52 protein-coding genes, 1 tRNA gene and 3 pseudogenes (1 of these 56 running past the window's edge) are annotated in these 57,671 nt (G+C 36.4%); 14 read left to right on the plus strand and 42 right to left on the minus strand.

Annotated features, from left to right (window positions below; all coding sequences use genetic code 11):
- Together A3I7_RS0102010 and A3I7_RS14415 are read left to right on the plus strand one after the other, a co-directional pair.
- A partial coding sequence (locus A3I7_RS0102010; protein ID WP_018375117.1) for an IS30 family transposase occupies nucleotides 1-229 on the plus strand: 229 nt, incomplete at its 5' end.
- A 55-nt stretch (nucleotides 230-284) separates the two neighbouring features.
- Nucleotides 285-464, plus strand: a pseudogene (locus A3I7_RS14415) (IS30 family transposase); the annotation flags it as partial.
- 21 nt (nucleotides 465-485) lie between these two features.
- Here the strand turns inward: A3I7_RS14415 and ftsH are convergent.
- The 21 genes and pseudogenes from ftsH to A3I7_RS0102125 form a co-directional block, all read right to left on the minus strand.
- The gene (gene ftsH, locus A3I7_RS0102015; protein ID WP_018375118.1) at nucleotides 486-2,471 is read right to left on the minus strand and encodes an ATP-dependent zinc metalloprotease FtsH; all 1,986 of its coding nucleotides are present in this window, start codon (nucleotides 2,469-2,471) and stop codon (nucleotides 486-488) included.
- Between the two features lie 18 nt (nucleotides 2,472-2,489).
- Complete coding sequence (gene hpt / locus A3I7_RS0102020; RefSeq protein ID WP_018375119.1) at nucleotides 2,490-3,032, minus strand: hypoxanthine phosphoribosyltransferase; 543 nt, start codon at nucleotides 3,030-3,032, stop codon at nucleotides 2,490-2,492.
- Nucleotides 3,033-3,040: 8 nt separating this feature from the next.
- Nucleotides 3,041-4,306, minus strand: coding sequence for a tRNA lysidine(34) synthetase TilS (tilS, locus tag A3I7_RS0102025; RefSeq protein WP_026217087.1), 1,266 nt, complete (start codon nucleotides 4,304-4,306; stop codon nucleotides 3,041-3,043).
- Between the two features lies 1 nt (nucleotide 4,307).
- Nucleotides 4,308-5,594: a serine hydrolase gene (locus A3I7_RS0102030; RefSeq protein WP_018375121.1), complete on the minus strand. Its 1,287-nt coding sequence runs from the start codon at nucleotides 5,592-5,594 to the stop codon at nucleotides 4,308-4,310.
- Between the two features lie 15 nt (nucleotides 5,595-5,609).
- Nucleotides 5,610-5,729: an SP_0009 family protein gene (locus A3I7_RS12290; RefSeq protein ID WP_018375122.1), complete on the minus strand. Its 120-nt coding sequence runs from the start codon at nucleotides 5,727-5,729 to the stop codon at nucleotides 5,610-5,612.
- A 1-nt stretch (nucleotide 5,730) separates the two neighbouring features.
- Entirely contained in the window at nucleotides 5,731-6,102 is a 372-nt protein-coding gene (locus tag A3I7_RS0102040) for an FtsB family cell division protein (RefSeq protein ID WP_018375123.1), read from the minus strand.
- The gene (locus A3I7_RS0102045; protein WP_018375124.1) at nucleotides 6,089-6,361 is read right to left on the minus strand and encodes an RNA-binding S4 domain-containing protein; all 273 of its coding nucleotides are present in this window, start codon (nucleotides 6,359-6,361) and stop codon (nucleotides 6,089-6,091) included. Before A3I7_RS0102045 ends, A3I7_RS0102040 begins: the two co-directional genes overlap by 14 nt.
- Before the next feature lie 483 nt (nucleotides 6,362-6,844).
- A complete protein-coding gene (gene mfd, locus A3I7_RS0102055; RefSeq protein WP_026217088.1) occupies nucleotides 6,845-10,339 on the minus strand; it encodes a transcription-repair coupling factor in 3,495 nt (1,164 codons plus the stop codon).
- Nucleotides 10,340-10,343: 4 nt separating this feature from the next.
- On the minus strand, nucleotides 10,344-10,913 hold the full coding sequence (gene pth / locus A3I7_RS0102060; RefSeq protein ID WP_018375126.1) for an aminoacyl-tRNA hydrolase: 570 nt from the start codon (nucleotides 10,911-10,913) through the stop codon (nucleotides 10,344-10,346).
- Between the two features lie 76 nt (nucleotides 10,914-10,989).
- Nucleotides 10,990-12,105: a redox-regulated ATPase YchF gene (gene ychF, locus A3I7_RS0102065; RefSeq protein WP_018375127.1), complete on the minus strand. Its 1,116-nt coding sequence runs from the start codon at nucleotides 12,103-12,105 to the stop codon at nucleotides 10,990-10,992.
- 256 nt (nucleotides 12,106-12,361) lie between these two features.
- Nucleotides 12,362-13,312 carry a class C sortase gene (locus A3I7_RS0102070; RefSeq protein WP_018375128.1) on the minus strand — a complete coding sequence of 317 codons (951 nt, stop codon included), beginning with the start codon at nucleotides 13,310-13,312 and terminating at the stop codon, nucleotides 12,362-12,364.
- 177 nt (nucleotides 13,313-13,489) lie between these two features.
- Nucleotides 13,490-14,905 carry a SpaH/EbpB family LPXTG-anchored major pilin gene (locus A3I7_RS0102075; protein ID WP_018375129.1) on the minus strand — a complete coding sequence of 472 codons (1,416 nt, stop codon included), beginning with the start codon at nucleotides 14,903-14,905 and terminating at the stop codon, nucleotides 13,490-13,492.
- A gap of 173 nt (nucleotides 14,906-15,078) precedes the next feature.
- Complete coding sequence (locus A3I7_RS0102080; protein WP_018375130.1) at nucleotides 15,079-19,980, minus strand: InlB B-repeat-containing protein; 4,902 nt, start codon at nucleotides 19,978-19,980, stop codon at nucleotides 15,079-15,081.
- A gap of 42 nt (nucleotides 19,981-20,022) precedes the next feature.
- On the minus strand, nucleotides 20,023-20,613 hold the full coding sequence (gene lepB / locus A3I7_RS0102085) for a signal peptidase I (protein WP_018375131.1): 591 nt from the start codon (nucleotides 20,611-20,613) through the stop codon (nucleotides 20,023-20,025).
- Nucleotides 20,603-20,866, minus strand: coding sequence for a hypothetical protein (locus A3I7_RS0102090; protein WP_018375132.1), 264 nt, complete (start codon nucleotides 20,864-20,866; stop codon nucleotides 20,603-20,605). The genes lepB and A3I7_RS0102090 overlap by 11 nt, the downstream gene beginning before the upstream one ends.
- A 416-nt stretch (nucleotides 20,867-21,282) precedes the next feature.
- A pseudogene (locus tag A3I7_RS13015) lies at nucleotides 21,283-21,582 on the minus strand (helix-turn-helix domain-containing protein); the annotation flags it as partial.
- 69 nt (nucleotides 21,583-21,651) lie between these two features.
- Nucleotides 21,652-21,855 carry a DUF951 domain-containing protein gene (locus A3I7_RS0102100; RefSeq protein WP_018375135.1) on the minus strand — a complete coding sequence of 68 codons (204 nt, stop codon included), beginning with the start codon at nucleotides 21,853-21,855 and terminating at the stop codon, nucleotides 21,652-21,654.
- 267 nt (nucleotides 21,856-22,122) lie between these two features.
- A complete protein-coding gene (gene dnaN / locus A3I7_RS0102105; protein ID WP_018375136.1) occupies nucleotides 22,123-23,259 on the minus strand; it encodes a DNA polymerase III subunit beta in 1,137 nt (378 codons plus the stop codon).
- A gap of 154 nt (nucleotides 23,260-23,413) precedes the next feature.
- Nucleotides 23,414-24,775, minus strand: coding sequence for a chromosomal replication initiator protein DnaA (gene dnaA, locus A3I7_RS0102110; protein WP_018375137.1), 1,362 nt, complete (start codon nucleotides 24,773-24,775; stop codon nucleotides 23,414-23,416).
- A 202-nt stretch (nucleotides 24,776-24,977) separates the two neighbouring features.
- On the minus strand, nucleotides 24,978-25,748 hold the full coding sequence (locus A3I7_RS0102120; protein WP_018375139.1) for a ParB/RepB/Spo0J family partition protein: 771 nt from the start codon (nucleotides 25,746-25,748) through the stop codon (nucleotides 24,978-24,980).
- 59 nt (nucleotides 25,749-25,807) lie between these two features.
- Nucleotides 25,808-27,019, minus strand: coding sequence for a S1C family serine protease (locus A3I7_RS0102125; RefSeq protein WP_018375140.1), 1,212 nt, complete (start codon nucleotides 27,017-27,019; stop codon nucleotides 25,808-25,810).
- A gap of 211 nt (nucleotides 27,020-27,230) precedes the next feature.
- On the opposite strand from A3I7_RS0102125, the gene rlmH reads away from it, so the two are divergent.
- Nucleotides 27,231-27,710: a 23S rRNA (pseudouridine(1915)-N(3))-methyltransferase RlmH gene (gene rlmH / locus A3I7_RS0102130; protein ID WP_018375141.1), complete on the plus strand. Its 480-nt coding sequence runs from the start codon at nucleotides 27,231-27,233 to the stop codon at nucleotides 27,708-27,710.
- 449 nt (nucleotides 27,711-28,159) lie between these two features.
- Here the strand turns inward: rlmH and A3I7_RS0102135 are convergent.
- From A3I7_RS0102135 to A3I7_RS0102180, 8 genes are all read right to left on the minus strand, one after another.
- A tRNA-Arg gene (locus tag A3I7_RS0102135) sits at nucleotides 28,160-28,233 on the minus strand.
- 89 nt (nucleotides 28,234-28,322) lie between these two features.
- Nucleotides 28,323-28,595 (minus strand): Veg family protein, encoded by a 273-nt coding sequence (locus A3I7_RS0102140; protein ID WP_018375142.1) that lies wholly within the window; start codon nucleotides 28,593-28,595, stop codon nucleotides 28,323-28,325.
- 37 nt (nucleotides 28,596-28,632) lie between these two features.
- On the minus strand, nucleotides 28,633-29,997 hold the full coding sequence (dnaB, locus tag A3I7_RS0102145; protein ID WP_018375143.1) for a replicative DNA helicase: 1,365 nt from the start codon (nucleotides 29,995-29,997) through the stop codon (nucleotides 28,633-28,635).
- Nucleotides 29,998-30,031: 34 nt separating this feature from the next.
- Complete coding sequence (gene rplI / locus A3I7_RS0102150) at nucleotides 30,032-30,484, minus strand: 50S ribosomal protein L9 (protein WP_018375144.1); 453 nt, start codon at nucleotides 30,482-30,484, stop codon at nucleotides 30,032-30,034.
- Complete coding sequence (locus tag A3I7_RS0102155; protein ID WP_018375145.1) at nucleotides 30,481-32,457, minus strand: DHH family phosphoesterase; 1,977 nt, start codon at nucleotides 32,455-32,457, stop codon at nucleotides 30,481-30,483. The genes rplI and A3I7_RS0102155 overlap by 4 nt, the downstream gene beginning before the upstream one ends.
- Nucleotides 32,458-32,558: 101 nt before the next feature.
- The gene (gene mnmG, locus A3I7_RS0102160) at nucleotides 32,559-34,448 is read right to left on the minus strand and encodes a tRNA uridine-5-carboxymethylaminomethyl(34) synthesis enzyme MnmG (RefSeq protein ID WP_018375146.1); all 1,890 of its coding nucleotides are present in this window, start codon (nucleotides 34,446-34,448) and stop codon (nucleotides 32,559-32,561) included.
- 303 nt (nucleotides 34,449-34,751) lie between these two features.
- Nucleotides 34,752-35,384, minus strand: coding sequence for an RpiB/LacA/LacB family sugar-phosphate isomerase (locus A3I7_RS0102170; RefSeq protein ID WP_018375148.1), 633 nt, complete (start codon nucleotides 35,382-35,384; stop codon nucleotides 34,752-34,754).
- A gap of 329 nt (nucleotides 35,385-35,713) precedes the next feature.
- On the minus strand, nucleotides 35,714-36,040 hold the full coding sequence (locus A3I7_RS0102180) for a winged helix-turn-helix transcriptional regulator (protein WP_018375150.1): 327 nt from the start codon (nucleotides 36,038-36,040) through the stop codon (nucleotides 35,714-35,716).
- 125 nt (nucleotides 36,041-36,165) lie between these two features.
- Between A3I7_RS0102180 and A3I7_RS0102185 the strand changes: the two genes are divergently transcribed.
- Nucleotides 36,166-36,555: a nuclear transport factor 2 family protein gene (locus A3I7_RS0102185; RefSeq protein WP_018375151.1), complete on the plus strand. Its 390-nt coding sequence runs from the start codon at nucleotides 36,166-36,168 to the stop codon at nucleotides 36,553-36,555.
- Nucleotides 36,556-36,597: 42 nt separating this feature from the next.
- Here A3I7_RS0102185 and mnmA read toward each other — a convergent pair whose 3' ends face one another.
- The gene (gene mnmA, locus A3I7_RS0102190; RefSeq protein ID WP_018375152.1) at nucleotides 36,598-37,719 is read right to left on the minus strand and encodes a tRNA 2-thiouridine(34) synthase MnmA; all 1,122 of its coding nucleotides are present in this window, start codon (nucleotides 37,717-37,719) and stop codon (nucleotides 36,598-36,600) included.
- A gap of 201 nt (nucleotides 37,720-37,920) precedes the next feature.
- On the opposite strand from mnmA, the gene sdaAB reads away from it, so the two are divergent.
- From sdaAB to A3I7_RS0102210, 4 genes are read left to right on the plus strand one after another with little or no spacing between them, the layout of a single operon-like run.
- Nucleotides 37,921-38,592: an L-serine ammonia-lyase, iron-sulfur-dependent subunit beta gene (gene sdaAB, locus A3I7_RS0102195; protein ID WP_018375153.1), complete on the plus strand. Its 672-nt coding sequence runs from the start codon at nucleotides 37,921-37,923 to the stop codon at nucleotides 38,590-38,592.
- 11 nt (nucleotides 38,593-38,603) lie between these two features.
- Entirely contained in the window at nucleotides 38,604-39,476 is an 873-nt protein-coding gene (sdaAA, locus tag A3I7_RS0102200) for an L-serine ammonia-lyase, iron-sulfur-dependent, subunit alpha (RefSeq protein ID WP_018375154.1), read from the plus strand.
- The gene (locus A3I7_RS0102205) at nucleotides 39,473-40,069 is read left to right on the plus strand and encodes a histidine phosphatase family protein (RefSeq protein ID WP_018375155.1); all 597 of its coding nucleotides are present in this window, start codon (nucleotides 39,473-39,475) and stop codon (nucleotides 40,067-40,069) included. Before sdaAA ends, A3I7_RS0102205 begins: the two co-directional genes overlap by 4 nt.
- Nucleotides 40,050-40,685 carry an HAD-IA family hydrolase gene (locus A3I7_RS0102210; RefSeq protein WP_018375156.1) on the plus strand — a complete coding sequence of 212 codons (636 nt, stop codon included), beginning with the start codon at nucleotides 40,050-40,052 and terminating at the stop codon, nucleotides 40,683-40,685. Before A3I7_RS0102205 ends, A3I7_RS0102210 begins: the two co-directional genes overlap by 20 nt.
- A 519-nt stretch (nucleotides 40,686-41,204) precedes the next feature.
- Here A3I7_RS0102210 and A3I7_RS0102215 read toward each other — a convergent pair.
- The 9 genes from A3I7_RS0102215 to yfmF form a co-directional block, all read right to left on the minus strand.
- Nucleotides 41,205-41,876, minus strand: a complete 672-nt coding sequence (locus tag A3I7_RS0102215) for a transglycosylase SLT domain-containing protein (protein WP_018375157.1) — start codon at nucleotides 41,874-41,876, stop codon at nucleotides 41,205-41,207.
- Nucleotides 41,877-42,068: 192 nt separating this feature from the next.
- A complete protein-coding gene (gene apf, locus A3I7_RS0102220) occupies nucleotides 42,069-42,593 on the minus strand; it encodes an aggregation-promoting factor (RefSeq protein ID WP_018375158.1) in 525 nt (174 codons plus the stop codon).
- A gap of 130 nt (nucleotides 42,594-42,723) precedes the next feature.
- The gene (locus A3I7_RS0102225; protein ID WP_018375159.1) at nucleotides 42,724-43,521 is read right to left on the minus strand and encodes an energy-coupling factor transporter transmembrane component T family protein; all 798 of its coding nucleotides are present in this window, start codon (nucleotides 43,519-43,521) and stop codon (nucleotides 42,724-42,726) included.
- A complete protein-coding gene (locus tag A3I7_RS0102230) occupies nucleotides 43,514-44,356 on the minus strand; it encodes an energy-coupling factor transporter ATPase (protein WP_018375160.1) in 843 nt (280 codons plus the stop codon). The genes A3I7_RS0102225 and A3I7_RS0102230 overlap by 8 nt, the downstream gene beginning before the upstream one ends.
- A complete protein-coding gene (locus tag A3I7_RS0102235) occupies nucleotides 44,332-45,171 on the minus strand; it encodes an energy-coupling factor ABC transporter ATP-binding protein (RefSeq protein WP_018375161.1) in 840 nt (279 codons plus the stop codon). The genes A3I7_RS0102230 and A3I7_RS0102235 overlap by 25 nt, the downstream gene beginning before the upstream one ends.
- A complete protein-coding gene (pgsA, locus tag A3I7_RS0102240) occupies nucleotides 45,171-45,725 on the minus strand; it encodes a CDP-diacylglycerol--glycerol-3-phosphate 3-phosphatidyltransferase (protein ID WP_018375162.1) in 555 nt (184 codons plus the stop codon). Before pgsA ends, A3I7_RS0102235 begins: the two co-directional genes overlap by 1 nt.
- Before the next feature lie 9 nt (nucleotides 45,726-45,734).
- Nucleotides 45,735-46,655 carry a helix-turn-helix domain-containing protein gene (locus A3I7_RS0102245; protein ID WP_018375163.1) on the minus strand — a complete coding sequence of 307 codons (921 nt, stop codon included), beginning with the start codon at nucleotides 46,653-46,655 and terminating at the stop codon, nucleotides 45,735-45,737.
- Between the two features lie 58 nt (nucleotides 46,656-46,713).
- Nucleotides 46,714-48,000, minus strand: coding sequence for an EF-P 5-aminopentanol modification-associated protein YfmH (gene yfmH, locus A3I7_RS0102250; protein ID WP_026217090.1), 1,287 nt, complete (start codon nucleotides 47,998-48,000; stop codon nucleotides 46,714-46,716).
- A complete protein-coding gene (gene yfmF / locus A3I7_RS0102255) occupies nucleotides 48,001-49,245 on the minus strand; it encodes an EF-P 5-aminopentanol modification-associated protein YfmF (protein WP_018375165.1) in 1,245 nt (414 codons plus the stop codon).
- Between the two features lie 84 nt (nucleotides 49,246-49,329).
- On the opposite strand from yfmF, the gene yaaA reads away from it, so the two are divergent.
- Nucleotides 49,330-49,722: a S4 domain-containing protein YaaA gene (yaaA, locus tag A3I7_RS0102260; protein WP_018375166.1), complete on the plus strand. Its 393-nt coding sequence runs from the start codon at nucleotides 49,330-49,332 to the stop codon at nucleotides 49,720-49,722.
- Nucleotides 49,723-49,724: 2 nt separating this feature from the next.
- On the plus strand, nucleotides 49,725-50,837 hold the full coding sequence (gene recF / locus A3I7_RS0102265) for a DNA replication/repair protein RecF (protein WP_018375167.1): 1,113 nt from the start codon (nucleotides 49,725-49,727) through the stop codon (nucleotides 50,835-50,837).
- Between the two features lie 167 nt (nucleotides 50,838-51,004).
- Here recF and guaB read toward each other — a convergent pair whose 3' ends face one another.
- Nucleotides 51,005-52,486, minus strand: a complete 1,482-nt coding sequence (gene guaB / locus A3I7_RS0102270) for an IMP dehydrogenase (protein WP_018375168.1) — start codon at nucleotides 52,484-52,486, stop codon at nucleotides 51,005-51,007.
- 316 nt (nucleotides 52,487-52,802) lie between these two features.
- Between guaB and A3I7_RS14805 the strand changes: the two genes are divergently transcribed.
- Nucleotides 52,803-53,006 (plus strand): hypothetical protein, encoded by a 204-nt coding sequence (locus tag A3I7_RS14805; RefSeq protein WP_026217091.1) that lies wholly within the window; start codon nucleotides 52,803-52,805, stop codon nucleotides 53,004-53,006.
- A 91-nt stretch (nucleotides 53,007-53,097) separates the two neighbouring features.
- A pseudogene (locus tag A3I7_RS14810) lies at nucleotides 53,098-53,388 on the plus strand (IS30 family transposase); the annotation flags it as partial.
- Between the two features lie 152 nt (nucleotides 53,389-53,540).
- Here the strand turns inward: A3I7_RS14810 and trpS are convergent.
- Together trpS and A3I7_RS0102290 are read right to left on the minus strand one after the other, a co-directional pair.
- A complete protein-coding gene (gene trpS / locus A3I7_RS0102285; RefSeq protein WP_018375169.1) occupies nucleotides 53,541-54,563 on the minus strand; it encodes a tryptophan--tRNA ligase in 1,023 nt (340 codons plus the stop codon).
- Nucleotides 54,560-55,135, minus strand: a complete 576-nt coding sequence (locus A3I7_RS0102290) for a GNAT family N-acetyltransferase (RefSeq protein ID WP_018375170.1) — start codon at nucleotides 55,133-55,135, stop codon at nucleotides 54,560-54,562. The genes trpS and A3I7_RS0102290 overlap by 4 nt, the downstream gene beginning before the upstream one ends.
- 395 nt (nucleotides 55,136-55,530) lie before the next feature.
- Here A3I7_RS0102290 and A3I7_RS0102295 point away from each other — a divergent pair, with 395 nt between their 5' ends.
- Nucleotides 55,531-56,403, plus strand: coding sequence for a YitT family protein (locus tag A3I7_RS0102295; RefSeq protein WP_018375171.1), 873 nt, complete (start codon nucleotides 55,531-55,533; stop codon nucleotides 56,401-56,403).
- Between the two features lie 78 nt (nucleotides 56,404-56,481).
- Nucleotides 56,482-57,671 carry the 5' portion of an ATP-binding cassette domain-containing protein gene (locus A3I7_RS0102300; RefSeq protein WP_018375172.1) on the plus strand. The gene runs 430 nt beyond the window's last position, so the window shows 1,190 of its 1,620 coding nt (coding positions 1-1,190); the start codon lies at nucleotides 56,482-56,484; its stop codon lies beyond the right edge, outside the window.

Raw genomic sequence — 57,671 nt, forward strand, 5'->3', positions numbered from 1 at the left:
CTTAAAAGGTGTGGAAGTCTATTTTGCCCATCCTTATGCTTCTCATGAAAGAGGAACAAATGAAAATTTCAATGGTCTCTTGAGAGAGTTTCTCCCAAAAGGTGTCTCTCTTAACTCACTAAAGACAGAAGAACTCAATCACTACGTCTCTGCTATCAATGACAGACCTAGACGACTTCACAAGTATAAAACCGCAAATATTTTGTTTGGGCTAGCCCAAACAGCTTAACCTCTGGAACTCTAGTTATCAATGAACTTGTTGCACTTGACTTGACAAGTGGGGCCATTCTTCTTGGAAAAGGTGAAGCAATGAAAATCATAATAGACTCATCCGACATTGGTTACCTAAGGGAAGCAAAAATGCGACCCAACAACAAGTCGCATTCATTGAAAATTGGATGAACAACTATCCAAAGAAAATACTAGGTTACAAATCTCCTAGAGAGTTTTTACAAAAGGGATAACTTGAAATTTGGCATACCCAATTATAAATCGTTCTTTATTTTCTCAGAAGTCATTTTTTCTTTGATTTCATCGTAAGAAAGTGCATGTGCTTCTTCTGTATCATTTTCTAACTCATCAGGCATTTTTCCTGTTTCAAAAATTGACTTGATTTGTGCAGCATCAAGTGTTTCGTACTTAAGAAGTGCTTCAGCGATGAGTTTGTGAGCTTCACGGTTACTTTGAATGATATCAGCAGCTTTATTTCTTGCTTCATTAAGTAAATCACGTACCTCATCATCAATCATCTTAGCAGTTTCTTCAGAATAAGTCTTTTCTGGACTAATTTGACCGGCCATCATTGCATGGTTTCCAGCATATTGGACAGGACCTAGTTTTTCACTCATACCATATTCTGTTACCATAGCCCGTGCCATAGCACTTGCTTGTTCAAAATCATTTGAAGCACCTGTCGTTTGAGCATTGAAGATAATTTCTTCAGCTACACGGCCACCCATCAAACCAGCTAGTTGTTCTTTCATATCATCTTTTGAAAGAAGCATTTGATCTTCTTTAGGTAAGGCAATCATATAGCCACCCGCACGACCACGTGGAACAATGGTTACCTTATGAACAACACGAGCATTTGAAAGTATCAAACCAACGATGGTATGACCAGCTTCATGATAAGCGACCATTTGACGTTCTTTTTCAGAAATTGAGCGATCTTTCTTAGATGGTCCTGCAATCACACGATCCTCAGCCTCATCGATATCGGAAGCATCAATAATTTTTTTATTGCGACGAGCGGCAACAAGTGCTGCTTCGTTCAAAACGTTTTCAAGGTCTGCACCAACAAATCCTGGGGTTTGTTGAGCGACTACTTTTAAATCAACGTCATCTGCAAGTGGTTTATTTTTCGCATGGACACGTAAAATAGCTTCACGGCCTTTCACATCAGGGCTACCTACAAGTACTTTACGGTCAAATCGTCCTGGACGAAGAAGAGCTGGGTCAAGGACGTCACTACGGTTTGTTGCTGCGATGACAATAATGCTTTCATTACCCTCAAAACCGTCCATCTCAATCAAAAGTTGGTTAAGGGTTTGCTCGCGTTCATCATTGCCGCCACCCATACCAGCACCACGACGGCGTCCGACAGCATCAATTTCGTCAATAAAGATGATTGCGCGCTCTGCTTTTTTAGCATCCTCAAATAGAGAGCGCACACGACTGGCACCAACACCAACAAACATTTCTACAAAGTCTGAACCTGAGATGGAGAAAAATGGAACTCCTGCTTCACCTGCGACAGCTTTTGCTAAAAGTGTCTTACCAGTCCCTGGAGGTCCCTCAAGAAGAACTCCGGCTGGAATACGAGCACCAAGTGCTTTATATTTTTTCGGATTTTTAAGAAAATCAACAACTTCAACAAGCTCTTGCTTTTCTTCCTCGGCACCAGCAACATCAGAAAAACGAACTTTAACATCGCCTTTATTTTGAGAACGTGCTTTATTTTTTCCGAAACTCATTGCACCACGAGCGCCAGCACCACCTTGATTCATCATCATCATCATGAAAATTGCAAAAATCAATAATGGGAGGAAGCTAACTAGGTAACTAATCCATGTACCACTTGAACTTTCTGGTTTTACTGATACTTTAACATTAGCATCTTCTGCAGCACTCGTAATCTTATCAACGGAGGAGTCACTTGGCAAGATAATGGAAGTAAAACGAGAAACTTTTGTTGTGCTAGAACCTTCTAAAAACGAGAAATTTGAAGTAGTCTCCACGCTTTGAGATTTTTTGTATTCTCCACTAATTTCAATGATACTTCCGCTAGGCTGATACGTGATAGACTTAATGTCTCCAGCTTTGATTTGCTTAACTAACGTAGAGTAATTAATTTGCTGACTTTGTGTATTTGTTCCTCTGAGATAGTATTGGAAGGCTGTAATGAGCGCTACAATGACTAAAATATAAACAAAGGAATTTCGCACAAAGCCGTTATTCTTATTATTTTTCATATAATACTAATCGACTTTCTATTTTGAATAAACTTCTTCTTTTAGAACTCCCACATAGGGCAGATTACGATAATTTTCAGCATAGTCTAAACCAAAACCAACAATAAATTCATTTGGCACATTGTAGCAAACATAATCAGCGTCAATTTCTACAACACGACCTTCTGGTTTATCAAACAAGGTAACAATTTTAACTGATTTTGCTTGACGGTATTTAAACATATCTCTGAGATACTTTAATGTACGTCCTGTATCAATGATATCTTCAACAAAAATAATGTCTCGTCCTTCAACGTTGGTGTCAACATCCTTGAGAATTTTAACTTCTCCGCTGCTGGTGGTTCCTCCTTGATAGCTTGACACAACCATGAAATCAATTTCTACATGCGTATCAATATGCTTCATTAATTCTGCCATAAAAGGAACTGAACCTTTTAAAACACCTACTAAAAGTGGATTTCTGTCTTGATAATCCTTTGTTAACTGCGCACCAAGCTCTTTGGTTTTTGCAATGATTTCTTCTTCTGAGTACAGAATTTTTTGAATGTTTTGTTCTAGCATAGCATCACCTATTCTATTTTTTCAATATACAGTTTAGCTTTCATTATACCATCTTTAGAGGCTTTTCTCAAATAAGTTTTACCATCAACAAGCACAAAAATGATTTTTCCGTCTTGTTCTCCAACAATAGCTTCTTGGCGGGCTTGTGTTGAAATCTTATTATCAATAAACAAACGCCTGAGTTTCTTTGAAAAACTTCCAAAGTCAATTTTATCTCCAGCTTTACGTTGTCTTAATAATATTGGAGCTGTATTTTCTATAAAAATCTCCTGAAAAACCTTAGATAGTTTGTGAAATGAAAATCGATACTGACCATATTTGACTATATTGTCATATTCTAGCACTTTTTCAGTTTTCTCCCTATACGTCTTAGGACTGATTTTTTCAATGCTAAAAACCTCAGCAGTCTTTTTTAAAAAATAACCATTTTTTATAGGGTAATTCAGAGAATCTTTTGTCCGAACAAAATTTAACATCTCTTGAAATTGCTCTCGTGAAAGATGTAAGTCTGGAAAATTTTCCAAATAATTTTGTAATAGCAGTTCCTGAACTGCTGATGACTGTTTTAAAAAGGTTTGGCAGTTGGTCACATCAATCCCTACTGTCAGATCCTGGAAAGCCTGAAAAACTAATTGACTTTCATAAGCAAGGTGATTTAAAGCTAACTTAAATTGGGGATTTTCTTCTTCAAGCATGGGAAAGTAACTATTACGGATACGATTTCTTAGATAATGGGGAGAAGCATTAGAAGAATCCTCAAAATGAAAGATATCTGGTAATTCTGATTTTGATAGACTTAAAAAAGGTCTAATGAGTTGTCCATTTCCAAAATTCTGAACGGATTTTATACCTCTTAGATGACGCAGGCGACTACCTCGTAACAGGCGCATAAAAACAGTCTCTGCCTGATCATCTGCATGATGTGCTGTAACTAAGGCAGTGTAATTGTAATCCTGCATCACTTGTTTAAAAAATTCATATCGAAAGTCACGCGCAGCCTTTTCTGAAAAAATGCCAGAAAAATTTGAGACATAGATAGGTAATCTATGTTCTTGAGCAAAACGTCTGAGAAAATCCTCTTCCATTTCAGATTCGGGACGCTGTTTATGATTAATATGGGCTATTCCAATCTCAATGTCAAGATTTTCTCGGTATAAATACAAAAAGTGCAGCAGATTCATAGAATCTACTCCACCGGAAACAGCTATTAAAACCTTTTTATGGTGGTCAAAATATGCTTTTTTCTGAATGTCTTTTAATAATTTAGCGTACATGTTATTTTAAGATACTGTAAACATCGTTAGCGATGTTTGTAATGTCCTGGTAAGAAGAGTTATTGGTAAAAATAGATAATATGAAAGGTTTGTTGGTATAAACAATGGCAACATCATGCTTATAATCATAAGCATCACCAATTTTATGAGCAACCTGAACGGTGATATCTTTAGAAATGCGTTCGTTATCAAATTCTGTCTCAGAAAGATAATTGATAATTTGTCCATTTTGATAGAAGATAGCCTCCAGTAAATCAGCAGCTTCTTTAGAAGACATTTGACGTTCTTTCATATCAAAGGAGTCACCTAGGATTGATGATATTTCAGTCTCAAAACTCTTATCGTACTGATTAGCGACATAATAGCCCAATATATTAGTTGCTACATTATCTGAATGCTGTGCAACTTCTTTTAATAGGTTATCCACACTATAATCTTTGTTATCTGCTGATTTAACCATTTTGCCACTGCCACTAGGGTCATAGGCTTTAGAAAATTGATTAACTGCATCAATATATTTAAAGCTGTCAGTAGTCTTAATATTAGCTTCTTGAATCTGCTCTTGAGTGTAGTAGAGAGTTGCTAACTTGGCAATGCTTGCTGCGTACATTTTTTCATCTTGATTAATTCCTGCAGTTAGTCCAGTATCCAGCTGCTTAACAAAAATACTAAAATCAGACTTGTTATATTTCTGCGACAAGACTTTTTGAACTTTTTCTATACGATTATCATTTTTAGAAAGAAATTCTTCAGAAATCCAACCCTTGCCATTAATTTTATAATAACTACCATGCTCAGTAACCGCATGTTGGCTGACAGTCACCTGACTGTATGCAACTAGATCAGATCTGACAGTCTTACTTCCTAAAACATAGGGGGTGTCATAAAGAATAAACCCGTCTTTTAGCCAATAATTTTCATTAATAGATTCCTGTCTAAGAATCACATCGTCATAAATAGATTGATGACTAGCTTCTAGATATGTTCCATCTGATAATTCAAAAACAGGAATTGATTGAGCATTAACTTTCAAATCAATAATTTTAAGTGCTTTGTCTGGCAGCAAAATTTTATCTTGAACCGTTAAGTTCTCATCTTTATAAGAAGCTGTCTCCTGATAAAGATTGGGATTTGACGGAATATTTTCAAAGTAGGTAGACTCAGTCACAACATCAGCGGTTAGATGGTATTTATCTATATTAGATAGAACTGGTGTTTTTTCCGTACTAATCACGGAAAAAGGAGACAAAAAAAACGGTATTAGCATGACAGCAAATAGTTTTTTCACAGGCTCCTCCTTCCATTAATTTGTATCATTTTGATGATTTTCTTCTCTTAATTTTTGATTTTTCTCAGCTAATTCCTCTAACTTTTCATCTGAATAAGCTAAAAATTTTTCAATCGTTTCTATTAAATGTTCCATTTTATTTTGGTAATAAACTTGGTACAGGGTATATTGTTTCCCCTTGCCGTGCTAAATAATACTTTGCTCGCGCATATTTTTCAACATAATCTTCGTTTTTTAATTGCTCAACTAACAACTTTTCTTGCTGGGTTTCTTTAGTTAAACTTTGATATTCTTTAGTTAATTTGACAACTTCATCTTTGCGTTCTTGCAAATTTCTATAACTGCTGACCAAATTGTAAGCTGGCAAAATAAATAAAAGCATAACGAAAACCAAAACAGTTCCCATAAAACGATTTTTTTTGCGATTTTCTTCTTCTCTGTAACGTTTTTTGAGATTTTCATCAGTGATGTACTGATTATTCAACTGAACAATATTAGGCTTTTTCATCTGTTTCAATCCTTGTTTCACTGATGATTTCATACATCTTAGACGCATCTTCTTTTTTGGTACTGTCTTTCATTTCCAGCACACGAACAGTTAAAAGTTTATTACCAAAACGCACTTCTACTTCGTCATTAATTTTTAAATCAGTTGATGATTTAGCTAAAATACCGTTGACCTTAACACGTCCTTTATCAGCAACTTCTTTAGCTACAGGACGACGCTTGATGATACGTGAGACTTTCAAGTATTTATCTAATCGCATACTTTCTCCCTTCAAAACTGTCAATCACTTTCATTTTATCACTTTTTTTGAAAAATAGCAGAGCTACATAGCATTTGTCAATAGAATGTAATAAAAAGAGAGTCTAAAAACTCTCTTGATTACCAAAATATCAAATCAGAGACAACAGTACCTACAAGGAAAATAAGCCACACATCAAGACAAATATTAAACTAATTGTAAACCAAATTTTACTTAAAACCGTTGATTTAATAAGTCTTTAAAACATCTGCTTAGACAGTCAAAAAAATACTATCTCAAGTAAATCAGAGTTTTCAGGAAATTTATACGACATTGCTATTGAAGTACAAGGAATTACAGCAACAAAATAGTTCAGTATTTCCCTTCAGGAATACAAAGGAGACTCCCAACTTAAATAAGTTAGGAGTCTCAGGAGATTTATGAAAAAGAAAAGTTTTAAGATGGTTATAGTATATGATTCCTTGCTTAAATTTTTCTTAACAATCAATTTTTTTGTTGACGATTTTTAATTTCTGCAAATCCTTGTCCAAATTTGAGAAGTTCCTCAAGGATTTCATAATTTTTCCTTTGACAAACATTGAAAATAATCTCCATTTTACCTTTATTTTCACTTATTTGCGCCTTCAAATTAGTTTTGGACAAGGCTTCAAAATAATCCTGTGTCAAAAATAAAGCTAACGAGGCTTTTTCAAAACGAACAGTTACCCTATCTTGTTTACGCTCTACTAATTCAACAAATATGGAATCCATATAGTATTTTAAGAGCCCAATTTCAATGAGATAGGCAACTTGATCTGGGTATTCGCCAAAACGATCAATAAGCTCATCTTGTAAATTCTGATAATCTTCTTGTCCTTCAATTGAACGAATACGTTTGTAAATATCGATTTTTTGTCGTTCATCATTTATATAATCATTTGGCAGATAAGCATCAATTTGTAGATTTATTTCTGCATTACTCTTACGACGGGCAGTTGATTTTCCCTGCTTCTTAGCAATAGCCTCTTCAAGCAACTGAGAGTACATCTCAAAACCGACTGAATCAATAAATCCGCTCTGTGATGCTCCTAAGATATTTCCTGCTCCACGGATTGACAAATCACGCATGGCAATTTTAAAACCAGAACCAAGCTCTGTAAAGCCTTTTATGGCATCCAGGCGCTTTTCTGAAATCTCTGTCAACACTTTATCTGGACGATACATAAGGTAGGCGTAAGCAATACGATTAGAACGGCCAACACGACCCCTAAGTTGATACAATGTTGACAATCCCATGTGGTCAGCATTCTCAATAAAGAGAGTATTAACATTTGAAATATCTACACCTGTCTCAATGATAGTTGTTGCAACCAATACATCATAAACACCATCAATAAAGTCCATTAGTGTATTTTCAAGCTGAATCTCACTCATCTGACCATGAACAAAGCCAATTGAGGCCTCTGGAACGAGTTCTTGTAATTCAGCCACTTTCTGATCAATAGTGTCAACACGATTGTAAACGTAAAAAATCTGTCCTCCACGATCCATTTCACGTATAATAGCTTCCCGAACTAGCCCAGGGTTTGTTTCGAGAACATATGTTTGAACAGGATAACGATTTGTAGGTGGTGTTTCAATAACAGATAAATCTCGAATTCCAAGCATTGACATATGAAGAGTACGAGGAATTGGAGTTGCTGTTAAAGTCAAGACATCAACCCTCGTCTTTAGCTCTTTAAGCTTCTCCTTGTGTTTAACCCCAAAGCGTTGCTCCTCATCAATAACAATAAGACCCAAATCAGAAAACTCAACATCTTTGGAGAGGAGACGGTGTGTTCCAATAATAATATCAACCTGTCCTTGTTTAAGTTTTTCCAGAGTTTCATTCTGCTCTTTTTTACTACGAAAACGACTAAGTACATCAACATTAACAGGATAGTTATCAAATCGCTCTGCAAAATTAGTATAATGCTGTTGAGCAAGGACTGTTGTTGGTACCAAAACAGCTACTTGTTTATGATCTTTAACCGCTTTGAAAGCAGCTCGCATAGCTACCTCTGTCTTACCAAAACCAACATCGCCAACAAGCAGACGATCCATCGGTTTGTTGTCTTCCATGTCATGCTTGATTTCCATAATAGAACGCAGCTGGTCTTCTGTTTCAACATAAGCAAAATCGTCATCAAATTCACGCTGCAAGTCGTCATCTGGAGAAAAGGAAAATCCCTTCAGTTGACTACGTTCCGCATATAACCTTAGTAAGTCATCTGCTATATCTTCAACTTGTTTTGTAACTTTTTGCTTTGTTTTCTGAAAACGTCCATCATTAAGTTTATTGATTTTAGGCTCTTTTCCACCTGCTGAAACATATTTTGACAGACTCTCAATCTGTTCAACAGGCAAAGAAATCTTAGCTGAATCTTGATACTGGATACTCAAATAATCCCTATGAGTTCCATGAATCTCTATTGTTTCAATACCTAAAAATTTTCCAATTCCATGGACATGGTGAACGACATAGTCACCTTTTGATAACTCATTGTAATCCTTGAGGCGTTCTGCATTACTAATATTAGAGCGACGAATTTTACGCTTAATTTTCTTATGATAAATTTCATGCTCTGTAATCAGAACAACCTTCTCATCAGCAAAATAAAATCCTGTTGCCAGATTTCCAATAATCAGCTGAGCTTCTTTCGGAGTAATATCATTAACATCACTGATAGGTAATTCTAAATCATATTCTTGTAAATTTTCTTGTAAACGTTCTAAACCATGCTGAGAATCTACTTGCAACAAAATTGTAGCATTGGATTTCTGATAACGACGAATTTCATCAATTAGAAGAGGAAATTGATTGAAAAATTCTTGCATTGGATATTGTGTAAAGTTATGTAACTTATCAAATTTAAGATTACCAAGTCCCTTGTGAAAATTTGAAAAGAAAGTTGCTGGTTGATAGTTCTTCAAGTCTTTATAAACATCAGCAAAATAGTCTAAACTTGACACTGCTTTACCTTTTTGTAAATCTTCTGTCAAGAGATTAGCAATTTCTAAATCAAACTTGGCATTACGATCAACAATTTTTTGAAAGTCATCAAAAAACACTGGGATTTTTTTAGGAATATAATCTAATAACGTCCATTTTTTTTCATAAAATAAAGAAGAAAAGCGTCTCACATCTTGATGTTTAAAGTGATTTCTGGTTGCTGATAAGAGTTCTTCCAAATAGCTTTTTGAATCCTTACTAGCTAATTGATAATGATGCTCTAATTTAGATACTGCTCTGTTAAAATCATCGGCAGTCAAAATCATATCATCTGCTGCTGATAATTCAATATTTTCTAAACTAGTTAGAGACGTTTGACTTTCCACATCAAACTGACGAATACCATCAATTTCATCACCAAAAAATTCAACTCGATAAGGGACCTCCTCTGTAATCTCGTAAATATCTAAAATGTCACCGCGATGACTAAATTCACCTGGACTAGAAACCTGAGACACTTTTTGATAGCCGATGGTTGACAATGTTTTTACTAGAGTGTCAAGTTCATATTCATTACCTACCGATAGCGAAATCTGGCTCTTACTGTATGTCTCTGGGCTGGGAAGTAAGATGCGCATTCCTGTCAAACTAGTAATTAGTACGCCAGTCTGATTTTCATCCATCAGAAAATTTAGACTTGTTAATCTTGAAATAGCTTTATCAAGTGAAGCAAAAATAAACTCTGCCGCTGCTACATCATCTGCAAAAAATTGATAGACTTTTTCCTCACCAATAAGACTAGAGAGATCACTTGCCAATTTCTCTGACTCATTCTGAGTAGGAGTCACCACAACTATCTTTCCATTATTTTCTTGGAATGCTGAAGCGATAGCTACCGCCTTACTCGAACCTGAAAATCCCATAACAAGCTGACGACCAAAACTTGTCAGTTGGGTTTGCCATTCTTTGATAGCTTTATTTTGATTAAATAAATCACTAATATTCATCTTTTTAACCATTAAACTTTCGCATGACTTTTTCAAAATCACTTTCTTGTAAATAAAAATTGACAGCCTTATCAACCTTATCTAGAGCATTAGAAATTAAAATAGCTTCATCATCCTTAAACTTTCCAAGAACATGATTAATCACTGTCATTCCTGGTGCTGGACGACCAATGCCAATTTTAAGACGATTAAATTCTTGACTACCAATATGGGCTATAATGGATTTAATACCATTATGGCCACCTGCAGAACCTTTTTGACGGAAACGTATTTTTCCAACCTCCATATCTAAATCATCATAAATCACTAATAAATCTTCAATAGGAATATTGTAATAAGTTAAGAGTGCTTTAACTGCTAACCCCGAATTATTCATAAAAGTTATTGGTTTTACAAAATAAATTTTTTCTCCATTTAAAAATGTTGAACCTATTAAAGCTTTAAAATTTTTATCTTCTGTAAAGTTGATGTCAATTTCATTGACAATTTTGTCAACAACCATAAAACCAATATTATGGCGTGTATTTTCATATTTTGAGCCTGGATTTCCCAAACCCACAATCATTTTTACCATTGTATTTTCCTTTCAAAACAGCAAAAGGACTGAAAAAAATTTTTTTCAGTCAAGTTTCAATTGTAATTAACGAGGGTTAAACATTAAAGCGGAACTCCATAATATCACCGTCTTGAACAATATATTCTTTTCCTTCTTCACGTAGACGACCTGCCTCTTTGACTGCTTTTTCAGAGCCATACTTGATAAGGTCATCATAGGACATGGTCACCGCACGAATGAATCCACGTTCAAAGTCTGAGTGGATAATTCCAGCTGCTTGAGGAGCCTTGATACCTCGTTTGAAAGTCCAAGCACGTACTTCCTTTTCTCCTGCTGTAAAGTAAGTACCAAGACCAAGCAAATGGTAGGCAGCACGCGTCAACTTGTCCACGCCTGATTCTGTCAAACCGAGGGCTTCTAAAAATTCACCCTTATCCTCGTCATCTAGTTCAGAAATTTCCTCTTCAGCACGCGCTGAGATGACAACAACTTCTGCATTTTCAGTAGCCGCAAATTCTCGAATTTGTTGAACATATTTGATGTTGTCTGGATTTGCAACTTTATCTTCATCAACATTAGCCACATAAAGAACTGGTTTAGTCGTTAAAAGAAAAAGTTGCTTAACGATTTTTTGCTCATCATCTGTAAATTCAACAGTACGAGCTGACTTGCCATCTTCCAAAACTGGTTTAATTTTTTGAAGTACATTAAATTCTGCAAGAGAATCTTTATCTTTTTGAGTGCGAGCAATTTTTTCTACACGTGCGTAGCGTTTATTAATAGACTCAAGATCTGCCAAAATCAATTCCAAATTGATTGTTTCAATATCTGCTATTGGATCCACAAATTCGGATTCACGTCCTTGTTCACGCATAACATTTTCATCATCAAAGGCACGGACCACATGAACAATAGCATCAACCTCACGGATATTAGCTAAGAATTTGTTTCCAAGCCCCTCACCCTTAGAAGCACCTTTTACGATACCCGCAATATCGGTAAATTCAAAAGTGGTTGGTACTGTCTTTTTAGGGGTAATGAGCTCTGTCAACTTCTGTAAACGCTCATCTGGAACTTCTACCATGCCAACATTTGGATCAATAGTCGCAAATGGGTAGTTGGCAGCTTCTGCACCTGCCTTTGTAATTGCATTAAATAGAGTTGATTTACCAACGTTCGGCAAACCAACGATACCTGCTGTTAAAGCCATTTTTTACTCTCCAATTAAAAATTCAATCGTAATCATTATATCAAAAATATAGTAAAAGGAAAAACATTATCTAGAATGAAGGTAGCTGGTTGAAAAGTATGAAAACATCCCATAGCACTTTTTAATCCATATTGAAGAAGCTGTATGAATTTAATAAACTAATATTCACCGAGTATTTAGATCAATTTAGATTTTTCTTCTATACAGTAACCTTTAAGATCCATTGATACTAATATTTTTAACTTTATTTGTGACTTTATTTGTGATAGTGATTTTTCATATATTTTTTCATGATTAACAAAATATCTTGATAAGTTTTAATTTGTGTTTGAGGTGATACTTTGAGTCCTTTTTCGGTAAGGTATTTCTGAGCTTGATCAAGATGTTTTTCCTGATAACGATGGCTTGTCACAGTTAAAATGTAAGCAACTAACAAAATAAATATTGGTACAGCAATAAATGGTGCAATATAGATAGGTTTTATTTGTACAGCATCAGAAATAATTTGAGCATCACCGTCACTATTTTTGATACGATGACCACGTACTAAAAGACGGTGGGTGTTAATTCCATAGGGAGTACATGTCACCAAGGTAACATAATCTTGCTCAGAATCTATGGTTAGACTGGATAAATCTGTTGGTTCTACGACACGAATTTGGTCAACTTGGTAGGTTAGCGTTTCATTAAGAATGTGAATGGTAAAAATATCTCCTTCACGCAGTTGGTCAAGGTCTGAAAAAAGCTTTGCAGAAGGCAAACCGCGGTGTCCAGACAAAACGCTGTGTGTCCCTTTACCACCGACTGGCAAGGAAGTACCTTCAAGATGTCCGATAGAAGTCTGAAGAACTGACTCATCTGTTCCGTGGAAGATGGATAATTTAACATTGATTTTAGGAATTTCAATGTAACCCATAATACCATTTTTATTGAAATTTAATTCTGCATTATAGGCAGCCTTATCTTGATCTGAGAAATTCCAGTTGATACCGTGAGTCTCATTATAATTTTTAGCACTTGTTAAAATGCTTGCATAATCTGTTTCTGACATTTTTGAAACACTCTCAGAGTAGGACATGATAGCTTCTGATTGGTGGAAAGAATTCCAATAATCACTGACTGAAGGATAGGCCAATAAAGCAAAACCTAGCAAAAAGACAAGTGGCATGATAACAGATTTCCATCGCTGCTTTACCCGATTTCCCATAGATGAGCTCCTTTCTAAAAAATATCTCTTGTCCCCACACTTCCACAGTTTAGCCATTATCCCTCAAAAGAAAACCATTAAACCATAGAAGTCTAGGGACACCTAGACCAAAAAATATCTTCGGAAATACCGCCATACAACTGTTAGCACTTCCGAAGATGACTTTTTTTTATTGAATCAGTGAATATTATTCATGCGACGTTTAGAAATCATGTAAACAAACGCAGCAAGTAGGAGGACAGAACCCGCAATATAGAACATTGTTGTACCAAATGAACCTGTTGATGGCAATTCAGCACCTTTCTTATTGACAACGTTTGAAGTATTTGTTGCTGTTGATGAAATACTTACTTCTTTACGTTCTGTCAAAATGTTGTAACCATTAGGAGCCTTGATTTCTTCAAGATAGTACTTTGTATTATCTCCTTTAAGACCTTTGATAACAACTTTACCAGCTTCAATGACTTGACCGTTTTCACTGGCTTCAGCAACACGGTAAGTACCATCTGTATTTTTAACAACTTTAATTTCATTGCCACCGCTTGCTGCATCATAAAGTTTGAATTCAGCACCAGTCAATGTATCAGAACCATCTTCTTTAGATGTTTTGTTCAATGTGAATTGATACGTGTAAACTTTTGGATCTGGATCTGGATTTGGATCTGGGATTGGAGTTTCTCCATCTGCTGTTGTGTAAGAAATCTTAGCTGAGTTACTTGCTGTACCATCTTGTGCACCAGCTTTTACAGTGGCTTTATAGGTAACAACGACTTCTGCTGGGGAATTGTAGATAGTTGTCTTACCATCAACTTTTACCCAAGAAAGTTCAATAGTCATTTTACCGTCTGTACCATAAGTTGGAGTTACTGTGACTTCTTTCCCATCAACAGTCACCTTAACAGTTGATTGATTGATTTCCAAGTCAGAAGGGGTATCGACAATAGTGTATTTAGTGATTAATTTTGAATCAGTACCGCTTGTTGTAACGTAGTTAGTTGCATTGAAGGCAATCTTATAGTCAATCACATCCCCAATCTTAGCAGTTGTTTCTGAGGTTGTTGCACCATTTACTACGATTTTCTTCGCGCCATCATTAGGAATATCTGGATTTGTTGTATTCTTATCTTTGATAGTTGCATTTGGATTTGTACTGTCAACAGTAATAGTTGTTCCAAGTGAAGATTTTACATAGTAGTAGCCATAGGTTAGGTTTGAGAAAACAAGTGTGTTGTCCTCTGCTTTAGCACTCTTCACTTCTGTTCCAAAACCCGCTGCCCAAGTTTTGAAGGCATCGCTTGAAACATCAATGTTGTCCTTAGCAAGAACATTTCCAGATTTATCAACGCTAAAGAAATCATTTCCTGTAAAGTTTTTACCAGTAGGAACCTTGTAAGAAATAGCTCCGTTACCATCTACTGTAGCGTCAAACAGTTTGTAGATTGTATAAGTTTGGCCTTGAGCTGCATTATCAATTGTGATGCTTGCTGTACCACCTGCACCGGTGTCTACACTTTGCGCATTAACTTGCCCACCTACGAAAAGAAGAGCCAGCGTTGCAAAAAGAGTAGTTAAAAATTTTGTCATGTTTTTCATGAAATCCTCTTTCTTTTTCCTAAAATAGCGTGTCACTGTTAAGAGGAAGCTAGTAGCTCCTCCTAATAATGAAGAGTTAAGTAAGTTCAATCGTAGTTTTCGTTCGTTGTTACCTTTAAGAATTAACTATAGCAACAACTTTCTCAAACACGATAAGTGACCGATGGGAGTTGTTAAGATTGACCACTCCTTTCACGGTTATGGTTCATCCATAAACTGCCAAGCAATGCAATTACCATCAAAGTGATACCAGCTATGATGAAAACATATTTTCCGCTACCACCTGTGCTAGGTAAGGCTTTACCTGCTTCATTGGCAATCTGGATACGATTGCTGTAACCACCAGCTGCCGCTGTAAGCTGCGCTTTGGTATATGAGCTAATAGCTGTGCCATTTTCATCCGACAAAGCAACAGTAAAGATCTTATTACCAGAGGTGTCTGTAGCCTCTGTCACTGTGAAATACAAGTAACTATCAAGAACGATATAGCCATCTGGTGCTGCTGTTTCCTTGATACGGTAACGACCAGCTGTCAAGCCAACTGGAATATTAACTCCAGCATCAGCTGATGCTATCGCTAATTCTCCAACACCACTGATTGCAGCCCAAGAAATGCCATCCCACTTACTAATTTCAAATTTTCCACCTGCAAGAGCAGACCAATTAGGTGTCGTTTTTTGAAGATTTATGGTTGGAGTGACAGTCAGATCTCCGTTAACAATGGTGATATCATAGTTCTGGACTTTAGTATTAATATCTGCAGTGTAAGTAAAGGTATTGGCTGATGATCCTGGAGCCGTTTGGCTACCTGTCACATCGTAGGTCATTCCTTCACCAAAGACAAAACCTTCATCAGCAGTTGTTTGCGAAGGATTTACTACCTTATTGGTCAAGGCTTGACCATCATAAGCCTTAGTGTCTGACGCAGATGTCAATGTAACCTTACGCGGTTTGATAATCAGGCTACCATCAGATACTTCGAAGTTAACATCAAAATTCGTGTTTTCATTTGAGAAACGATTACTAATGCTTAAATTATAGGTACCAGCATCCTTTTGAGTAATAACCTTATCACTGTCACTGCCGTTGAAAACAATGTCACTTTCCTTATACAGGCTATTGCTAATATTACTTATCTTATAAGTGATTGTTTCTGGAATAGCATTGTAAACTTTCTCAATTTTATCACCATCAATAGTAACAGTTACCTTCAACGGACTTACTGTCAATATACCATCAACGTAAGTCACCTTGTAATAGTCCGTATGATCTTTACCAGCTTCATCAACAATACGAGCCTGTTTAGGTGTAGTTCCACTAATTCCCGCATTTACTTGGCCACCATCATAAACAATTGTGTCAAGTTTATCTCCTGATTTTAGATAGTTACTATAGTCACTAATCAAATCTGAAAGTCCTGAGCTCTTAAGCTCTGTCCCATCATAAATTTTCGACTTATCACTAGCTTTTAGCGTGATATTTTTCTTGTAATAAAGATCAATTGTCAGGTTGCCACCATCACTAATCTTATAGACAACTTTATCCCTAGCTTTGTCACTGTCCTCAGAGTGATCATAAGTGTAACCGTCAACAGTCTTATGGTCAAGAACATAGGTCGATGATTTCTTATGATAGGTTGTCAATGCTTCCTGACCATCAATAGGATTACCATCCATATCAAGATAATTAACAGTAATCGCCTTGGTGTCATAACTAGCATACTTAAAGGTGATGACATTATTCGCTGCATTAGAGGTCAGAACTAGGCTCTGGGTATTTTCTATAGGATAATAATCCGTGCCTAGCATATCTGCGGTAACGCCTGTCTGAGTTTTCATGTGGTCTTTATCAACTTTAGTAGCTGACTCTTTAGCACGAATCACACTACCATCGACTGTTTTGGTGACAGTCGGCGCCACCTCAATAGCTGGATTATCCGCTAAAACATAGCGAATAGTGTAATCTACTTCTGCTGCCCTCGGCGTATAATAGAAAATTATTGTGTTGTTATCATAGTCAAGCTGAATTGTTGAGGCTGTCACCTCAGGTCGATAACCTGTAATAGCCAGAGGTTTTTCAGTAATATTCTGACCAACTGTTAAGCTTGGGCTGGTGATTTCCTTATCAGCAGCCAATCTTGTATCACTACCTTTTTCCAGATACTTAACTGTATAGGTCAATGGTTTCAATTCCCACTTAGCAGTCAGCTTGATATCTGAGGTAATTTTCTTATCCCACTCGAATCGCTTACCATCTGACGTGTACCAGCCAAGGAAATTATAATGGTCTCTTGTTGGATCAGTCGGTGCTGTTGCATACTTGTATTTTTTAACCGTTTGATTAGTTGGTGTTGCACTGCTTGCTCCTGCTGTGTCAAAACTTACCGTGAAAGTCGGTGCAATCCACTTAGCATAGAGCGGTAGGTTGTTAGCTGGCATTTTATTGAAGGTATACTTTTCCGTTAACAAGGAATCAGCATACCAACCGCCCCAAGTATAATCTTCATCGACACCGCTTGGACGCGATGGTTGATAATTGTAGGTTGATGTATTGATATTGCTATCGAAGAGAATATCGGATTTTGTCGCTATCTTGTCACTACCATAGTAGTAATCAATATTGTAACTACTTCGTTTGTAGTAGAAACGATAGGTAGAACCAGACGTTCCATAATAGATTGTATTACCTGCCATGAATGACTGATTTGTATAATAGCTATAACCATAAATGTCCTTAGGATTTAGTGTTCCTGACTTTATGAAAGATTGACTATATTTATCTGATTTTTGATAAGAACCATCTGACTGTTGTAACCAGTATTCTACACTGTTTTGAGTACTGTACCTTGTCCAACTTGCTGTGTAAACCCGTGTTGTCCCACTAGCTGGTAGCATATCCGAGGTTACTTCATAACGCTTAGTCTTGAAATTAGGTGACCATAAATCAAAATTATACCCTCCAGAACTATAATAAACTTCCTTAGGATTAGAGGTTGACGATGGCCAATTACTGGAAATATCTTGTCCCAAGACAACATTTGTAATACGATACTGAGTACCAGAGTAAGTTTGACCATTCATTGTAATCCGACCATTAGAATTATTCAAATCAAACACAAAGGTATAACGAATCAGCTTATAGTAGACTTTCAGAACAGAAGTCCCATCCGCAGCAATTTCTATGCTTGATGAAGTATTTTTATCGTTATCTTTTTCATAACCTTCTTTTATGGTTGTCTGAGACGGAGGTGCTCCAATAGTTGAATTTGTTGCCTGGACTGTGGTTCCTACCTTTCCTTGAGATGTCCTTGAACTATCATACACATAGGAAGTCGTCCTTGTGTCATTGTCATAGACTTCTTTGTAGTAGGCTATCGTATAATTTACGGTATTGGGTGTCCATTTAGCATATAGTGTTGTGTTTTCTTTAAGGGTGATACTTCCTGTGATAGGATTGCCCGTCAACTCTGGATTATCATACCAACCCGCAAAAGTATAACCTTCTTTTTGAGGTGTGGTTGTCGTTACCGCAAGCTTGCTTCCGTACAGGGCGGATTGAGAATCGATATTTGATCCGCCATTGCTATTATAAGAAAGATTAAAGGTTTTACGTGTATAGTAAACATAAAGTTTTTGACCGCTAGCTTGTTCAATTTTGACAGTATCAGACTTTTCGTAGTCAGCATACTTATAGGTCAAAATCTTTGGAGTCACGGTTGAGCCTAGAATTCCCCTAGCGCGCACTGTTTGGATTTCTGAATAGCCTGAACCAGTTAAATCCTTGAGCATGTAAACAAAGTCATACTCAGCCGTGTACGGAACATACTGAATACGCTGACTAATTTTATTGTCATCTACACCATCAGCATTATCTAAAGCTTCTAAGTCATCAGCTTTATATTCTAGGATGGATTGCTCAGGATAATAAATCGCATCAGATGCTAAACTAGTATCTTCCTTATTACTCACTTCTGTTGAAGCAGGCGGGGTAATCTGGTAAGGAGTATCACTCTTTTCAAGCTGTACAGTTTCCTTATCAATCGTCACATCTTTATTTTGCGAGTTGTTATGGTAGTAGTATTCAACTGTGATGGTGTAGATATTAATGTTGTTGAAGACCGCCTCAACAGTCATGTTTCCTGTAATAGTGGTATTTTCATCAACAATTTCACCAGTTTCTTTATTAATCCAATGTGAAAAAACATAACCTTCTCTGAAAGGTGATTCTGGAAGAGTTCCTAACTTAGAACCAGAGGCCTTGTCAACCAAGGTTGAGATGGTTTGTTCATTTTCTTCAGAATCTTTGTAAACAAAATTAACAGTATAATAGTCAGCTAAAACTGTTCCGTAGTCAGAAAAGGAATTAGCATCAAAACTAACTTCAGAGACTTGATTATTTTTCTCATCAGTTTGTGCATCAACCAGCTGTACATTGTTATCATCTTCAAAGTGGACGACCTTCATCTGGCTATCTTTGGGCATCTGAACAGCATTGTCTGTCTTAATCTTAACCGACACCGGAGCAGCGGGTTCTACTTCCTGATTGTCATGAACGAATAAAATATCAAAGAAACGCGCATAGGTTAGTTTAGAAACTCCCAATGCTTCCTTGGCTTTCTCATAACGCGACTGGTAGGTCTCCGTTGATGGGACGATTTCAGAAACTTTAAGTTCAACCCCTTGAGGTAGTTGTGCAGTGGCACCAAATGCAACCGTCACTTCATAATCGCTACCCTTTTCAGTCATGACCGTATCCTCAGTAATCAGAGGCTTTCCATCATTTGTCTCTGTTGTACTTTCTAATGTCTGACTATCTTCTTGACTAGATGGGGCACTTTCTTGACTGCTAGCCAGTGGGGCAGTTAAATCTGACAGTGAGCTGGAAGTTACATTTGATGATGGCGGAGCTACATTAAGTCCTGCTGTTTTATCAGCTGTTTGACTATCCAATGTCAATGCTGGCAAAATTAGAGCATATGTTGTTGCAAATACAACAACTACCGCTATAGCAATCCCAAGCTTTTTATATTTTGAACTCCAAATATGCCAGTTTTCTGTTTTGAAAAACTTACGCACACATTTTAACCTCCTTCCTTAAATCAATTTTCTCATTAAATCTTATTCTATAACGCCAATCTCTGATAATGGCCAAATCTTAAAGACTAACTTACCCACAATTTGTTCATCAGAAACTGTACCGATTGAGGTATTTCGAGAATCAATCGAAACCTCACGATTATCCCCCATTACAAAGATTCGATCTTCTGGAACTTGGTAAGGAAATTTTATATTGGTTTGCCCGTAGGCCTTGTGTTTCAGATAAGGTTCCTTCAATTTAGTCTGATTGACATAAACCGTTCCGTCATCTTTCATATCAACCCAGTCACCTGCTTCAGCAATCACGCGCTTTACTAAAATATTATTGTTATAGTAGAAAGCAACAATATCTCCTGTCTCAAAATGACTACTCTTAACAGAAACTACGACATCGCCACGATCTAGTGTCCCACGCATAGACTTCCCATAAATTCTAAGGATAGGAAGAAACAGAACAGCTACTAAAACAGCAAAAGCTGCTACGACAATGAACATGAAAATAGTGCTTCGGATAGTTTCCATAAATCGTTTGCGATATCTCGCCTTTTGGTAAACCTTTTTAATCTCAGCTGTCTGAGGTAAGGAAAATTTTTGCTGTGATTTACCCTTCATCCACTTCTCCCGCATTAGCTTTGATATTGGTTAAATAAAGATCAGCTGTTTTTTGAGCTTCTTCAAAAACCTTTGTCAACTGAAGAGAAGCTTGAGCTAAAGATCCTGCTTCAGCAATTTTAATTCTCTTATCAGCAAGTTCTGCCTCAGCCTGAGCTAACTCTGTTTTCAAACGATCAATCTCATCGGCTTGAGCTAGCATAATTTCGTACAATTCAATACGTTTTAATTTTCGTAGCTGCTTTTCTTTCACTCTAACATTTTCCTTTTTTATTTTTAGCTTTTTAGCATAAAATTGGACGCATCTCTATGACTATTGTAACATAAAAGTTTCACTTTTTTTACGAATATGCTCACAAAAAAAGAATATTTTAAGAAAGTAACTTACAAATAATTTTCAATCAGGATTTTCATTTTTTGTTTGATACCTTTAGTTGTGTAATCTTTTGTGATTCATACTCAGCATTTTCCATAATTTTATTGAATAGATGCAGTTTGTGGATTAAATCCAACCTAATACAGAGTCCAAATCTATTAATATAGTCTTGATAATCTCGCAGCTTGTTTTTAGTTCTAAGCAAATAGCTGCAGGTAATATGGTAAAATGGATAGCAAAGCAAAAAAAAGCAGAACTCATTCACTGAATTCTGCTTTTTTATAATTTTCTTACTCTTCAATTAAAAATTCCCAACCATTCATTTTTCCTTTTTGTTCCACCACAATTTCCTTCTCAGGCTCTTTTCCCAAAACCAGATAATCTAAACTGACACCAAAGATTTCTGCCAGCTGGACTAGTTTATCAATATCTGGCGTTGCTTCACCATTTTCCCACTTGGAGACAGCCTGACGGGAAATATAGAGTTTCTCTGCCAACTCATCTTGAGACAGGTTCTTGGATGTGCGTAAAGTTCGAATTTGTTGTGCTAATTGAGTCATTTTTAATTCCTCCTCTTTTTCTAAGTTTAGTATAACTTAGGTATAAATAGTTTACTAGCAACACTTCAGAAACTCTCGCAACCAACAGTTGCAACCTGTCAACTAAGCTTCAACTGACAGAACCTTCTTCATTTTTCGCTCAAAATCGTATCGACTCATCATAACAACATGATCACAGTTAGTGCATCGAATCTTAATATCTGCTCCTAAGCGTACAACTTCCCAGCAATTTGCTTTTTTCCCTGTAGCTTTTATGGTGCAAGCATGTGGCTTTTTCATTTCAACTAAAGAGCCTAATTCGTACATTTTTTCTCCTTTGCCCATTTGTAAAGAAAATCTCTTATTTTCTATTTTTCAACACACATTTTGTGACATAAACTAGTATTTTAACCTTTACACATTAATACCAATTGACATCTTATACTCAATGAAAATCCACCCTTACTCCTTAAATTTAGTGAATGCTACTATCGTTTAAGTTTCAAGGATGATTTACTTTATTTTTACCTCACTTCTGCTTAAGAATAGGAGGTAAATAAAGGTAGGCATGATTACTCAATTCTGGTTCCTTTATTAATTTGTCCTTACCGGCGTGATGAGTTGAATGAAATTTTCACTATCATCTCCTGGTACTAAGGTAAATGGACGAACAGGTGAAATAAATCGGATAGTCACTGTTTCACTTTTAAGCGCTTTTAAAGCTTCAATCAGATAAGTCGGATTAAAGCTAATAGTTAGGTCACTGCCAGTTTGACTAAGAGTATCCAGTTCTTCATTAACTTTACCCACTTCAGGAGAATTGACATGAGCAGAAACGGATTTTTCGGTAATTTCAAGCTTAACAGTACCATTTTGGGTTGCATTTGAAATTAAGTGTGCACGCTCCATCGCAGAACGAAGTATAGCTGTCGTAAAAACAACTTCAGTTTCAAAATGATTTGTCAAAAGACGATCCGTATCTGGGTAATTTCCCTCTAAAAGACGAGTATAAAAACTAATATACTCACTTCTAAAAAGAATTTGGCTAGGAGAGAAGAAAACTTCAACTTTTTCAATATCATCTGCAAAAACAGCTGAAAATTCACGTAGAGACTTACTCGGAATAACAACATCAAAATCATTAGAATTATTTTCCAATGTGAGCTTACGTTGACTCATGCGATGAGAATCTGTGGCGACAGCTTTGAATTCATTATGATTACTTAAAACCATGTGAACGCCAGTTAAGATCGGACGACTTTCTTGGAGACTTGCTGCAAAAGCAGTTTCTGAAATAATTGACTTTAGAAGTTTCGTTTCAAGTATCAGTGGACTATCAGTAGCAACTTCTTGCAAACGAGGATAGAGATCAACGTCTTTTCCTTTTAGTGTGATTTCAGATTTGCCACTGGTTAAAACTACTTGATGATGCTCAATTTCTTCAAAATCTAGAGTTAAATCTGGGAGACTAGAAATAATATTAATAAAGAAATTGGCTTCTAAAAGTATCGCACCTGGTGAGGTTATCAATAGACCAGCATTTTCATTTGTAATAGGAATTGTATTTTCAATAGAGATTTGACCATTGGAACCTGTCAGGACAATAGCTTTATCCATAACAACAATTTTAATCGTTGATAAAATTGGGATAGCATTCTTACTAGCAATAGCACGTTTTGTGGCATTTAAAGCTTGTAAAAATAGTGATTTATTAATTGAAAATTTAATCATGAAAACTCCTTTATTAGTTAATATAAGTATAGTAGTAGTAGTAGGTCTTGTGGATAAAGTGGAAAAGCTGTAAAAAGCGTAGAAAGACAAGGCATAAGAATTGTTCACAAATTGTGGAAAACTTTTATGTTTCTAAGATAGTTATCCACAGAGACTATTTTATTTTATTTCGAATAGTATCAATTTCAATTCGCAAACTATCGTCTTGGGCAATCATATTTTTGATTTTATTATAGGCATGAAGGACAGTTGAGTGATCTCGTCCTCCAAATTCCTTACCTATTTTAGGCAAACTGTTATCAGTCATTTCTCGGGTTAAAAACATAGCCACCTGACGTGCTAAGACGATATTTTGTGTGCGCTTAGTAGCTTTAATCTCCTTGACAGTTACTCCATAAAATTTGCCAACTTGACTTTGGATTACTTCAATAGGAATAACGGTCATTTTTGGGCTATCTTGCTTCCGAGCTCTGATAGCCTCGGCGGCGATATCAACGGTAATGGTGTTGACTTGCTTAAAATTAGCCACTAGACTAATATCTTTTAGAGCTCCCTCAAGTTCACGAACGTTTGAATTAAATTGTCCCGCTAAATAACTAATAGTATCTGCCGGAAAAATGTAAGGATAATCCTGAATCTTATCTTCTAAGATAGCAACCCGTGTTTCAAAATCAGGAGGGGTAATATCTTGGATAAGCCCCCACCCAAAGCGCGTGACTAAACGCTTTTCAAGATCATTAAGTTGATCAGGAGTACGGTCACTGGTTAAAACAATTTGCTTCCCAGCCTTGTAAAGCGCATCAAAAGTGTTGAAAAATTCCTCTTGAGTACCAGACATACTTTGTTTAGCTAAAAATTGAATATCATCGATAAGTAGAACATCCAGATTGCGGAATTCTTCCTTTAATGAATCCATATCTTTGAGCCTGATATGAGTGATAAATTGATTGATAAAGTTTTCAGTTGTAATGTACTTAACACGCGCAGATGGTGTATTTTCTAACACGGTATTACCAATGGCATTGAGAATATGAGTCTTACCGAGACCTGGTCCACCCCAGATAAAGAAAGGATTATAAATACCACCTGGATCATTAGCAACAGCGAGTGCGGCTGCAAATGCCCACTGGTTACCTTTACCTTGAATAAAGTTGTCAAAGCGATATTTAGGGTTTAAATCAGATTTGATAGCAGGTAAAGGTGTCGTAGAAACTGGAACAGAATAATTAGTATCTTGTTCTTCAACGCTGTCAGGAGTAGATTGAGTAGTTTTATCAAATGTATACTCAACTGATATTTCAGCATTGAAAACTTCAAAACCAGCTGTTAGGATAACAGGTTTTAAATTTTTCTCCCAAAACAATTCTTTCATCTTATCAAGATGAATAATAGCAACGTTATTTTCGACTTTTATTAAATAAGCATCAAGCACAAAAAATTCGTAAGTAGCTTGTTTTAATTGACTTTGAGCGAGTTCCAAAATTCTATTCCAAAAAATTTGTTCATTTTTAGTCATAAAAGGTCCTCTTGTGGATAATTCTAGTAACATTCTATCATAAAAAAAAAAAGTTTTCCACAAGGTTAAAAAAGAAAATCCTCAGTGTTAAAAAAAGTTTTCCACAATCTGTGGAAAAGAAAAAAAGCCTTGTCTTTTTGAGGCTTTTTGCAATACATAAGGTGTGGAAAAACATGAAACTAGAAAAAGGAATACCAACAGGCTAATCTAACTTGTTGATAATTCTGTTAAAATCTTCCTCGTTTGAAAAATGAAAAGTGAGTTGTCCCTGTCCACCTTTTTTCTGACTAATAGTAACAGGTAGTCCTAATAATTTTGACAGCTCTTTTTCTTTATCTTTTATGAAAAGATTGACTGTTTTGTTAGTTTTAACCTTAGGAGTTTCTTTTAGTAATTTTTCAAGTTGTCTCACACTCAGAGACTCTTTGAGAATGCGCTGATACCAGTATTCTTGTTTATCAGAACTGTCTAAAGTGAGAAGTAGTCGCGCATGTCCTTGAGAAAGGTTATCAGTTTCCAAGGCCTGAATTAAAAATGAAGGAAGGTTAAGTAATCGCAAACAGTTAGTGATATAAGGGCGTGATTTTCCCATATATTGGGCAAGTTCTTCGTGAGTCATCTGATTTTTATCAAGGAGTTGCTGGTAGGCTTTTGCTTCTTCAATAGGATTAAGATTGGAACGTTGTAAATTTTCAACAACGGCCTGTTGCATACTTTCTTGATTGCTTAGTTCCTTAATAATAGAAGGAATTTTATCAAGTCCAGCTAATTCGCTCGCTCGTAAACGTCGTTCTCCTGCAATAAGTTCATACCCGAAAATACTGGAAGGCCTAACGATAATTGGCTGGATCAAACCATTTTTCTTAATTGAATTTGCTAACTCCTCAAGATCTTTTTGATTAAACTCCAACCGTGGTTGATAAGGATTTGGAGAGATATCCCTAATGGGTATCAATTTTAATTTTTCAGACATAAAACCTCCTAAAAAATACCTTTACATCATTGTAAAGGTATTTTACACTACTTGTCAAGTTACTCATCAGATAAATCTTTGGTTGTCTTAGTTAGTTCAATCGTTGTTGTTTTTTTCTCTGTCCCACGATAGAATGTGACTTTGATAGAATCATTAACAGAGTGACCATAAAGGATACTTTGGAGATCTGAAGAGGAGGTTACTTCTTTGCCATCAATTTCAGTAATGACATCATACTTTTCAAGTTTTCCTTGAGCAGGCATACCATCAATAACTTTTGCAACGACGACACCATTTGTAATACTGCTAGGAATATTTAGCTGTGAGATAGCATTTGTGGAGAGTTCACTGAGTGCGGCCATTCGAATTCCTAATGCTGGACGCACAACTTCTCCATTTTGTTCAAGTTGATTAATAATCTTTACAACATCGTTTGCAGGGATTGCAAAGCCCATACCTTCTACAGATTCACCAGATTGGCTCGAAGTAGAAGAAATTTTACTTGAGTTAATGCCAATGACTTGTCCTTCAACATTGATAAGAGCACCTCCAGAATTTCCTGGATTGATGGCAGCATCTGTTTGAATAGCATTAGTTGAAATAGTTTCACCATTGCTATTTGTGAGTGTTACAGTACGGCTTAGACTGGATACGATCCCTTGTGTTACTGAATTTGCATACTCGGTACCCAGCGGACTACCGATAGCAATAGCAGTTTCCCCTACAGTTAATTTATCAGAGTCTGCAAACTCTGCTACTGTTGAGATATTTTTTGAGGAAATTTTGACGACTGCAATATCTGAATAGGTATCTTCACCAACTAACTCACCGACGACTTTGGTGCCATCTGAAAGCATAATTTCAATTTGTTTTGCACCTTCAATAACATGTGTGTTTGTGACAAGGTAAGCGGAGTCACCGTCTATTTTATAGATAACTCCAGAACCTTCACTATAGTCACTGAGTTCATCTGAAGAAGAACTATCAGATTGATCACCGAACATTTGTGTAGAAAAATTATTTTCGAGTGAACTACTTTGTGATTGATAATTGATTACCGAAACGACAGCTTCCTGCACTTTTTTTACGGCTTCTGTAGTACTCGTTGAGTTTTTATAAGAAACGCTACTAGTGGTTACATTAGAAGAGCTAGATACAGTTGTTTGAGACTTATTTGTTATATTCAAAGCGACTAAAGCTCCTGTTAGACCTGCTAAGAATAAAATAATAACAGCTGCAACAGGTTTCAGCCAATTTTTCATTTTTTTCATTATTGAACCTCCAATATTTTGTAATAGCATATAAAATGTGACTTAATTATACCTTAAAAAAAATGAAAAAGAAAGAAATCCACAGCCTGTGGAAAACTGTTAATAAATTTTGATATTTTGGGCATAAAATGGTAAAAAAAGTAGAAAGGATGAGACTAGTAGCTTGTGGATAAGTTGTGCAATTTGTGTGGATGTATGTTAAAATATCTCTATGAAAGTTAAATTAATTACTGTTGGAAAATTAAAAGAAAAGTACCTTAAAGAAGGTATCGCAGAATATGTTAAAAGGCTTGGAAGATTTGCTAAAGTTGAGCAGATTGAATTGGTCGATGAAAAAACACCTGACAATGCTAGTCAGGCGGAAAATCAAAAAATTCTCTCTAAAGAAGCAGAACGTATTTTAGCGAAAATTTCAGATAGAGAATATGTTATTGCTTTAGCGATAGAGGGAGAACAGTTTCCTTCAGAAAAATTCAGTAGGCTTCTTTCAGAGGTTACGCTAAAGGGGTTCTCAGATATCACGTTTGTCATTGGAGGAAGTCTGGGATTATCATCTGAGGTGAAAAAAAGAGCTAATCTATTAATGAGTTTTGGGCTACTTACTCTTCCCCATCAATTGATGCGTCTAGTCTTAGTCGAACAAATTTATCGTGCTTTTATGATACAACAGGGGAGTCCATACCATAAGTAAACAGATTGTCACTTCTACTTTATGATCCTTTATACTTTTAGAAAATCAAACTCAGACGTTGTTGCTTTTATTTGATGAAGACAGTTATGTCTGCAACTGTGTCGCCTAGTCTGAGTATAAGTGTTTATCTTTTTAAGATTGTTTTGCCATACCTCAGTCCAGCTTACAGTTTGCTATCTAATACTAAGAACCTGTATTTCACAGTTCAGCACTTCTATCTAAGGTTAGTTTTTTTCAAAATACAGTCAGTATTTTCTCAATAAAGAACCTGCCTTGATTAGCGAAAAACTATCTCTTATCTATAAGCACTTCACTTGTGAATACAGATTCTAAAAACAATCTAATGGTTAACCTGAAATTCCTTCAAAATTTTGGGTACAAAAACATAGTGGAGACAGTAAACAAACAAAATAAAAAGTGTCTGAACATTATTCAGGCACTTTTTATTTTGATCCCAGCAGGATTCGAACCTGCGACCGTTCGCTTAGAAGGCGAATGCTCTATCCAGCTGAGCTATGAGACCACTAACCCATTCATTTTAGCAAAATATCTATTCTTATGTCAATATATAATTTCATATTTGATAAAATAAAATGGAAAGAATTAAGGGGGTTAGTCTAAATAGTGTATGAGTGTTTTTTCTGTAAGGATATCTGAATAGGTATATGACTCAACGTAGGAGTTGTTAATCGCGCCAGGAACATCAGAATGTTCGTTGTATTCAACGACAAAAAGAGAAGGATATACCTCTGTTAAACGACCAATTTTATTTTTCTCACGTTTGCGGCCATTCTCTAAGGTCAATTCAACTAATTTTCCTTCATGTGCTTTAATTTCTTCTTTTATTTTTTTCATCTTTGCAACATCTGCAAATGCATCACTCATGTATTTTCTCCTTAAATGTAAAAATTAATTTTTTCAATTAGCGTTCTTCAAATTGTGCGATACTGGAAAATTTATTATATTCCTTTTGAAACATTAATTTAACGGTGCCACGTGCGCCAGCACGGTTTTTTTCAAGAATAACTTCAATAGTATTATCTTCCACAGCATCATTATTTTCTTCATCAGTATCTCGTCGGTAATAATCATCTCGATAGAGAAAGGCAACAATATCAGCATCTTGCTCAATTGAACCAGATTCGCGAATATCTGATAAGACAGGCCTTTTGTCTTGTCGTTGTTCCACACCACGGGAGAGCTGACTAAGCGCAATGACAGGAACTTTTAATTCTTTAGCTAAAATTTTTAATTGACGGGAAATTTCTGAAACCTCTTGTTGTCGATTTTCTGGGCGGGTTCCTGTAATTAGTTGCAGGTAGTCAATGACAATCAATCCTAGTCCGCCTTCAACCTCTTGAGCAAGCTTTCGAGAACGTGCACGAATTTCTGTAATTTTAATCCCTGGGGTATCATCAATATATATGGGAGCCTCTGCTAGTGCCCCTTGCGCAATAGTCACATTATTCCAATCTTGTTCAGTCAGTTGACCTGTCCGTAAAGCATGAGAATCAACAAGACCTTCAGCAGCTAGCATACGATCAACGAGGCTCTCAGCTCCCATTTCGAGTGAGAATATGGCAACGGGTTTATTTTGCTTAGTTCCTACATTTTGAGCAATGTTGAGTACAAATGCTGTTTTACCCACTGCGGGCCTCGCAGCGAGAATAATAAGCTGATCAGGGTGTAAACCTGTCGTAATTTTATCTAAATCTCTAAAACCAGTAGGTAGACCAGTGACATCACCTTTTTGTTGGGAACGGATTTCAAGATTTTCATAGTTAACTTTTAAAACATCTGAAATTTTACGAAAACCGGTTCGATTGCTATGTTCATTGATTTGGATAAGTGCTTGCTCTGCCTTAGCCAAAATATCTTCTGAAGTGGTCTCACCATTATAGGCTAGGTTAACACTATCTGTCAACCTAGAAATAATATTCCGCAACATAGCTTTCTCAGCAACAATTTTAGCATAGTAGTCTGCATTTGCACTTGTTGGAACGCTACTAACCAATTCTGCGATGTAGGATAGACCACCGATATTTTGTAAATCTCCTTGATCAGCCAGAATTGATCGAACAGTTGCAGCATCAATCGCTTCATTTCGATCACTCAGTGTAATCATCGCTTGGAAAATGACTTTATGGGAGTGTTTATAGAAATCATCTGCCTCGATAAATTCACGGATGGTTATAAGCTTATCAGGGGAGATAAAGAGAGAACCTAAGACAGCCTGTTCTGCGAGAACATCTTGCGGTAAAACTCTTAATTCAGTTACATCAGCCACTACTACACCTCCTATGTAATCAAACTGAATAGGGTTAAGCTTGTTTGATATTAAGTTTTATTTCAGCTGTAACTTCTTTGTGTAGTTTCACAGGTACCTCAATTAAACCTAAGGCACGAATAGGATGTGACAATTCAATGTGGCGTTTATCAAGTTTTACTCCAAACTGTTTTTGAAGTTCTTCAGCAATTTTTTTAGCGGTAATTGAACCAAAAGTGCGTCCATCGGGTCCGACTTTCTCAGTAAATTGAACACGTGTAGTCTCTTTGTCAAGTTCAGCTTTGATAGCTTTAGCTTCAGCAAGTAATTCAGCCTGTGCTTTTTCTTCGGACTTTTGTTTTCCTTTTAATTCACCAATAGCTTGGCTTGTTGCTTCTTTAGCTAAATTCTTCTTAATAAGGAAATTTTGAGCATAACCAGTTGGAACTTCTTTAATTTCTCCTTTTTTACCTTTACCTTTTACATCAGTTAAAAAGATAACTTTCATGATTCAGTCTCCTTATATTCGTTTAGTTCTTCATTGATTTGTTTTAATAATAAAGCTTGTGCTTTTGAAAGTGATGTGTCAGGAAGTTGACAAGCTGCTAGATTGAAATGACCGCCGCCACCAAGTTTTTCCATAATACGTTGAACATTAATCTTACTTCGACTGCGAGCAGATATAGAAGTAAGATTGTTAGGTGTGCGTGTTATAACAAATGTTGCTTCAATTCCCGACATTGATAATAGTGTGTCTGCAGCTTTACTAGAAATAACATTACTGTAAACAGCATTTTCAGCTCCACACGCAATAATAATATTTTCTGTAAATTTTTGACCTCGCAAGATTAACTCATTGATGAGACGGTATTCATCAAAATCAGTAGCTGAGATGTTCTGAATCTTAAGACTATCACTTCCCAAAGTTCTTAGATAACTTGCTACATCAAAAGTCCGACTCGTTACGCTAGCTGTGAAATTTTTGGTATCAAGCATAATACCAGCCATCAAAATACTGGCTTGTGTGCGACTAAGCGTATTTTTAGAACTTTGAAATTGTATGAGTTCTGTCACTAATTCGCTTGCGCTACTAGCTCCACTTTCAATGAAAGTGAGAACAGCATTTTCAGGAAAATCTTCATCTCGACGATGATGATCAACAACAATGACATCTGTAAACATGTTGTAAAGATCTTTTGACAAAGTTAAAGCAGTTTTTGAATGATCTACCATGACCAACAACGAGTGTGGCGTCACGAGTTCTTTAGCACGTTCAGCCGTTATTAACCGAGTATTCTTGTCATCTTTTATTAGATTAATTGCTCTAGAAATATCGGGGCTCATTTCATTTGGGTTATAGACGGCATAGGCATTATCAATGAGATTTCCAGCAAAAAATTGCATACCAATTGTTGCACCTAAGGCATCCATGTCAAGATTACGATGTCCAACAACAAATACGTTGTCAACCATTTTGATACGATCTGAGATAGCAGTCATCATAGCTCTGGTACGAGTTCGTGAACGTTTCACTGTTGATACTGATCCACCACCAAAATACATCGTTTTTTTATGTTCTTCATTCTCACGAACGACCGCCTGATCTCCTCCTCGAACAAGTGCAATATTCAAATTTTCAAGAGCTACTTGACCGATTTGTTGATGGTTACTTTGTCCAAAGGAAATTCCCATACTTAAAGTTAGTGGTAATCCATACTCTTTCGCTTTTAAGCGAAAAGTCTCTAAAATATCGAACTTCGTTTCAACTAAATCATTTAATACAGAGTAGTCGGTAAAAAAGTAAAAACGATCCATATTGACACGACGGTAAAATATATTTTTACTATGTGCAAAATCAGAAATGAAATTAGCAACAAAACTGTTAATTTGTGAAGTTTCTGCATCGGACAAATCATCGGTAACATCATCATAATTGTCAATAGATATGATTCCGATAACAGGTCTTAAAAAGGTAATATCCTCTTTTTGGCGATTTCCCATGAAACCATCAAAAAAGTAGAAGATACCAGATGTCAAATCGAGATATGATGAGTATTTATTTCCGCCAATTTCAAAACTTTGACTAGCGGCCCCATCACGCTTGGATTGAATAATGTCTTGAACAATATTTTCTTCAAAGTCTCCATTTTCATTGGTGAAAATAAGTTCTGCAAAGGGATTGAACCACTCAACTTCGGTTGTCTCTTCATCAAATTGAATAACACCAACCGGCATTTTTTCCAACAAGTGCTTTAGACTTAGCTCTGTTTGATTATTTAGGAGTTCGATTTGATCTAATTCTGATAACTCATAGGCTTCTTTTTGATAATAAAGCAGAGCTACCATAGCAGATAACGCTAAAAAAATCAGTAATAAAAGAATAGTTTGTGAGTGTAATAAACGTACAGAAATTGCTAGAATTCCAAACAAAATTAAACCAATTAAAACCAGATGAATGGTCTCAAAACGAAATCTTTTCATTGAATAACCTCTTAACTCATTATTATACCATAAAACAGCCCTAAGTTATAGGACCGTTAAGGGGAGATTCATTACAGTTTTGTAACACAAACTTGAGATTCTTACTTATTTTTTTGCTTTCCTTCTAGATAAACCATCAAAATAGAAATATCTGCTGGATTTACTCCTGAGATACGACTAGCTTGACCAATGGTTTCTGGATTGATCTTTTTAAACTTCTGGCGAGCTTCTGTTGCGATTGAATCAATATCATCCCAATTAATGTTTTTTGGGATACGTTTTTCTTCCATTCGCTTCATTTTAGCTACTTGCTCAAGTGCCTTATTGATATAACCTTCATATTTGATTTCTGTTTCTAATAGTTCGATAACTTTGCTATCTAGTTTTTCTGCTGCTGGTCCAATAAAGCTTGTAGCGATATCATAATTGATTTCTGGGCGACGCATAAATTCTTTGGCAGAAAGTGCATCTGTGAGTGGTTTAAAGCCAAGTTCCTCAATTCGTTTATTGGTTTCAGTAATGGGTTTTAACTTAATAGTTGACAACCTTGTCAATTCGTTGTCAAATTGACTTTTGCGAATTTTGAAACGCAAATAACGTTCATCGTCAACCAGTCCCACTTGGCGTCCAATTTCTGTCAGGCGCATATCTGCGTTATCATGTCGCAAAATCAAGCGGTATTCAGCACGGCTAGTTAAGAGGCGATAAGGTTCCAAGGTTCCTTTGGTTACCAAGTCATCAATCATCACACCAATATAAGCATCACTTCGTTTCAAGATTAATTCAGGTTTTCCCTGAACTTTCAGGGCTGCATTGATACCCGCAACAATCCCTTGTCCTGCTGCTTCTTCATAACCTGAAGTTCCATTGGTTTGTCCAGCTGTAAAAAGTCCTGAGATTTTCTTTGTTTCCAAAGTGGCACGAAGTTGATGAGGTAAGACAATATCATATTCGATAGCATAGCCTGTTCGCATCATTTCAGCATTTTCCAAACCTTTAATAGAGTGAATTAAATCTTTTTGAACGTCTTCTGGTAAACTAGTTGACAAACCTTGAATGTAAATTTCTTCGGTTTCACGTCCTTCTGGTTCGAGGAAAAGTTGGTGTCGTTCTTTATCTGAAAAGCGCACAATTTTATCTTCAATGGATGGACAATATCGAGGACCAACACCTTTGACAATTCCTGAAAACATTGGTGCTCGGTAGAGATTTTTATTGATAATATCGTGGCTAGTTTGATTGGTATAGGTCAGCCAGCAAGGAATTTGATTCTTGAGGTAGTCTTGGTCATTTGACATAAACGAAAAATGATTTGGTTTTTCATCACCAGGCTGAATTTCGGTAGCTTCATAATTGATAGAGGAGGCTTTGATTCGTGGAGGTGTTCCTGTTTTGAAACGGCCAATTTCTAAGCCTAATTCTTTCAAGTTGTCAGCTAATCCAATGGAAGCTAGACTATTATTGGGACCAGAGGAATATTTGAGTTCACCAAGGATAATTTCGCCGCGAAGTGCGGTTCCAGTCGTTACAACGACAGCCTTAGCCGAGAAATTTTGATTCGTAGCTGTACGGACACCGACTACCTTTCCATCTTCAACCAAAATTTCTTCAATCATGGACTGGCGGAGTGTTAAGTTTTCCTGTTGTTCAACGGTATGTTTCATAGTGCGGGCATAGAGTGCTTTATCAGCTTGTGCCCGAAGCGCTCGAACCGCAGGACCTTTACCAGTATTAAGCATTTTCATTTGAATATAGGTTTTATCAATATTGCGTCCCATCTCACCGCCCAAGGCATCAATTTCACGAACGACAATTCCTTTTGCAGATCCTCCAATAGATGGATTGCAGGGCATGAAAGCTAACATTTCAAGATTAATGGTTACTAGTAAAGTTTTACAACCCATACGGCTGGCAGCTAGACTAGCTTCAACACCAGCATGCCCAGCTCCAACAACAATTACATCATAATTTTCAGCAAATTCTCGTGTCATTATTTCTCCTTATCTGAATAGATATCAATCAGTCCCCAGAATAACATAATCCGAGTAAAACTTAGGTTACACTCTATTGAAATCATTTTAAAAAGAACATATATACTATACTCTTGATTAAGTTTATTGCGATAGACACTGCAAATGTTCCATGTATGATTTTTTCGCAACAGAGTACCTCCTTTTAATACACAAAAACAGCCAAAACCCTCGAAAATTGTACGCCGAAAAGACCTACAACTCCCATGAGCTTTGACCATCATGTTTATTGTTACGTTTATTTTATCAAATTCAACCTAAAAGTCAATTCTTAAAAGTGTGTAATCGAGTTAATAGTGCTTGATTATTCCCATATTTAAATAAATAATCGGTAAAATTTTTTCTTTCCAAAACTTTAGAAAGCAATCTTGAGTCTAAAACATCAATAATATCTAAGAAACTTTTTTTAGTTAGTTTATTTAGCTCTAAAAAAAGCTGAACTTCTTGACGTTTTCGGTCAGCTGCTTCTGGTGGATAGCCAATATTAAATTCCCCATGAAAAAGTTCGTTTAAGGTATATTGCAAATTTAATTCACCAGACCAACCAAAATTTAAGCCTAGTGGTAAAGAAACCACATTGCCGTTGTTAATCCGACCAAATAGATAGGCATCCTGAGGTGTTTGCACAAAGCCACAACGTAAACCTGGCAAACTATTGCAAGCCATCATCATTCCTTGTCCAGAAGAACACCCCGTTACAATAAAATCAGCTGCATTTGTTTCAATCAACAGACTAATCATAACAGCTACTTCCACATAGGTGTAGTTTTCTATTTCTTCTGGAAACACGCCTAGATTAACAACATCATGGTGTCCGTCCACTACCTCACAAACTGTGTCAAACAAGAGCTGGTTGATCTCAGTTCTTGTACTAGCTTGAATAACTACAACACGCATTTTCCCCTCCTTTACACATCTGTCAATTAGATTGACAAGCTACTCCTTAATCAAAAATCTAAGACCTTTCGATTTCAAGAACAGTTTTACATCATCTGTCATCAATAACACTGTTCCATCAATCGTTTTTAGATTAGGAAACTGACTCAGTTCTGATTCTGAAATTTTTGTAATATCAAAAAGGTCATCTTCTCTCCCCAATCGCAAAAAATAGCCAAAACTCTCGAAAATTGCAGGACAAAAAAGCCTACAATTCCCATGAGCTTTGACCATCATGATAATTGTTACTCTTATTCTATCAAAAGATTTGTAGAATTTCAAATCTGGTGTTACGTTAACGTTTCAATATATTCTAAGCCCCAAACCTCAACAGCATCCAGCACCGAACGAAATTTTTCACCCATTTCAGTCAAGCTGTACTCTACACGAGGGGGGACTTCTGCATAGACCGTGCGACTAATAATGCGATCCTCCTCCAATTGTCTAAGGTGCCTTGTTAACATGGTTTGAGTAATACCTGGAATCAGTCGCTGTAATTCATTGAAGCGTTTCGTTCCTGTACTGAGTTGGTAGATAATAACCAATCCCCACTTACCAGTCAAGACTTTTTGTGTTGTTGCAAAAGGGCAAATACCATATTCACTAACTTTTTTCAAAAAAATTCTCCTTTATTTATCACAATAGTATCACTTTTGATACCAACCAATGCAAAAGTACCTACTTGCATATTGGAATGCTTCAGCTATAATTGTACTATATCAAAAAAATTGGAGGACATCAAATGTCAACAAACTTGGAAATTTTTAATGCCTATAACAATGCTCTCATCGCTGGTGATTTTGCAGCTCTTTTTGAAACAATGGCAGACGACATTATCTGGCATCAACCCGGAAATCATTCAACATCTGGTGCTAAAATTGGTAAGGAAGTACTCGGAGCACATCTAGCAACTTTCGCTGAAAAAACAAATGGAACATTCAAAGTAGTGACAAACTGGGTATCCGATAATGATACTCTTGTTGCCGCTAACGTAACATTCCTCGGTACTAGAACAGATGGTGAAGAACTAAACATGAATGGTATCGATCTTTTCCGTATGGAAGAGGGCAAAATCAAGGAAGTTTGGCTCTTCTCAGCCGACCAAAAAGCCGAAGATGCTTTCTGGGGATAAGATAAAAAGCTCAGCACGAGGGTGCTAAGCTTTTATTTTTGATTAAATATACTGACAAGCCTCTCCATCTTTATAGGCCATGTCGATCATGCCACCACCCAGACACTCTTGACCGTCGTAGAAAACAACGGCTTGTCCTGGTGTGATAGCCCGTTGTGGCTCTGCAAAGATAACCTCTGCCTTGTCACCTTTTACCTTGACAGTCACTTGACTATCTGGTTGACGATAACGAAACTTAGCTGTACATTCAAGCGTGAATTCTTCAGGTATATCACGTGTAAAGTGGACTTGACTAGACTGTAAAGAAGTTGACATCAAGGACTCATGATAGAAACCTTGGCCGACATAGAGAATATTTTGGGATAGGTCTTTTCCGACAACAAACCACGGAGTATTGTCCCCACCGATTTGTCCACCGATACCAAGCCCTCCACGTTGTCCAATGGTGTAATACATCAAGCCTGCATGTTCTCCCATATCACGACCATCAACCGTCATCATACGACCTTTTTGAGCAGGTAGATACTGACTGAGAAACTCTTTAAAGTTTTTTTCACCGATAAAACAAATTCCAGTTGAATCTTTCTTTTTAGCCGTTGCTAAACCAGCTTTCTCAGCAATTTCACGAACTTCAGATTTTTGCAAATGCCCCAAAGGGAACATTGTTTTCTGCAGCTGTTCTTGAGATAGTTGGCTCAAGAAGTAAGTTTGATCTTTGTTATTATCTGCACCACGTAACATATGAACTGTGCCATCTTCGTCACGAGAGATTTGCGCATAATGTCCAGTTGCTACATAGTCAGCTCCGAGTGTCATGGCATAGTCAAGAAAGGCTTTAAACTTGATTTCCTTGTTACACATAACGTCTGGATTGGGTGTGCGTCCTGCCCGATATTCCGCTAGGAAATATTCGAAAACGCGATCCCAATATTCTTTTTCAAAGTTTACAGAGTAGTAAGGAATTCCAATTTGATCAGCTACAGCTGCCACATCTTTATAATCTTCGGTTGCTGTACAAACACCGAATTCATCTGTGTCGTCCCAGTTTTTCATAAAGACACCAATAACGTCGTAACCTTGCTCTTTCAAAAGGAGAGCTGTTACAGACGAATCAACGCCGCCACTCATACCGACAACAACACGTGTTTTTGAATTATCTGTCATGATAATCCTCCCATCAAGATATTTTTAGAACATAGGCTTGAAGGGCCTAGTTTTTCAAAAATCGATTTGAAGGTCGATTTTGAATGCACCGAGGTGCTCATCTATTATAACATGAAATTGATTTTAAATAATAAATTCTCCCTCTGATCACGTTTTCTTTGTTATAATAGGAAAGCAGAAATCCACTTGCAGGAGAAAGTCATGAAACATTTAAAATTTCAATCTGTCTTTGATATTATTGGACCAGTCATGATTGGACCGTCTTCTAGTCATACTGCTGGAGCGGTTAGAATTGGAAAAATTGTCAATTCTATTTTTGGAGAGATTCCAGAAGAAGTTACTTTTCAACTTTACAATTCTTTTGCTAAAACTTATCAAGGACATGGGACAGATAAAGCATTAGTCGCGGGAATATTAGGAATGGATACAGATGATCCTGAGATTAAAAATTCTCTAGAAATTGCTCATCGAAAGGGAATTAAATTATATTGGAATATCCTCAAAGATAGCAATGCTCCTCACCCCAATACTGCAAAAATTACTGTTAAAAAAGGCAGTAAGGACATGAGTATTACAGGGGTGTCAATTGGTGGAGGTAATATAGAAGTTACAGAGTTGAATGGTTTCTCTGTTTCTTTAAAAATGAATACCCCAACATTAATTATTGTTCATCAAGACATTCCTGGTATGATTGCCAGAGTAACGGATATTTTATCAGATTATAACATTAATATTGCTCAAATGAATGTTACACGTGAGAAGGCGGGTGAAAAAGCTATTATGATTATTGAAGTAGATTCACGGGACTGTCAAGATGCTGTCAAACGTATACAGGCCATTCCTCATCTCCATAATGTCAATTTTTTTGACTAGAAAGGAAGCTTATGTTTTATAGTATTAGGGAGCTTGTTAATCAAGCAGATGAAAAATTTTCAGGTAATATTGCTGAACTTATGATTGAAACTGAAATCGAACTATCTGGTCGAAGTCGTCAAGAAATTATTTCAATCATGAAACGAAATTTAGAAATTATGAAAAGTTCAGTTGTCAACGGATTGACAACTGGAAAATCTATTAGCGGGTTAACAGGAGGAGATGCCTTAAAATTAAATCACTATATGACAAACGGAAAAACCTTATCTGAAAAGAGTGTTTTAACAGCAGTTCGTAACGCCATGGCTGTCAATGAACTGAATGCTAAAATGGGACTAGTTTGTGCAACCCCCACTGCAGGTAGTGCTGGTTGCTTACCTGCAGTTCTGTCAACTGCTATTGAAAAACTAGAACTATCTGAAAAGGAACAGCTTGACTTTCTCTTTACAGCTGGTGCCTTTGGACTTGTCATAGGAAATAATGCATCCATTTCTGGTGCAGAAGGAGGTTGTCAAGCAGAAGTAGGATCGGCAGCTGCTATGTCTGCTGCAGCTCTCGTAAAGGCAGCCGGAGGAACGGCTTTTCAAGCCAGTCAAGCTGTAGCCTTTGTTATTAAGAATATGCTGGGACTAATCTGTGATCCCGTGGCTGGATTGGTCGAAGTGCCTTGTGTTAAGCGTAATGCATTAGGAGCTAGCTTTGCCCTTGTTGCCGCTGATATGGCATTAGCAGGTATCAAATCTCAAATTCCAACGGATGAAGTTATTGATGCAATGTATCAAGTTGGTTCAAGTCTGCCAACAGCTTTCCGTGAAACTGCAGAAGGGGGACTGGCAGCAACTCCAACTGGAAAGCAATTGAGTAAGGAGATTTTTGGGAAATGATTACAACAGTCTATCTTGTGAGACATGCCGAACCCAATTTTTACAACCATAATGATATGGATCGAGAATTAACACCAAAAGGTTTACAAGATTGTCAATTGTTATTAAACTATTTTTCTAAACAAAATATTCATGTGATTTATTCAAGCCCCTATAGAAGAGCTATTGAAACAATTAAAGCCACAGCTGAGTTTCATCAAGTGAGTATCATTAAAAGGGATGCTTTTAGAGAAAGAAAAATTAGTAGCAATTGGATTGAAGATTTCCAAAATTTTGTGCAGAAACAATGGCAGGATTTCTCGTTTAAATTGCCAAGTGGTGAATCTTTGGAAGAAGTTCAAGAAAGAACTATTCATGCTTTAAAGTGTCTATTAAAAGAAAGGCCAGGAGAGCAGATAATTATCAGTTCGCATGGAACAGCTATTTCAACAATTGTAAATTATTTTTATCCTCAATTTGGTTTATCTGATTTTCAAAAACTGAAGCGTCTATTTCCTTTTATCATTAGAATGATATTCGATAAAGAAAGATGCCTATCTATTTATCTTGACAACATCTTTACAGGAGAATCTAATGAAATCTATTCTATTTGACCTTGACGGAACCTTGGTTGATTCCAGTCAAGGTATCTTATCTGCATTCCGCTATACTTTTGAAAAGTTACAACTATCTATACCCTCTGATAAGGAATTGTCAACCTTTATTGGTCCTCCCTTAGAAGTTACCTTTGGTCACTACTTTCAGGACCAATCTGAGTTAGACAGAGCTATTTCTATCTTTAGAACTTACTACAATAGCAAAGGTGTCCATCAAGTTACTCTCTTTTCAGGAATTATCCCACTATTAGAAAAACTAGATTCTGCAGGTTATCAACTTTTTGTCACGACCAGTAAATATGAGCCAATGGCTGTCTTGATGTTACAAGAACTGGAAATTATTGACTATTTTAAAGCAATCTATGGTTCTCTTACAGGTCGATTTCACAAGGCTGATGTTATTTCTGCTTGTTTAGCTGAACAACAAATTTCTCAAACAGATGCTATTATTATTGGAGATACAAGGTTTGATATCATTGGTGGTAAAAAGGTAGGAATAAAAACACTTGGAGTAACTTGGGGATTTGGTTTACAATATGATTTACAGAAAGTTGGAGCCAATTATATTTGCCATCAACCTCAGGACGTTTTAAAAACACTAGAATGTTTTTAAAAAACTTTTCACTCAGCTTTATTTAGTTTTAGTTCCCAAAATTGTTATTTTGACATATATTTTTAAGATAAAAAATGTGATGCTCTAATTCAAGTTATATAGCCTTTTAGTTTGCTTTTAGAACTAGGCAACGAGCTGCAGACTTTACTGGAGTACGTCAAGGCGAGTGAACGAAGTAATAAAAGATAAGCTAGTTGACTATATCAGACAAGAAGCGCTCAATGACACTTATATTTGATAGCTTGTAAACATCTTTTAATGAGCGGTATTTGAATATCGTAAAAATTGTTAAGGAACCTTCCGGTAAAAATTTAGAGATAATTTTTCAAATTCATCATAAAAAATAAAATTTATAACACATAATGCAGTGAGTTGACATAGAAATGTATTTATGGAATAGCTATATAGACTAGAATAAAAATCAGCATCTAAAATTAATTTTAAATACAGTATCATAAAAAGCCATCAAATGATGACTTTTTTAGTATGATAGGTTCAGCAAGTTCTAGCTATTTTAACTCAGTATCCCCAGGCTGATAGCCCTTGTGCTTTATAAGCATTAATAGCAGAATTTACCTGATCTTGAACGGTTGCTGTGGAGCCCCATCCTGGCATTGTTTGGAATAGCCCTGATGCACCAGAAGCATTTGAAACATTTGGGTTACCGTTGGATTCACGTGCAATAATATGTTCCCACGTAGATTGTGGAACTCCGGTTGCTGCAGCCATCTGCGCTGCAGCTTCGGAACCGATTTGACCAGCAGTATTTCCATTACTTAAAGTAGTATTTACTTGAGATGTGGGGGTGTAAGATGTGGTAACAGGAGTATTTGCTTCTACATAGGAGTAATTATCTGTACTAGCATATGTTGTGTAAGCTTGTTCTTCTTCAACCACTGGAGAACTTTCAACAACAGTCACCGCATCAACAGATATTTCGGTTGTTTCTGGTGAAGTGGTACTTTCGATGACAGCGGTACTTGGTTCAGTTGAAGAAGATACAGATGAAGCAGTTTTTAGTTCCTTTGAAGAGGATATAGTATTTTCTTTAGTTGCAACAGATTCAGTGTTGACGTTTGTAGTTGAAAAAACAAAAACTAATGCGATGATACTTGACACTAATGTCAAGCTAAGCAAACTTGTAATAATTTGTTTTCGACGACGAGATTTTGCAATTCTGCTGTAGTTCATAGATTACCTCACATTATTCTACAGTTTACATCATAACTTTTTTTTATTACTTAAAGATGTTTCTTTTGTTAAAATTATTACAACAAAATTGAAATTTAAAGCTCTTTTGTAAATATATTGACAGTTTGTGTAAACCAATGAAAAATTTCGAAAACAAACGAAAAAAGCCTGAAAATATCAGACTTTCTCCTCTTAATACCAACCATTAGCATTCCAGAAAGCAAGGGCAGCAGACCATGAACCATAACGTCCTGCAACGTATGAGTCAGCAACTTTTTCTTGGTTTTCAGGAGATAGATCTCCATTTAAATATGAAAGGGATAATTGATAGCGACCATAGTATTGACCATTTTGAGCGGTATAGCTACCACTTGATTCGCGTTGAGCGATTACTTCTTTAGCTGCTGCATCAGCTGCACTCAATGAAGAAATGTAGGTTGTTTCTGTACTAGCAGTAGTACTGTTAGTATCTATTGTTTCAGCTGTTGAAGAATTGATTTCCAATACTTGTCCCACACTGATCAAGTTGATGTTGCTAATTTGGTTACTGTTAGCAATTTCTTCAACACTTGTATTATATTGTTTTGCAATTGCTGAAAGAGTATCACCTGATTTTACAGTATAAGAGTCAGCGTTTATTAGTGTAGGGAGCATTAGGAAAGATAAGACTACAAGTCCAGCAACTCCAATTTTAAATTTTTGTGTTTGTTTAAGCATAAGAAGCCTCTTTCTTTTAAAAATGTATATCTTATCATACCTTCTTTTTATTACTCTAGTTTTTGTTTAAGATTAAAATTATTACAAAGAGATTGATAGCAGATAAAGAAAACGCCCACAAAGAGGCGTTTTAAGCATTCTTTAAGAAAAAAAGAAAGATTCCTAGACTAATAATGACTAAAATGGTCAGGCTGTCTTTAGTAGTCCATTTTAATAGTCGGTATTTTGTTCGACCATCCCCTCCTTGATAACCACGAGCCTCCATGGCAATTGCTAAGGCATCGGCTCGTTTGAAACTAGATGCAAATAAAGGGATGAGAATTGGAATGATAGATTTTACCTTTTGAATTAAATTTCCTTCTCCAAAGTCAACTCCACGCGCTCGCTGAGCATTCATAATACGGGTAGTGTCATCCATCAATGTTGGGACAAAACGAAGACTGAGAGAGAGCATCAGGCCAATTTCATGCGCTGGAACTTTTAGTCTTTCCAGAGGCTTTAAAAGGGATTCTACAGCATCAGCTAAGCTTAGGGGAGTTGTTGTTAAAGTTAGTAGGGTAGAAAACAATATAATCAGTAAGAAGCGCATAAAAATCAAGGCAGCTTGGCTAAGACCATAGCTTGTAATTTTGATGATCCAAAGACTGAGAAAAACCTCCCCTCCTTGTGTAAAGAACATTTGAAAAATTGTTGTAAAAAGAATAATCCCCACCATGGGTTTAATACCATTGAAGAAGAAATTTAATTTAACTTGTGATAAGAAGATAACAACAAGTGTGAAGGTTAACATAATAAGATTGGTAATGAAATTGTTAGCCCAAAAAACAATGATAATGTACAAAATCATTGCAATAATCTTGCTGCGAGGATCCAATCTATGAATGAGCGAGTTTCCAGGAATATAGCGTCCCAGTATGAGTTTATCCATGCTTCAAGGCCTCCGAAAATTCTTCAATAGTAATAGGCAGAGGATTAATATCTAGGCCACGTTTAACAAGATTATGGGCAAATTTTGTAATTTTTGGCACTCCGAGTTGTTTGCTTTCCAGAAAGTCAACTTGTTGAAAAATGTCAGCTGGCTTTCCGGACATAACAAGTTTTCCAGCTTCCAGAACATTGACTGCATCAGCATAGTTAGCAACATCATCCATTAAGTGCGTTACTAGAACAATTGTCATGCCTTCTTGATGCAAAGTTTTAAAAAGTGTCATGAGTTCACGGCGTCCTTTAGGATCCAATCCTGCAGTGGGTTCATCTAAGACCAAAATATTTGGTTCCATGGCAAGGATACCTGCAATAGCTACACGGCGCATCTGACCACCAGAGAGTTCAAAAGGATTTTTATGGAACAAGTCCTCTGTAATACCTACCAAAGCTAATTTTTGACGAGCTAAATTTTCTGCATCACTCTTGCTCGCACCAAAATTTTGCGGACCAAAGGCAACATCTTTTAAAACTGTTTCCTCAAAAAGCTGGCTTTCAGGAAATTGAAAAACGAGTCCAACTTTTTGACGGACAGATTTGATGTCTTTATTTTTTGAGACTGATGTTATGGCAATATCATCAACAAATACTGTTCCTTTTGTTGGTACATTGAGACCATTTAAAAGTTGCATGATGGTTGATTTTCCAGAACCTGTGTGACCAATGAAGGCAGTGTAGGAGCCGTCTGTTATTGCCAAATTGATATCAAAAAGAGCACGTCCTTCAAATGGCGTCCCTTCTTGATAAGTATAGTCTACGTTTTGGAGAGTAATTCCCATAACTGTTCTTCCAATTCCTTTTCTGTGAGATAATCGTCTTTTATTTGTATTCCTTGAGTCCTTAGTTCTTCAATGAGATTAGCAGTAAATGGGATATCCAGACCGAGCGTCAGTAAATCTTTGCCACGAGCAAATAATTCTCGCGGTGTTGAACTTGATTCAACTCTCCCCTCCTTCATTACTAAGACACGGTCACTTAGTGCAATCTCGTCCAAATCATGTGTAATTGAAATGACTGTTATTCCGTATTGCTCTCGTATATTTTTCATGGTCTTAATAAGCTCAAGTCTGCCTTCAGGGTCTAACATGCTGGTTGACTCATCTAAGATGATAATACGAGGACGCAGGGCAACAGCTCCAGCGATGGCTACGCGCTGTTTTTGACCTCCAGATAAACGTGCTGGTTCTCGATTCGCAAATTTTGACATCCCAACAAGATCAAGGGCATCTTTGACTCGCTTGCGCATCTCTTCTAAAGGTAGTCCTTTATTTTCAAGCCCAAAAGCAACATCGTCTTCAACCGTGGCCCCAACAAACTGATTGTCAGGGTTTTGAAAAACCATACCAATCTTGTGGCGAATATCCCAGACATTTTCTTCTGTTAACTCTTGGCCTTCAATAAAAATCTGACCAGATTCAGCCTTTAAAAGCCCATCTATTAGGCGTACAGTGGTTGATTTTCCAGAACCATTATGCCCAATAATAGACAGCCACTCACCTTGTTTCACGTGAAACGAAACACCATTAAGCGTGTAACCTTCTTGTTCTTTGTCATATTTGAATTTTAGATCTTTAATATCAATACTATTTGCCATTATTTGAAGGTATCCTTAAAGAGAAATCCTGCTCCTTTGAAATAATCATATCCAGAATAGATTGTAAAAATTAAGGCTATATAGAGCAAGAAAGTTCCAAAACTTGTCCAATGGAACAGCAAAAAGATAATGGAAAACATTTGTGTAAATGTTTTGATTTTTCCAGGCATAGCTGCAGCCAAGACGGTACCGCCGTTTTCAACTAAAAGGAGACGAAGTCCTGTTACTGCTAGTTCACGGCAGATAATAATAGCTGAAATCCAAGCAGGTACCATTCCCAACTCAACCAACATGATAAAAGCAGTCATTACTAACATTTTGTCGGCTAGAGGATCTGCAAATTTACCAAAATTTGTCACTACTTTCCATTTACGGGCTAGATAGCCATCTAAGTAATCCGTAATACTAGCAATGGCAAAGATAATAGCAGCAAAAATGTGGCCAGCCTGACTTTTCCAAAAACAAAGAATCAGAATGAATAAAGGAATCATAATAATTCTAGCCAGTGTAAGTAAATTTGGAATATTTTCTTTTTTCTTAAAATCAATCATCATAATTATCTCCTACTTGATATTAAGCGTTATGTAGCTGACAGAAGTTGATGCCAAATTTGATAAATCAACAGCTTGACCATTGATTGTGACAGTGACACCAGCAGTTACTCCCAAAGTTATTACAGATGAAGTTGTTCCTGAGAGAAGTTTAGTTGTTAAGTTGTTATCATTTGAGGTCAACAAGGTACCCCCATCGCCAGCTTCTGAATTTGTCACTGATACCCAGCTACTTTCAGCTCCAGCAAGGCTAATTGAAATCTCAACATCATTATTAGCATTTTCCACGTTGACTGATAGACTATCTCCGCTACCTGTTGTAGTAAGCGTTGTTTGATTTTCGCTGCTTGAAATAGGTGTTTCAGAAGTACTTGATGATTCTTCTGAAACTTGACTAGATGTACTGCTTACAACAGAGTAATCTGAAGTTTTTGTCTGGTTACTTTGCTTGGTCTGTTGCCAGACAGTATAAAAAACAAAAGATAGGACAGCTAATGTTGCAAAGCAAAGGGAAATAATAGGAAGATAAGATGGTCTAGATTCTTTTGTGCGATATCGGCTACTTCGAGTTGAAGTTATCGGAGAAGTACTTGGAGATATTTCCAAAGTCCTTATTGATTCATCTTTTTCCGGTATTTCAAACTCATGAGTTTTTGGTAAAATAACAGTGTCAATCTTCTCTTCTTGTGTATTTAGTTTTTCTTCTGGTTCTTGCTGCGAGGTCATTAAATCGGCAAGATTTAGACCAACAGCAGCAGTATAGTCTTTCAAATAAGGATCCAATTTTTCCTGTGGAAGAATATTAAATTGATCTAATTCCATAGCAAGTAAGTAGTGTTGTGGAATTTTTGTTTGTTTCTCAATATCTTCTAAACTTAATTTTTTCTGGACCCGTGCCTCCCTCAGGAGATCACCCATATTTATTTCACTCATGACTCTTCCTTTTTTATATAATCAACTCTATTATAACAAAAATGTGGGAATTTTTCGATTATTTTGGAACAATTGTAAAATCAGTAACTTCAGCTGCGTCAAAAAAAGCATTCCCGATTTCTATTACCTCAGTAAAGGTTAGCTGTCTTAAAATATCAGGAATATCAAAATAAGATTCCTTTTCAGTTAAATAAGACATAAATTGATTAGCAAGATGTTCTGTACTATCTAAACTTTTAATGAAATCACCGTACATTTCTTTTTTTATAAGCTGAAGATGTTCTTCAGAAATATCTTCGATTTTGTTGCGTCTTTTTATTAGTTGTCGGATTTTATTTGATAATGCAATTGGTTCAAAAGTATCTGAACTTAAAATAATAAATTGAAAATCTGAATTCACTTCGATTTCAATATCAAAAGAATCATCAATTTGGCCAGCATCATACCAATCTTGGTAGCTATTTGAAGTCCAGCCAAGCAGCATGGCAAGCAGTAAACGAAGTGCAATTTTTTGCTTTAAAAGTGATTGCTTAGTTTTAAAATGTCTACCACGGTAAGCAACCGCTAATTTTGGTAAAGCGACATCCATTTGGACAGTTCTCGTTTTAATGACAGGGTTATGGACAATCTGATTTCTAATAGGAAGTTGGAAATTAGGAAAAGACAGTTTTTCTTGATCTTTAATGATTTTTTGAATAATCTCATCTTTATTGATGTCACCAACAATTAGAAGTGTCATATTTTTGGGGTGATAAAAGAAATGGTGATTCTCCTTTAAATCTCTTAGCGTAATACGATTAATACTATCTTTATTTCCGGCAATATCTTTGGCGAGAACAGTTTCTGGATATAGATTTTCAAGAATTCCCTGATAGAGCTGATATTCGGGATCGTCTTGATACATATCAATTTCTTGCCTAATAATATCTTTTTCTTTTTCAACCGAGTCATAGGTAAAATGTGGTGATACCACAAATGTCTGTAGTAAACTAAGAGCCTCATCAAAATCACTTGTTGATGAAAAGAAATAAGCTGTACGATCAAAGCTAGTAAAGGCATTCAGATCTGCTCCAAGATTTGTGAATTGGATAGCAGCATCTTTATTATTTTCCATTTCAAAAACTTTGTGTTCTAAAAAGTGAGCAACACCCTCAGGATAAGAAAAAATTTCCCCTGTTTCTGTTGTAAATGAGTTGTCAAGGGAACCGAAACCAACTGTCAACATACAGACAGTTTCTCTAAAATTTTGCTTCGGAACGAGGATAACTTTTAATCCATTTTCTAGAGTTATAGAGAAAAAATGCTCTTCTATTGTACTGAAGTTGTCTTCTGTCAGTCTCATCACTTACTCTCCTTCTAAGAAATAAAAAACCTGCAATTTAATTTTACCAGCTACTCTTATAATATCCTCTTTACTAACTTGGTTAATATGATTTACCCAGTTGTCAATATCAGGGTTTTCTTTTAAGTACTTACTGTTATAAACTTTTTCAATAGTAGCTTTGGGAGAATCCAATATTGCTTGCCTATTTGTAATCAGCATTTTCTTTGTTTGCTTAACGAGTGTACTTGAAAATCGTCCCAATTTAATATCTGATAATTGCTTATTGATGAGTTTTAAAGTTTTATCTCGATTCTTTTTGTCAATACCAGCGTAAACATTGAGTAAACCCGTTAAACTATTGATTTGACTGTTAATCGTGTAAGCTAAGCCCTCTTTTTCCCTGATTTCAGTAAATAGTTTTGAATGAGGAAAGTTACCAAATAAACCATTAAAGACAAGAAGTGCAAAATAATCTTCATCATGATAAGAAATTGGGTTGTGGTAAGCCAACTGAAGGACTGACTGATTGACTGAACGTTTTTCAATAACTTCAGTGATGATATTCTTGTAGTCTTGTTGGTAAATAAAATTCAATGGTTTCAAGCGGTTCTCAAAAGGAAATTGATGAATCAGACGAACAACTTTATAATCATCAAAATCACCAAGAACAAAAATATCAATCTGATCTTGGTTTAACATGTGTTGAAATTCCTGATAAGCAGTATAGGAATTCTCAGCTTGAACTAAATCAACTTGTCCATATTTCGAAACCTGTAAACTTGGATTGTCAAAAAATAATGTTTTAAGGGCTAGGTGGCTACTGTAAAAACTATCTTCTTTATCAACTTCAAGATAATTGATCAGATTTTTTTTCTCAAGATCAAAGATCTTTGGTTGGTATTGAGCGGTGGCTGCAAGTGGTGAAAATAAACATTCTTTTAGAAATATAATAATGTTTTGAAGTATCTCTTCTCCATTAAAAGTAAATTCATCACGAATAAAACTAATGTCAATATCAACAATATGAACAAGTCCTTTGGTTGACACTTTAGTTGACAAATTTGCTCCGTAAAGTGCAGCGAGTCTTTGGCGAAACAGCCTTGCGGTAGGATAACTAGCATTTACAGTTGCAAGCATTTGAGCAGCTAGAACTCGTTTGGCAATTGTTCTTTTTGTTAAATCACCTGAAAAGCGAAAAGTAATGTGGTTGGTTTTAAACTGTTTCGTTTTTATTAAATGAAGGTTGACACCTTGAGCAATTTTCATGATTTTTCCTTTATTAAAGACTTAATTCTCTAATTATACCACGAATATGGTATAATTACTTGAAACAAAAAATGGAGAGATATGATGGAATTTAAACTGTTTGATGATTACATTACTTTGCAGGCTCTTTTAAAGGAACAAGGAATTATTCAAAGTGGTGGAGCAATTAAGAGTTTTTTATTAGAGACCACAGTTCTCTTTAACGGAGAAGTTGAGACTCGTCGTGGAAAGAAGATTCGTATTGGAGATGTTATTACATTACCCGAACACAATATTGACATCAGGATTATGGAGCCTACTGAATCAGAAAAGTTAGAGCATTCAGAAAAACTAGCTGAAAAAGAACGCATTGCTAAAATTGTTAAGCAGATGAATCATGAGAATAAGAAGAAACAAAAAGCGAAGCGCCCCAAAATTCCGTTGTCAAAACAGAAAAACAAAACTAAATGTAAGCCTGTTCGCTTTCCAGGAATCTAAGCATGTGGATTAAGGAAATAAGATTAAACAATTATCGAAACTATAAGAATATTTCAGCAACTTTTTCTCCAGGATTAAATATCTTTATTGGAAAAAATGCTCAAGGGAAGACCAATTTTTTAGAGTCTATCTATTTTTTATCGCTAACAAGAAGTCATAGAACACGTTCGGATAGAGATTTAATTCATTTTTCTGAAAATAATCTCACAATTTCTGGAAAGTTGTCACGGGCAAGTGGAAATGTTGATCTCAGTATTTCTTTATCAGAAAAAGGGCGTGTTACTGAAATAAACCATCTGAAACAGGCAAAACTATCGGATTATATTGGTACCATGACGGTTGTTCTTTTTGCACCCGAAGATCTACAATTGATAAAAGGAGCTCCGAGTTTACGTCGTAAATTTCTTGATATTGACTTGGGACAGATTAAACCTCTTTATTTATCTGATTTATCTAATTATAATCATGTATTAAAGCAGCGTAATACTTATCTTAAAACAGCCGAGAAGGTTGACAGTGATTTTCTAGCGGTACTAGATGACCAATTATCAGATTATGGTAGCCGTGTCATGGAACATCGTTTAGATTTTATTATTCAGTTGGAAAAAGAAGCAGATAAGCACCATGCTAGTATTTCTAATGGGTTAGAGCACTTGACAATAAAATACCTCTCTTCAGTGACTTTCTTAGACCGGCAAGATATTCGGAAGGAATTTTTACAACAATTAAGAAGAAACCATCGACGTGATATTCTTAAGAAGAATACAGGAGTAGGTCCTCATAGAGATGATTTAGAATTTTTCATCAATAATGTGAATGCTGATTTTGGTAGTCAAGGACAACATCGTAGTCTTATCCTATCTTTGAAATTAGCTGAAATAGAACTCATTAAATCAGTTACAGGAGACTATCCAATTTTGCTACTTGATGATGTCATGAGTGAGTTAGATAATTACAGGCAAACAAAGCTTTTGGAGGGAATTAAGGAGCATGTTCAAACCTTTATTACGACCACAAGCTTAGACCATTTATCACAATTACCAGATAATCTTAATATTTTTGTGATAGAGCAAGGAGATATTCTTACAGATGAAAGAACAACCTCCAACGATTGATTTCTTCCCAATATCATACCTGTAGCTCATCTTTAAGATAATGAAATAAAAGATTGGCATAAAGATGCTGATCTTTTATATTGTCAACTGACAATTACAACGATGACAATATAAGTTTACAGTTGTGTAAACAAAAACTGAGGCAACTGCCTCAGCCTTTTTTATAATTAGTGAACAGAGTAATTTGGAGCTTCATTTGTGATTTGAACATCATGTGGATGGCTCTCTTTTAATCCAGCACCAGACATTTCAACAAATTGTGCATTATCACGAAGTTCTTCGAGTGTTCCAGCACCACAATATCCCATACCTGAACGGATTCCACCAATCATTTGGAAGACGATATCTGCGGCAGATCCTTTATAAGCGACACGCCCTTCAATTCCTTCTGGGACAAGCTTGTTGGCTTCATTGACAGATCCTTGGAAGTAACGATCACTTGATCCCTTCTTCATAGCCGCAATTGATCCCATACCACGATAGGATTTGTATTTACGCCCTTGGAAGATTTCAGTCTCACCGGGAGCTTCATCAGTACCTGCAAACATGGATCCAAGCATAACAGCATTACCTCCAGCAGCAAGAGCTTTGACAATATCACCTGAATACTTGATTCCACCATCAGCGATGATTGTTTTACCATATTCACGAGCAACTCCAGCAGCATCATAAATGGCAGTAACTTGTGGAACACCTACCCCTGCAACAACACGTGTTGTACAGATTGAACCAGGTCCGATACCAACTTTAACAACATCCACCCCAGCTTCATAAAGAGCACGAGCTCCCTCAGCAGTAGCAATATTTCCAGCAATCAAAGTTTTATCTGGGAAGGTAGCGCGGATTTCAGCGATTTTACGAAGAACTCCAGCTGAGTGACCGTGTGCTGTATCAATAACGATAGCATCAGCACCAGCATCAAAGAGAGCTTTAGCACGTTCAAAGGTATCAGAAGTAACGCCAACAGCCCCGGCTACTAGTAAACGACCAAATTCATCTTTAGCTGCGTTAGGGAATTCAATCACTTTTTCAATATCTTTGATAGTGATTAGACCAGACAAACGTCCGTTTTCATCAACTAACGGTAATTTTTCAATACGATGTTCATGTAGGATGCGTTCAGCGGTTTCGAGATCTGTTCCGACAGGAGCAGTAACCAATTCCTCGCTGGTCATGTGATCAGCAATTGGAGTATGGTAATCACTGATAAAACGCATATCACGGTTGGTAATAATACCAACAAGTTTACGATTTTCAAGCGTTTCAACAATTGGGACACCGCTAATACGGTAACGTTGCATGAGTTCTTCAGCCTCAGAAACAGATTGTTCAGGTGTCAAGAAGAACGGATCAATAATAACTCCGTTTTCCGAACGTTTTACCTTGCGAATTTCTTCAGCCTGTTCAAGAATAGACATGTTTTTATGAACAACTCCCAGTCCTCCAGCACGTGCAATGGCGATAGCCATCTTGCTATCAGTAACGGTATCCATGGCAGCTGTTATAATCGGAATGTTTAATGTCAAATTTTTAGCGAGTTTTGTCTGCATGTTGACTTCGTTAGGAAGTACATGACTTTCGGCTGGAATAAGTAGTACATCGTCAAAAGTGTAACCTTTTTTCAAAAATTTAGTGTCCCAATTTGACATTAGTTAGTCCTCTTTTCTATTGTTTTGATGGGATAAAACACCCAGTCTATTTTTATTGTTACTATAATATCACGCTAAAATCATTTGTCAACTCCCTATACATTATTTTTTAGTGCTATCACCTTTATTAGAGAGACGTTCGTGTTTTTCCATTAATAAATTGTAAAATATAATGCAACAAAAAACTCATAGAGTTCAAACTCGTGTAAACTGTAAGTAACCACACTGAGCAGAACACGGGAGAAATCTATGGGCTACCATCATATTACTTACCATAACTGAGCAAATTAAGATAGAGATTTACTACCAAAAGGGCGTGAAATTTATTGATATTGTGGTATCACTGGGATGGTCAAAGCAGACCATCTACAATGTAGTCAACTTTCTCAAAGAGGGACATTCTGCTTACGACTACTACAAAGCTAATGAAAACGCTGTAGTCGGATTAAAACAAGTCTTACACCATCAGAAAAAGACTTTATTCAAACTCATTTGGAACAAAATTGGAGTCTGGATGTGATAAAGGCAACCTATCCTGATAGGATTCCTTGTTCCATGAGGACTCTCTAACGTCTAGATGATTGTGGGGAGTTTGACAAGAAGGATTTACCTTGGAAAGGCAAGAGAAAGGCATCATCATACTGAAAACAAATGGACGTAAAGCCAGTGATATTGAAGTTTCCATCAATCAGTAGCTGTCCCAATTTTCCAACCACCTCTTTAAGTCGATAACCTTTGATTGCGGGAAAGAATTTTCTAACTGAAAGTCCATTTTAAATACACATGACATCGATATTTTCTTTGTGAATCCAGATTGTCCTAGACAACGAGGTTTGAATGAATACTTTAACAGCCTATTGAGGCAACATAGACTTCCCAAACAGACGGATTCCAAAAAAGTTTTTGAAGTATTAAACACCTTATCAAGTTTTCCTGAATTATACCGAAAGTCTAACTTAATTTGACGATTAGGAGATATAAAAACGATTTTTCAGAAAATTCATTCGCTTTTTGAAAAAAACTAGAATGTGGCATAACATTCTAGTTTTGAATTTTAGAAATAGTTAATTCCCATAGCTGCTTTCACTTCTGAGAGCGTTTGGGCTGCAACTGATTGAGCGTGTTTACTACCTTTTTTCAGCATGTTGAAAACTTCTCCCATGTCTTTAGCGTACTCTAAACGACGCTCGCGGATTGGTGCCAATTCACGTTCAAGAATATCAAGGAGATAACGTTTAGTTTTGACATCTCCCAGTCCTCCCCGCTGATAGTGTTCTTTCATCTCAGCAATAGTAGCTGCATCTTCCTCGCGACCAAAGATATCAAGGTAGTGGAAGACCATATTTCCTTCAAGTTGTCCTGGATCTTCAACACGAATGTGGTTTGGGTCAGTGTACATGCTCATAACTTTTTTACGGACTGTATCTGCGTCATCTGATAGGAAAATACCATTGCCAAGCGATTTAGACATTTTAGCATTACCATCAAGCCCAGGTAAGCGTCCAGCAGCTTCATTTTCAGGATAAATTCCTTCAGGTTCGACCAAGACATTGCATTTATATGTATGATTGAAACTACGTGCGATTTCACGTGTTTGCTCAATCATAGGTTTTTGATCGTTTCCAACTGGTACAAAATTAGCCTTGAAGGCTGTAATGTCTGCCGCTTGAGAAATTGGATAAACTAGGAAGCCTGTTGGAATAGATTCACCAAACCCTTTTTGAGCAATTTCTGTCTTGACAGTGGGATTACGTTCAAGGCGAGCAAGTGAAACAAGATTCATATAATACATGGTCAATTCCGCTAATTCAGGAATTTGGCTTTGGATAAAAATGGTAGATTTAGTAGGATCAAGGCCCACAGATAAATAATCCAAGGCAACATTTCCAATAGATTCCTTAATGATTTCAGATTCCTTGGCATGATCAGTCAAAGCCTGCTGATCTGCTAGGAAAACGAACATGTCGTATTTACCCTCGTTTTGTAAAATGACACGATTTTTGAGGCTGCCTACATAGTGTCCCAAGTGCAGTTTTCCTGTTGGACGATCTCCTGTTAAGATAATTGGTTTAGTCATTTGTTTTTCTCCTTAAAATAATGTTCTTTAGTAATGGCGTAGCGTTTGACTGACATGAAAAGATTAGGATTCTTCCAATCTTTTTTGGAATAAGGTTCTTCAGCAATTAAAGTCATGCCCGATTTTTGCATGACCCGACCAGAAGCTAGATTTTCTTTGACATGCTCAGCAATGAGACAATTCATTTCTAAACGTTCAAAGAAAATTTTGATAATTGCTACCAAGACCTCCGATGCATAACCTTGATTCCAATATTTTTTATTCAGAGTATAGCCAACCGTAGCAGTCCCAAGTTCTTCGTTGATATTCATCAAATCAATCGTTCCGATAAATTCATTTGACGATGTTAGTTCAATTCCCCAACGCCCAAGTGGTGAAGCTAGGTAGATAGATGCGATGATATTCTCTGTTTCCTCCAATGAGCGATTAGGAGGAAATGTCCAGCGGACGTTTTCTTCGTCAGAGGCATAGGAATACATTGCTTTAGCATCTGTCAGAGTCACTGGACGAAGTAGTAATCGTTTTGTCTGAATGATACGATGCTTGTCTAATTTTTGATAGATATTTTTCATGTCTATTTCCTATTGATAAAAATAAAAAAGTCCCCACGTAGTAGATTTACGTGAGGGCGTAATGTCAATAATACGCGGTACCACCTCAGTTGACAGGTGTGTTTACACATGGTTTACACTTTTGTCATCTTTAAGGCACGATAAGGGGTGCTAAACCTGAAACTTATGTGTTTGTTTCACGTGGAACATCAGCCCATTTCATAAAAAGATGCCTCTAGCTCACAGCAACCGCTAGTTTTCTGAACACATCTTGAAATTACTCTTTCTGAATATGGCTTCATTTTATGATAAATTTTCATCTTTGTCAAGTTTCTTTGAAAGCACTAACAAATAACTTGACGAAATCGACTTCCTTTGCCATAATAAATCTTGTTTTTATAAGAAATGAGGGGAAAATGAAAAAGAGAGTTATTGATTTTAGTCTGGTAACGCTAGGCTCTTTTGTTGCCGCTGTTGGCTTTAATAGCATGTTTTTAGCGAATAATATTGCTTCTGGTGGTGTTGTAGGGCTGGCTGTCAGTTTGCAAAAATTATTAGGATGGAATCCTGGTAATTTTGTCATGTTTACTAATGTTCCCTTACTTTTGTTGTGTTTTCTATTTTTGGGAAGAGAAAGCTTCTTAAAGACCATTTACGGTTCGTGGATCTATTCGTTTTTTGTGAAGTTTACAGAAGATTTACCGACTATTACTAATAATGCTTTATTAGCGGCCATTTTTGGTGGTGTAGTTGTTGGCTTGGGTTTGGGATTGGTTTTCTGGGGAAACTCTTCTACGGGAGGAACCGGAATTATCACTCAAATTCTACATAAATACACACCACTACCCCTTGCTGTGGCGATGGCCGTTGTTGATGGTTTTAGTGTTGCTATGGGACTTGTTGCCTTTGATATAGACACTGTCATGTATTCAATTCTTGCTCTTTTTGTCATTAGCTATGTTGTTAATAGTATGCAAACTGGTTTATCATCTTCACGGAATGTTATGATTATTTCCAAAGCTACTGAGGAGATAAAAAAATATATTGCTAATCAGGCTGACCGCGGTATGACAGAAATTCCAGTAAAAGGAGGCTTTACAGGCAAAAGTCATACGATGTTAATGACGACGGTTTCTATTCAAGAAGTTCCCAGACTTGAAAGGCATATTTTAAAAATTGATGAAACTGCTTTTATTGTTGTTATGCCAGCAACGCACGTTATGGGTAGAGGATTTAGTTTAACGAAGCGTTATCAATTAGATGAAAAAGATATTTTGTTACCTATGTAAAATAAGCCTCCTTTATGTTGAAAAAAGGGGGCTTTTCATGTAAAATGAAGCATAGATAAATAAGGTGAGGTATTAGAATTGCTTACAGTTTCAGATGTGTCACTGCGTTTCAGTGATAGAAAATTATTTGATGATGTTAATATCAAGTTTACAGCAGGGAACACTTATGGGTTAATTGGTGCCAATGGTGCAGGTAAATCAACTTTTCTTAAAATATTAGCAGGGGACATTGAACCATCAACAGGTCACATTTCACTCGGTCCAGACGAGCGCCTATCTGTTCTTCGTCAAAATCATTTTGACTATGAAGAAGAAAGAGCCATCGATGTTGTTATTATGGGAAATGAGCGTCTTTATAATATCATGAAAGAAAAAGATGCTATTTATATGAAAGCTGATTTTTCAGACGAAGATGGTGTGCGTGCTGCAGAATTGGAGGGAGAATTTGCAGAGCTAGGTGGCTGGGAAGCTGAAAGCGAGGCTTCACAACTACTCCAAAATTTGAATATTCCAGAAGAACTTCATTATCAAAATATGAGTGAACTGGCCAACGGTGATAAGGTAAAGGTTCTTCTTGCTAAAGCGCTTTTTGGTAAACCTGATGTTCTTCTTCTTGATGAGCCGACCAATGGTTTGGATATTCAGTCTATTTCTTGGTTAGAAGATTTCTTGATTGATTTCGAGAATACTGTAATTGTTGTATCCCACGACCGTCACTTTTTAAATAAAGTGTGCACTCATATGGCTGACCTTGATTTTGGTAAAATTAAACTCTATGTTGGTAACTATGATTTCTGGAAGCAGTCTTCAGAATTAGCTGCACGTCTGCAAGCCGATCGTAATGCCAAGGCAGAGGAAAAAATCAAAGAATTACAGGATTTTATTGCTCGCTTTTCTGCGAATGCTTCTAAATCTAAGCAAGCAACCTCTCGTAAGAAAATGCTTGATAAAATTGAATTGGAAGAGATTGTTCCTTCTAGTCGTAAATACCCATTTATTAACTTTAAAGCAGAGCGTGAGATGGGAAATGACTTTGTAACAGTTGAAAATCTTTCGGTGAAAATTGATGGTGAAACCGTTATTGACAATATTAGTTTCATTTTACGTCCAGGTGATAAGGCTGCAATCATCGGACAAAACGATATTCAGACGACAGCACTTATGCGGGCATTGATGGATGATATTGATTATGAAGGTACTATCAAATGGGGTGTGACAACTAGTCGTTCTTACTTACCCAAGGATAATACAAAAGACTTCGCTTCTGG

Origin of the sequence: Streptococcus orisratti DSM 15617, assembly GCF_000380105.1 — a bacterium.
GTDB classification, from domain to species: domain Bacteria; phylum Bacillota; class Bacilli; order Lactobacillales; family Streptococcaceae; genus Streptococcus; species Streptococcus orisratti.

What these genes read in the sequence shown, in the direction of transcription:
- A3I7_RS0102045 (WP_018375124.1), bottom strand. Translation starts at nt 6,361, where the DNA reads ATGCGATTAGATAAATACTTGAAAGTCTCACGTATCATCAAGCGTCGT.
- A3I7_RS0102185 (WP_018375151.1), top strand. Translation starts at nt 36,166, where the DNA reads ATGTCAACAAACTTGGAAATTTTTAATGCCTATAACAATGCTCTCATC.
- trpS (WP_018375169.1), bottom strand. Translation starts at nt 54,563, where the DNA reads ATGACTAAACCAATTATCTTAACAGGAGATCGTCCAACAGGAAAACTG.
- lepB (WP_018375131.1), bottom strand. Translation starts at nt 20,613, where the DNA reads ATGAAGGGTAAATCACAGCAAAAATTTTCCTTACCTCAGACAGCTGAG.
- A3I7_RS0102235 (WP_018375161.1), bottom strand. Translation starts at nt 45,171, where the DNA reads ATGGCAAATAGTATTGATATTAAAGATCTAAAATTCAAATATGACAAA.
- dnaA (WP_018375137.1), bottom strand. Translation starts at nt 24,775, where the DNA reads ATGACTAAAAATGAACAAATTTTTTGGAATAGAATTTTGGAACTCGCT.
- A3I7_RS0102230 (WP_018375160.1), bottom strand. Translation starts at nt 44,356, where the DNA reads ATGGGAATTACTCTCCAAAACGTAGACTATACTTATCAAGAAGGGACG.
- ftsH (WP_018375118.1), bottom strand. Translation starts at nt 2,471, where the DNA reads ATGAAAAATAATAAGAATAACGGCTTTGTGCGAAATTCCTTTGTTTAT.
- ychF (WP_018375127.1), bottom strand. Translation starts at nt 12,105, where the DNA reads ATGGCTTTAACAGCAGGTATCGTTGGTTTGCCGAACGTTGGTAAATCA.
- A3I7_RS0102295 (WP_018375171.1), top strand. Translation starts at nt 55,531, where the DNA reads ATGAAAAAGAGAGTTATTGATTTTAGTCTGGTAACGCTAGGCTCTTTT.
- tilS (WP_026217087.1), bottom strand. Translation starts at nt 4,306, where the DNA reads ATGTACGCTAAATTATTAAAAGACATTCAGAAAAAAGCATATTTTGAC.
- apf (WP_018375158.1), bottom strand. Translation starts at nt 42,593, where the DNA reads ATGCTTAAACAAACACAAAAATTTAAAATTGGAGTTGCTGGACTTGTA.
- A3I7_RS0102290 (WP_018375170.1), bottom strand. Translation starts at nt 55,135, where the DNA reads ATGAAAAATATCTATCAAAAATTAGACAAGCATCGTATCATTCAGACA.
- mnmA (WP_018375152.1), bottom strand. Translation starts at nt 37,719, where the DNA reads ATGACAGATAATTCAAAAACACGTGTTGTTGTCGGTATGAGTGGCGGC.
- pth (WP_018375126.1), bottom strand. Translation starts at nt 10,913, where the DNA reads ATGGTAAAAATGATTGTGGGTTTGGGAAATCCAGGCTCAAAATATGAA.
- A3I7_RS0102205 (WP_018375155.1), top strand. Translation starts at nt 39,473, where the DNA reads ATGATTACAACAGTCTATCTTGTGAGACATGCCGAACCCAATTTTTAC.
- A3I7_RS0102210 (WP_018375156.1), top strand. Translation starts at nt 40,050, where the DNA reads ATGAAATCTATTCTATTTGACCTTGACGGAACCTTGGTTGATTCCAGT.
- sdaAA (WP_018375154.1), top strand. Translation starts at nt 38,604, where the DNA reads ATGTTTTATAGTATTAGGGAGCTTGTTAATCAAGCAGATGAAAAATTT.
- hpt (WP_018375119.1), bottom strand. Translation starts at nt 3,032, where the DNA reads ATGCTAGAACAAAACATTCAAAAAATTCTGTACTCAGAAGAAGAAATC.
- A3I7_RS12290 (WP_018375122.1), bottom strand. Translation starts at nt 5,729, where the DNA reads ATGGAACATTTAATAGAAACGATTGAAAAATTTTTAGCTTATTCAGAT.
- A3I7_RS0102075 (WP_018375129.1), bottom strand. Translation starts at nt 14,905, where the DNA reads ATGAAAAACATGACAAAATTTTTAACTACTCTTTTTGCAACGCTGGCT.
- dnaN (WP_018375136.1), bottom strand. Translation starts at nt 23,259, where the DNA reads ATGATTAAATTTTCAATTAATAAATCACTATTTTTACAAGCTTTAAAT.
- mnmG (WP_018375146.1), bottom strand. Translation starts at nt 34,448, where the DNA reads ATGACACGAGAATTTGCTGAAAATTATGATGTAATTGTTGTTGGAGCT.
- rplI (WP_018375144.1), bottom strand. Translation starts at nt 30,484, where the DNA reads ATGAAAGTTATCTTTTTAACTGATGTAAAAGGTAAAGGTAAAAAAGGA.
- A3I7_RS0102125 (WP_018375140.1), bottom strand. Translation starts at nt 27,019, where the DNA reads ATGAAAAAAATGAAAAATTGGCTGAAACCTGTTGCAGCTGTTATTATT.
- recF (WP_018375167.1), top strand. Translation starts at nt 49,725, where the DNA reads ATGTGGATTAAGGAAATAAGATTAAACAATTATCGAAACTATAAGAAT.
- A3I7_RS0102100 (WP_018375135.1), bottom strand. Translation starts at nt 21,855, where the DNA reads ATGTACGAATTAGGCTCTTTAGTTGAAATGAAAAAGCCACATGCTTGC.
- A3I7_RS0102215 (WP_018375157.1), bottom strand. Translation starts at nt 41,876, where the DNA reads ATGAACTACAGCAGAATTGCAAAATCTCGTCGTCGAAAACAAATTATT.
- A3I7_RS0102040 (WP_018375123.1), bottom strand. Translation starts at nt 6,102, where the DNA reads ATGAAAAAGCCTAATATTGTTCAGTTGAATAATCAGTACATCACTGAT.
- yaaA (WP_018375166.1), top strand. Translation starts at nt 49,330, where the DNA reads ATGGAATTTAAACTGTTTGATGATTACATTACTTTGCAGGCTCTTTTA.
- A3I7_RS0102245 (WP_018375163.1), bottom strand. Translation starts at nt 46,655, where the DNA reads ATGAGTGAAATAAATATGGGTGATCTCCTGAGGGAGGCACGGGTCCAG.
- sdaAB (WP_018375153.1), top strand. Translation starts at nt 37,921, where the DNA reads ATGAAACATTTAAAATTTCAATCTGTCTTTGATATTATTGGACCAGTC.
- A3I7_RS0102070 (WP_018375128.1), bottom strand. Translation starts at nt 13,312, where the DNA reads ATGGGAAATCGGGTAAAGCAGCGATGGAAATCTGTTATCATGCCACTT.
- A3I7_RS0102170 (WP_018375148.1), bottom strand. Translation starts at nt 35,384, where the DNA reads ATGCGTGTTGTAGTTATTCAAGCTAGTACAAGAACTGAGATCAACCAG.
- A3I7_RS0102140 (WP_018375142.1), bottom strand. Translation starts at nt 28,595, where the DNA reads ATGAGTGATGCATTTGCAGATGTTGCAAAGATGAAAAAAATAAAAGAA.
- mfd (WP_026217088.1), bottom strand. Translation starts at nt 10,339, where the DNA reads ATGAATATTAGTGATTTATTTAATCAAAATAAAGCTATCAAAGAATGG.
- yfmF (WP_018375165.1), bottom strand. Translation starts at nt 49,245, where the DNA reads ATGAAAATTGCTCAAGGTGTCAACCTTCATTTAATAAAAACGAAACAG.
- pgsA (WP_018375162.1), bottom strand. Translation starts at nt 45,725, where the DNA reads ATGATGATTGATTTTAAGAAAAAAGAAAATATTCCAAATTTACTTACA.
- guaB (WP_018375168.1), bottom strand. Translation starts at nt 52,486, where the DNA reads ATGTCAAATTGGGACACTAAATTTTTGAAAAAAGGTTACACTTTTGAC.
- A3I7_RS0102225 (WP_018375159.1), bottom strand. Translation starts at nt 43,521, where the DNA reads ATGGATAAACTCATACTGGGACGCTATATTCCTGGAAACTCGCTCATT.
- A3I7_RS0102120 (WP_018375139.1), bottom strand. Translation starts at nt 25,748, where the DNA reads ATGTCTGAAAAATTAAAATTGATACCCATTAGGGATATCTCTCCAAAT.
- A3I7_RS0102155 (WP_018375145.1), bottom strand. Translation starts at nt 32,457, where the DNA reads ATGAAAAGATTTCGTTTTGAGACCATTCATCTGGTTTTAATTGGTTTA.
- rlmH (WP_018375141.1), top strand. Translation starts at nt 27,231, where the DNA reads ATGAAAGTTAAATTAATTACTGTTGGAAAATTAAAAGAAAAGTACCTT.